The 57,270-nt window shown below is 65.0% G+C and carries 51 protein-coding genes (2 of these 51 cut by a window edge); 20 read left to right on the top strand and 31 right to left on the bottom strand.

Translation table 11 applies throughout. The features are described 5' to 3' along the window. The 9 genes from XI02_RS05785 to urtA form a co-directional block, all read right to left on the bottom strand. Positions 1-519: the 5' portion of an HD domain-containing protein gene (locus XI02_RS05785; RefSeq protein WP_172648868.1), read on the bottom strand. It extends 36 nt beyond the left edge of the window; the window shows 519 of its 555 coding nt (coding positions 1-519); the start codon lies at positions 517-519; the stop codon falls past the left edge of the window. 156 nt (positions 520-675) lie between these two features. Continuing rightward, positions 676-981: an urease subunit beta gene (locus tag XI02_RS05780; RefSeq protein ID WP_016847280.1), complete on the bottom strand. Its 306-nt coding sequence runs from the start codon at positions 979-981 to the stop codon at positions 676-678. Between the two features lie 131 nt (positions 982-1,112). After that, complete coding sequence (locus tag XI02_RS05775) at positions 1,113-1,415, bottom strand: urease subunit gamma (protein ID WP_016847281.1); 303 nt, start codon at positions 1,413-1,415, stop codon at positions 1,113-1,115. A gap of 28 nt (positions 1,416-1,443) precedes the next feature. Next, the gene (locus XI02_RS05770; RefSeq protein ID WP_172648869.1) at positions 1,444-2,280 is read right to left on the bottom strand and encodes an urease accessory protein UreD; all 837 of its coding nucleotides are present in this window, start codon (positions 2,278-2,280) and stop codon (positions 1,444-1,446) included. A 49-nt stretch (positions 2,281-2,329) separates the two neighbouring features. Then, complete coding sequence (gene urtE / locus XI02_RS05765) at positions 2,330-3,025, bottom strand: urea ABC transporter ATP-binding subunit UrtE (RefSeq protein ID WP_069279334.1); 696 nt, start codon at positions 3,023-3,025, stop codon at positions 2,330-2,332. Between the two features lie 4 nt (positions 3,026-3,029). Next, positions 3,030-3,791, bottom strand: a complete 762-nt coding sequence (urtD, locus tag XI02_RS05760) for an urea ABC transporter ATP-binding protein UrtD (RefSeq protein WP_016842654.1) — start codon at positions 3,789-3,791, stop codon at positions 3,030-3,032. Between the two features lie 4 nt (positions 3,792-3,795). Beyond that, positions 3,796-4,965 (bottom strand): urea ABC transporter permease subunit UrtC, encoded by a 1,170-nt coding sequence (gene urtC / locus XI02_RS05755; protein ID WP_016842653.1) that lies wholly within the window; start codon positions 4,963-4,965, stop codon positions 3,796-3,798. After that, positions 4,962-6,560, bottom strand: coding sequence for an urea ABC transporter permease subunit UrtB (gene urtB / locus XI02_RS05750; RefSeq protein ID WP_137476972.1), 1,599 nt, complete (start codon positions 6,558-6,560; stop codon positions 4,962-4,964). The genes urtC and urtB overlap by 4 nt, the downstream gene beginning before the upstream one ends. A gap of 144 nt (positions 6,561-6,704) precedes the next feature. Continuing rightward, positions 6,705-8,000, bottom strand: coding sequence for an urea ABC transporter substrate-binding protein (gene urtA, locus XI02_RS05745; protein ID WP_370143857.1), 1,296 nt, complete (start codon positions 7,998-8,000; stop codon positions 6,705-6,707). Between the two features lie 564 nt (positions 8,001-8,564). On the opposite strand from urtA, the gene XI02_RS05740 reads away from it, so the two are divergent. From XI02_RS05740 to XI02_RS05730, 3 genes are all read left to right on the top strand, one after another. After that, entirely contained in the window at positions 8,565-9,983 is a 1,419-nt protein-coding gene (locus XI02_RS05740) for a DEAD/DEAH box helicase (RefSeq protein ID WP_069279364.1), read from the top strand. 24 nt (positions 9,984-10,007) lie between these two features. Further along, complete coding sequence (gene infA, locus XI02_RS05735) at positions 10,008-10,301, top strand: translation initiation factor IF-1 (protein ID WP_016842649.1); 294 nt, start codon at positions 10,008-10,010, stop codon at positions 10,299-10,301. A 279-nt stretch (positions 10,302-10,580) separates the two neighbouring features. Beyond that, positions 10,581-10,793, top strand: coding sequence for a cold-shock protein (locus tag XI02_RS05730; protein ID WP_016842648.1), 213 nt, complete (start codon positions 10,581-10,583; stop codon positions 10,791-10,793). A 120-nt stretch (positions 10,794-10,913) separates the two neighbouring features. Here the strand turns inward: XI02_RS05730 and XI02_RS05725 are convergent, their stop codons facing one another. From XI02_RS05725 to XI02_RS05705, 5 genes are all read right to left on the bottom strand, one after another. After that, complete coding sequence (locus tag XI02_RS05725) at positions 10,914-11,543, bottom strand: TadE/TadG family type IV pilus assembly protein (RefSeq protein WP_244980827.1); 630 nt, start codon at positions 11,541-11,543, stop codon at positions 10,914-10,916. Between the two features lie 8 nt (positions 11,544-11,551). Continuing rightward, the gene (locus XI02_RS05720; RefSeq protein ID WP_172648870.1) at positions 11,552-12,121 is read right to left on the bottom strand and encodes a TadE/TadG family type IV pilus assembly protein; all 570 of its coding nucleotides are present in this window, start codon (positions 12,119-12,121) and stop codon (positions 11,552-11,554) included. A gap of 169 nt (positions 12,122-12,290) precedes the next feature. Next, positions 12,291-12,797 carry a pilus assembly protein N-terminal domain-containing protein gene (locus XI02_RS05715; protein ID WP_016842645.1) on the bottom strand — a complete coding sequence of 169 codons (507 nt, stop codon included), beginning with the start codon at positions 12,795-12,797 and terminating at the stop codon, positions 12,291-12,293. A 198-nt stretch (positions 12,798-12,995) separates the two neighbouring features. Then, positions 12,996-14,441, bottom strand: a complete 1,446-nt coding sequence (locus XI02_RS05710) for a hypothetical protein (protein ID WP_172648871.1) — start codon at positions 14,439-14,441, stop codon at positions 12,996-12,998. Positions 14,442-14,456: 15 nt separating this feature from the next. Continuing rightward, positions 14,457-15,287, bottom strand: coding sequence for a sterol desaturase family protein (locus XI02_RS05705; RefSeq protein WP_026192176.1), 831 nt, complete (start codon positions 15,285-15,287; stop codon positions 14,457-14,459). Positions 15,288-15,566: 279 nt separating this feature from the next. Between XI02_RS05705 and XI02_RS05700 the strand changes: the two genes are divergently transcribed. The 9 genes from XI02_RS05700 to XI02_RS05660 all read left to right on the top strand — a co-directional run bounded on the left by XI02_RS05700 (position 15,567) and on the right by XI02_RS05660 (position 24,312). Continuing rightward, complete coding sequence (locus XI02_RS05700) at positions 15,567-15,731, top strand: Flp family type IVb pilin (RefSeq protein ID WP_016842642.1); 165 nt, start codon at positions 15,567-15,569, stop codon at positions 15,729-15,731. A 172-nt stretch (positions 15,732-15,903) separates the two neighbouring features. Beyond that, a complete protein-coding gene (locus tag XI02_RS05695) occupies positions 15,904-16,428 on the top strand; it encodes a prepilin peptidase (protein WP_028342284.1) in 525 nt (174 codons plus the stop codon). A gap of 127 nt (positions 16,429-16,555) precedes the next feature. After that, positions 16,556-17,350 carry a Flp pilus assembly protein CpaB gene (gene cpaB / locus XI02_RS05690; protein ID WP_016842640.1) on the top strand — a complete coding sequence of 265 codons (795 nt, stop codon included), beginning with the start codon at positions 16,556-16,558 and terminating at the stop codon, positions 17,348-17,350. A gap of 2 nt (positions 17,351-17,352) precedes the next feature. Then, positions 17,353-18,825, top strand: a complete 1,473-nt coding sequence (locus XI02_RS05685) for a type II and III secretion system protein family protein (protein ID WP_141713577.1) — start codon at positions 17,353-17,355, stop codon at positions 18,823-18,825. A gap of 8 nt (positions 18,826-18,833) precedes the next feature. Further along, positions 18,834-19,586: a CpaD family pilus assembly protein gene (locus XI02_RS05680; RefSeq protein ID WP_018269599.1), complete on the top strand. Its 753-nt coding sequence runs from the start codon at positions 18,834-18,836 to the stop codon at positions 19,584-19,586. Further along, positions 19,583-20,851, top strand: a complete 1,269-nt coding sequence (locus XI02_RS05675) for an AAA family ATPase (protein WP_018269598.1) — start codon at positions 19,583-19,585, stop codon at positions 20,849-20,851. The genes XI02_RS05680 and XI02_RS05675 overlap by 4 nt, the downstream gene beginning before the upstream one ends. A gap of 24 nt (positions 20,852-20,875) precedes the next feature. Then, positions 20,876-22,339 (top strand): CpaF family protein, encoded by a 1,464-nt coding sequence (locus XI02_RS05670; RefSeq protein WP_026192174.1) that lies wholly within the window; start codon positions 20,876-20,878, stop codon positions 22,337-22,339. Positions 22,340-22,350: 11 nt separating this feature from the next. Then, positions 22,351-23,328 carry a type II secretion system F family protein gene (locus XI02_RS05665; RefSeq protein ID WP_069279341.1) on the top strand — a complete coding sequence of 326 codons (978 nt, stop codon included), beginning with the start codon at positions 22,351-22,353 and terminating at the stop codon, positions 23,326-23,328. A gap of 9 nt (positions 23,329-23,337) precedes the next feature. Next, positions 23,338-24,312, top strand: a complete 975-nt coding sequence (locus tag XI02_RS05660; protein WP_016842633.1) for a type II secretion system F family protein — start codon at positions 23,338-23,340, stop codon at positions 24,310-24,312. A 356-nt stretch (positions 24,313-24,668) separates the two neighbouring features. Here XI02_RS05660 and XI02_RS05655 read toward each other — a convergent pair whose 3' ends face one another. After that, on the bottom strand, positions 24,669-25,466 hold the full coding sequence (locus tag XI02_RS05655) for a tetratricopeptide repeat protein (protein ID WP_016842632.1): 798 nt from the start codon (positions 25,464-25,466) through the stop codon (positions 24,669-24,671). Positions 25,467-25,672: 206 nt separating this feature from the next. On the opposite strand from XI02_RS05655, the gene XI02_RS05650 reads away from it, so the two are divergent. Together XI02_RS05650 and XI02_RS05645 are read left to right on the top strand one after the other, a co-directional pair. After that, on the top strand, positions 25,673-27,049 hold the full coding sequence (locus XI02_RS05650; RefSeq protein ID WP_069279342.1) for a M17 family metallopeptidase: 1,377 nt from the start codon (positions 25,673-25,675) through the stop codon (positions 27,047-27,049). Further along, positions 27,042-27,884 carry a C40 family peptidase gene (locus XI02_RS05645; RefSeq protein WP_016842630.1) on the top strand — a complete coding sequence of 281 codons (843 nt, stop codon included), beginning with the start codon at positions 27,042-27,044 and terminating at the stop codon, positions 27,882-27,884. The genes XI02_RS05650 and XI02_RS05645 overlap by 8 nt, the downstream gene beginning before the upstream one ends. 158 nt (positions 27,885-28,042) lie before the next feature. Here the strand turns inward: XI02_RS05645 and XI02_RS05640 are convergent, their stop codons facing one another. The 6 genes from XI02_RS05640 to XI02_RS05615 form a co-directional block, all read right to left on the bottom strand. After that, a complete protein-coding gene (locus tag XI02_RS05640; protein WP_069279343.1) occupies positions 28,043-29,668 on the bottom strand; it encodes an ABC transporter ATP-binding protein in 1,626 nt (541 codons plus the stop codon). A gap of 3 nt (positions 29,669-29,671) precedes the next feature. Further along, positions 29,672-30,856, bottom strand: coding sequence for an ABC transporter permease (locus XI02_RS05635; protein ID WP_069279344.1), 1,185 nt, complete (start codon positions 30,854-30,856; stop codon positions 29,672-29,674). Next, positions 30,856-31,965, bottom strand: a complete 1,110-nt coding sequence (locus XI02_RS05630) for a microcin C ABC transporter permease YejB (RefSeq protein ID WP_016842625.1) — start codon at positions 31,963-31,965, stop codon at positions 30,856-30,858. The genes XI02_RS05635 and XI02_RS05630 overlap by 1 nt, the downstream gene beginning before the upstream one ends. Positions 31,966-31,968: 3 nt before the next feature. Then, positions 31,969-33,837, bottom strand: coding sequence for an extracellular solute-binding protein (locus tag XI02_RS05625; RefSeq protein WP_026192173.1), 1,869 nt, complete (start codon positions 33,835-33,837; stop codon positions 31,969-31,971). A 17-nt stretch (positions 33,838-33,854) separates the two neighbouring features. Beyond that, the gene (locus XI02_RS05620; RefSeq protein ID WP_016842623.1) at positions 33,855-35,711 is read right to left on the bottom strand and encodes an extracellular solute-binding protein; all 1,857 of its coding nucleotides are present in this window, start codon (positions 35,709-35,711) and stop codon (positions 33,855-33,857) included. Between the two features lie 263 nt (positions 35,712-35,974). Next, complete coding sequence (locus XI02_RS05615) at positions 35,975-36,523, bottom strand: cytochrome c family protein (RefSeq protein ID WP_016842622.1); 549 nt, start codon at positions 36,521-36,523, stop codon at positions 35,975-35,977. A 200-nt stretch (positions 36,524-36,723) separates the two neighbouring features. Here XI02_RS05615 and XI02_RS05610 point away from each other — a divergent pair, with 200 nt between their 5' ends. Continuing rightward, on the top strand, positions 36,724-37,464 hold the full coding sequence (locus tag XI02_RS05610) for a 3-deoxy-manno-octulosonate cytidylyltransferase (protein WP_069279346.1): 741 nt from the start codon (positions 36,724-36,726) through the stop codon (positions 37,462-37,464). 21 nt (positions 37,465-37,485) lie between these two features. Then, a complete protein-coding gene (locus tag XI02_RS05605) occupies positions 37,486-38,346 on the top strand; it encodes a prephenate dehydratase (protein ID WP_069279347.1) in 861 nt (286 codons plus the stop codon). Positions 38,347-38,496: 150 nt separating this feature from the next. Here XI02_RS05605 and XI02_RS05600 read toward each other — a convergent pair whose 3' ends face one another. Next, on the bottom strand, positions 38,497-39,516 hold the full coding sequence (locus XI02_RS05600) for an LLM class flavin-dependent oxidoreductase (RefSeq protein WP_172648872.1): 1,020 nt from the start codon (positions 39,514-39,516) through the stop codon (positions 38,497-38,499). Between the two features lie 390 nt (positions 39,517-39,906). On the opposite strand from XI02_RS05600, the gene metF reads away from it, so the two are divergent. The 3 genes from metF to maiA all read left to right on the top strand — a co-directional run bounded on the left by metF (position 39,907) and on the right by maiA (position 45,645). After that, entirely contained in the window at positions 39,907-40,821 is a 915-nt protein-coding gene (gene metF / locus XI02_RS05595) for a methylenetetrahydrofolate reductase [NAD(P)H] (protein ID WP_016840922.1), read from the top strand. Positions 40,822-40,824: 3 nt separating this feature from the next. Continuing rightward, a complete protein-coding gene (gene metH, locus XI02_RS05590; RefSeq protein WP_172648873.1) occupies positions 40,825-44,679 on the top strand; it encodes a methionine synthase in 3,855 nt (1,284 codons plus the stop codon). Between the two features lie 306 nt (positions 44,680-44,985). Continuing rightward, entirely contained in the window at positions 44,986-45,645 is a 660-nt protein-coding gene (gene maiA / locus XI02_RS05585) for a maleylacetoacetate isomerase (RefSeq protein ID WP_172648874.1), read from the top strand. Positions 45,646-45,735: 90 nt separating this feature from the next. Here the strand turns inward: maiA and XI02_RS05580 are convergent, their stop codons facing one another. From XI02_RS05580 to XI02_RS05540, 9 genes are all read right to left on the bottom strand, one after another. Next, positions 45,736-46,677 (bottom strand): IS110 family transposase, encoded by a 942-nt coding sequence (locus tag XI02_RS05580; protein WP_018271587.1) that lies wholly within the window; start codon positions 46,675-46,677, stop codon positions 45,736-45,738. Positions 46,678-47,059: 382 nt separating this feature from the next. Then, positions 47,060-47,686 (bottom strand): glutathione S-transferase family protein, encoded by a 627-nt coding sequence (locus XI02_RS05575; RefSeq protein WP_172648875.1) that lies wholly within the window; start codon positions 47,684-47,686, stop codon positions 47,060-47,062. Positions 47,687-47,840: 154 nt separating this feature from the next. Continuing rightward, a complete protein-coding gene (locus XI02_RS05570; RefSeq protein ID WP_172648876.1) occupies positions 47,841-48,434 on the bottom strand; it encodes an N-acetyltransferase in 594 nt (197 codons plus the stop codon). A gap of 211 nt (positions 48,435-48,645) precedes the next feature. Next, positions 48,646-48,903: a hypothetical protein gene (locus tag XI02_RS05565; RefSeq protein WP_172648877.1), complete on the bottom strand. Its 258-nt coding sequence runs from the start codon at positions 48,901-48,903 to the stop codon at positions 48,646-48,648. A gap of 368 nt (positions 48,904-49,271) precedes the next feature. Beyond that, positions 49,272-51,716: a penicillin acylase family protein gene (locus tag XI02_RS05560; protein WP_172648878.1), complete on the bottom strand. Its 2,445-nt coding sequence runs from the start codon at positions 51,714-51,716 to the stop codon at positions 49,272-49,274. Positions 51,717-51,962: 246 nt separating this feature from the next. Continuing rightward, the gene (gene glpK / locus XI02_RS05555; protein ID WP_172648879.1) at positions 51,963-53,465 is read right to left on the bottom strand and encodes a glycerol kinase GlpK; all 1,503 of its coding nucleotides are present in this window, start codon (positions 53,463-53,465) and stop codon (positions 51,963-51,965) included. A 339-nt stretch (positions 53,466-53,804) separates the two neighbouring features. After that, positions 53,805-54,803, bottom strand: coding sequence for an SGNH/GDSL hydrolase family protein (locus tag XI02_RS05550; protein WP_172648880.1), 999 nt, complete (start codon positions 54,801-54,803; stop codon positions 53,805-53,807). Between the two features lie 18 nt (positions 54,804-54,821). Further along, the gene (locus XI02_RS05545) at positions 54,822-55,604 is read right to left on the bottom strand and encodes an SGNH/GDSL hydrolase family protein (RefSeq protein WP_141713578.1); all 783 of its coding nucleotides are present in this window, start codon (positions 55,602-55,604) and stop codon (positions 54,822-54,824) included. Beyond that, positions 55,601-56,860 (bottom strand): OpgC domain-containing protein, encoded by a 1,260-nt coding sequence (locus tag XI02_RS05540; RefSeq protein ID WP_026192167.1) that lies wholly within the window; start codon positions 56,858-56,860, stop codon positions 55,601-55,603. Before XI02_RS05540 ends, XI02_RS05545 begins: the two co-directional genes overlap by 4 nt. Positions 56,861-57,133: 273 nt before the next feature. Here XI02_RS05540 and apaG point away from each other — a divergent pair, with 273 nt between their 5' ends. Next, a protein-coding gene (gene apaG / locus XI02_RS05535) for a Co2+/Mg2+ efflux protein ApaG (protein WP_026192166.1) crosses the window boundary here: on the top strand, positions 57,134-57,270 show its beginning. The gene runs 262 nt beyond the window's last position; the window shows 137 of its 399 coding nt (coding positions 1-137); its start codon is at positions 57,134-57,136; the stop codon falls past the right edge of the window.

Here is a 57,270-nt window from a genome sequence, read left to right as displayed (position 1 = left end):
CGCAATGGTGTCGTCGAAAATGCGGTCGAGCCGCGGATTGATGCCCCGGCAGCCGGCAACGACCTGGTCGGCCCAGGCCGCATAGTCGGCGAGATCGTCGCGCTCGTCCTTGCTTGGATGCGGCACGATCCGCGCGCCGATATTGCTGATCTTGTCGGCGGTCTTGATCAGCTTTGCATCGGGAGATTTGTGCGGAGCATCCTCGATCTGCTTTTGCCGGCGGACCAGCTTCGCGAGGCTCATGTCGTCGGTGCATTCGACCACGAGATCGGCGACACGTGCGCTGAACTTTTGCGCGAGCTCCTCGCGCGTGGTCTCGGTGTCCTCGATGGTGTCGTGAAGCCAGCCTGCCGCCACCAGCTCGGCATCGGCGCCATCGGTCACCTGCGCCAGCAGGTTCGCGACCTCGGCGAGATGATTGATGTAAGGCTCGCTGCCCCGCCCCTTGCGCGCCATGCCGTTATGGCGACGCGCGGCAAGCTCGGCAGCTTCGGAGACCATGCGGACTGGGGTGAGCATGCTGCTACAGCGCTCCTCTGCAGAGGCGAGCGTTGCAGATCCGCGTTGCACCAGGTTGCCAAACCTCCGCGGTCAGCGTCCGGGGCTTACCCCTCCCCCCAACCTTCCCCCGCAAGGGGGGAGGGAGCCTGAAGAGTGTGCTCACCTCACATCGGATCACAGCTTCCCCTTCACCTCGGCGCGAAAACCATGGATCACGCGCTTGCCGGCGAGCGCGACGAGCTGGACGTCGCGGGTCTGGCCGGGTTCGAAGCGGACGGCGGTGCCGGCGGCGATGTCGAGGCGCATGCCGCGGGCTTTCTTGCGGTCGAATTTCAACGCCGGGTTGGTTTCGAAGAAGTGGTAGTGCGAGCCGACCTGGATCGGACGGTCGCCGGTGTTGGCGACCGACAGCGTCACGGTCTTGCGGCCGGCATTGAGCTCGATCTCGCCGTCCTTGATGAAGAGTTCGCCGGGGATCATTCGTCTCTCCTGCCATTCCGGGGGGCGCGCGAAGCGTGAACTATGATGTGCGTTTGCACATCTGAGAATCTCGATCAACAATCTCTGGATTCCGGGTTCGGCCTTCGGCCACCCCGGAATGACGCTCGTGGTTACCGGATCGGCTCGTGAACGGTGACGAGCTTGGTGCCGTCGGGGAATGTCGCCTCGACCTGGATGTCGTGGATCATCTCCGGGATGCCATCCATCACCTGCGCGCGGGTCAGGACCTTGGCGCCGGCCTGCATCAGATCGGCGACGGTGCGGCCGTCGCGTGCGCCCTCGACGATGAAATCGGTGATCAAGGCCACCGCTTCCGGATGGTTCAGCTTGACGCCGCGCTCGAGCCGGCGCCGCGCCACCATGGCCGCCATCGATACCAGGAGCTTGTCCTTTTCGCGGGGAGACAAATTCATGCGAGCACTCTGATCGTTCTTGAAAGGTCTAGTTGAGCCACAACCGCGGCAGCGGGACAGTGGAGGCGCGGCCGAGCACCGTCATCATGTCGCCGCGCAGCCGGGCCGCATCTTGGGCACAGAAGCGGGCCATTGCAAAGCCATTCCAGGCGGAGATGCCGACCTCGCCGCCGAAGCTGTCCGACGCCTCGCGGATGCGCTCGACCAGGGCTTCGTCGCCCGGCACGATCAGCGCCGTGCCGATCGCACGGCCGCCTTTGGCAATCGCTGGCCTTGCCAGCTTCTCGCCGATCTCGCCGTCGAGCCTGACGGTCTCGGCAAACACCAGCCTGCCGCCACGCCGCATCCGCCAGCGATCGACAAATTCGCCGTGGCGCATGGTCTCGCCCATCGCGGCGCGGCCGAACACCACGATCTCGCAGAGCAGGAGCGAAGCACCCTCGGCAAGGTCGATGTCGAAGCCGCGGTGAATGCGGGCACGGTCGAACAGGATGGTTTCCTGCGGCAGCCAGGAGAGATGCGCGCCATCTGCGACTTTCAGCGCAATGTCGAGCCTCGCCGCAGCACCTGGCGCGCGATAGACCTTCTCGGCGGCGGCGGTGGTCAGCGTCAGGCGAGCGCCCTCGCCGGCCGCGATCGCAATCTCGAAGCGGTCCCCGCCGGCAATGCCGCCGGCGGTGTTGACGAACATGGCCGAGAGACCGTCGTCCTCCGGCGATGGGAAGCGGACGCGCAGCGAGCCCGACTCATGCAGGTCGCCGCGGCGGGTGGCGCCGTCTTTCAGATGCACGCCGAACCGGACCGCACCCTGGGCGCGGTTTGCCGCAAACGTCGCCGCTGCCGCGCCTGCGATCCCGGTCCGCATTCCCCCGACGCTCCCTTTGCGCGCCACAACAGGCGGCGTCACATCCTGTTCACAGCGCCATCTGGCGGCTGATCTCGGCGGGATCGAGGCTTGCGCGGTCGCAGGCGTATTTCACCGCACCCCGGTCCATCACGGCAAAACTGTCGCCGAGTTCGCAGGCAAAGTCGAGATATTGTTCGACCAGCACGATCGCGATGTTGCCGAGGTTGCGCAGATAGGAGATGGCCCGGCCGATATCCTTGATGATCGAGGGCTGAATGCCCTCGGTCGGCTCGTCGAGCAGCAGGAGCTTTGGCCGCATCACCAGCGCCCGGCCGATCGCGAGCTGCTGCTGCTGGCCGCCGGAAAGGTCGCCGCCGCGGCGGCCCAGCATGGTCTCCAGCACCGGAAACAGCGAGAACACGTCGTCGGGAATGTTGCGGTCTTCGCGCTTGAGCGGACCGAAGCCGGTCTTCAGGTTCTCTTCCACCGTCAGCAGCGGAAAGATCTCGCGGCCCTGCGGCACGAAGCCGATGCCGCGCCGCGCCCGCTCATAGGGCTTTAGCGCGGTGATGTCCTTGCCGTCGAAATTGATCGCGCCGGAGGCGATCGGATACTGGCCGACCATGGCACGCAGCAGCGAGGTCTTGCCGACGCCGTTGCGGCCGAGCACGCATGTCACCTTGCCCGGCTCGGCGGTCAGCGACACGCCGCGCAACGCCTGCGCCGCACCGTAATAGAGATTGATGTTGTCGACCTTCAGCATCGCCCTAGCGCCCCAGATACACTTCGACCACCCGCTCGTTCGACGACACTTGGTCGATCGAACCTTCGGCGAGCACCGAGCCCTCATGCAGGCAGGTCACCTTGACGCCGAGCTCGCGCACGAAGGTCATGTCGTGCTCGACCACCATGATGGTGTGGTTCCTGTTGATCTCCTTCAGCAGCTCCGCGGTCAGATGGGTCTCGACGTCGGTCATGCCCGCGACCGGCTCGTCGACCAGCAGCACTTTCGGGTCCTGCGCCAGCAACATGCCGATCTCGAGCCACTGCTTCTGGCCGTGCGACAGGCTGCCGGCGAGGCGGTTGCGCGCATCGGTCAGGCGGATGGTCTCGAGCACCTTGTCGATGCGCTCGGACTCGGCCTTGCTGCCGCGCCAGAACAACGTGCCACGCACGGAATGATCGACATTGAGCGCGAGCAGCAGATTGTCCTGCACGGTCTGGCTCTCGAACACCGTCGGCTTCTGGAATTTGCGGCCGATGCCGAGCTCGGCGATGCGGGTCTCGTCAAGCCGCGTGAGATCGACCGTGCCGTCGAACAGCACGGTGCCCTCGTCCGGCTTGGTCTTGCCGGTGATGATGTCCATCATCGTGGTCTTGCCGGCGCCGTTCGGGCCGATGATGGCGCGCATCTCGCCGGGCTCGAGCGCCAGCGACAGATTGTTGATGGCGTGGAAGCCGTCGAACGAGACGTGCACGCCGTCGAGGTAGAGCATGGCCGAGGTGGCGCGGGTATCCATGACGTTCATCTGCCTACTCCGCCGGGTTCGGTGCGCCGACGCCGTCTTCGCGCGCCGCGCTGTCCCTGTCGGCCGCGATGGCCGCACTGCGCCGCGTCTCGCGCCAGCTGCTGAAGGTGCCGACGATGCCTTTCGGCAGCAGCAACGTCACCAGGATGAACAGCGCGCCCAGCATGAACAGCCAGTACGGTGCGAGCGGCCCCGAGGTAAAGAACGTCTTGGCATAGTTGACGACGACGGCGCCGAGCGCAGCGCCGACCAGCGTGCCGCGGCCGCCGACCGCGACCCAGATCACCGCCTCGATCGAGTTGGCGGGTGCGAACTCGCTCGGATTGATGATGCCGACCTGCGGCACGTACAGCGCACCGGCGACACCGGCCATGCAGGCCGACAGCGTGAACACGAACAGCTTGTAGGATTCGACACGATAACCGAGGAAACGGGTCCGGCTCTCGGCGTCACGCACTGCGATCAGGACCTTGCCGAGCTTCGAGGTCACGATCGCGCGGCAGATCAGGAACGCGATGATCAGCGCAAGGCAGCTCAGCAGGAACAGCGCCGCGCGGGTGCCTTCGGCCTGCACGTTGAAGCCGATGATGTCCTTGAAGTCGGTCAGCCCGTTGTTGCCGCCGAAGCCGAAATCGTTGCGGAAGAACGCCAGCAGCAGGGCATAGGTCATCGCCTGCGTGATGATCGACAGATACACGCCGGTGACGCGCGAGCGGAAGGCGAGCCAGCCGAAGCAGAAGGCGAGCAGACCCGGCACCAGCAGCACCATCAGCGCGGCGAACCAGAACTTGTCGAAGCCGTACCAGTACCAGGGCAGCTTGCTCCAGTTCAGGAACACCATGAAATCCGGCAGGACCGGGTTGCCGTAGACGCCGCGGCTGCCGATCTGGCGCATCAGGTACATGCCCATTGCGTAGCCGCCCAGCGCGAAGAACGCGCCGTGGCCGAGCGAGAGGATACCGCAATAGCCCCAGATCAGATCGATCGAGAGCGCGAGGATGGCGTAGCAGACATATTTGCCCCACAGCGCGACCAGATAGGTCGGCACCTGGAACATCGAGCCCTGCGGCAGCAGCAGGTTCGACAACGGGATCAGCACGCCGATCGCGGCGACGATCAGGACGAACGCGGTCGCCGCGCGGTCGAGCGAACGGGTGAGAATGTGCGGCGTCATGCTTCCACCGCCCGACCCTTGAGCGCGAACAGGCCGCGCGGCCGCTTCTGGATGAACAGGATGATCAGCACCAGGATCGCGATCTTGCCGAGCACAGCACCCGCGACAGGCTCGAGGAACTTGTTGGCGATGCCGAGCGTGAAGGCGCCGACCAGCGTGCCCCAGAGATTGCCGACGCCGCCGAACACCACGACCATGAAGCTGTCGATGATGTAGCTCTGGCCGAGATTCGGGCTAACATTGTCGATCTGCGACAGCGCCACGCCGGCGATGCCGGCGATCCCCGAGCCGAGGCCGAAGGTCAGCGCGTCGACGCGCGAGGTGGCGATCCCCATCGAGGCCGCCATGCGGCGGTTCTGGGTCACCGCGCGCATCTCGAGTCCGAGCGCGGTGTAGCGCAGCATCGCCAGCAGGATGGCAAACACCGCGAGCGTGAAGCAGAGGATCCAGAGCCGGTTATAGGTGATGGTGATCTGGCCGAGCTCGAAGGCACCGCTCATCCAGGACGGGTTGCCGACCTCGCGGTTGGTCGGACCGAACGCGGTGCGCACCGCCTGCTGCAACACCAGCGACAGGCCCCAGGTCGCGAGCAGCGTCTCCAGCGGACGGCCATAGAGGAAGCGGATGATGGTGCGCTCGATCACGACACCGATCAAGCCGGCGACCAGGAAGGCGAGCGGCACCGCGATCAGCAGCGAGTAGTCGAACAGCGCAGGATAGCGGCTGCGAATCACCTCCTGCACCACGAAGGTGGTGTAGGCCCCGAGCATCACCATCTCGCCATGCGCCATGTTGATGACGCCCATCACGCCGAAGGTGATGGCAAGCCCGATCGCGGCGAGCAGCAGCACCGAGCCGAGTGACAGGCCGTACCACGCATTCTGCACCATCGACCACATCGCCAGATTGCTCTGGATCGAGGACACCGCGCTCGCGGCCGCGTTGGCGACCAGCGGCGGCTGGTCGGTGCCGAGCCCGGTGAGCAGCGCCAGCGCCTCCTGATCGCCGCGCGCCTTGACCACGGCGACGGCGTCGAGCTTGTCGCTGTCGGATGCGTCCGACTTGAACAGGATGATGGCGGCGCGCGCCTCGGCGAAGGCCTGCTTGACCGACTTGACGCTCTCCTTGGCGAGCGCGCTCTCCACCGTCGGCAGCAAATTCTCCTCGTGACTCTTGAACACCGACTGCGCGGCGGCGAGGCGCTTGGCCGGATCCGGCGACAGCAGCGTCAGGCCGCCGAGCGCGGCCTCCACGGTGCGGCGCAGGCGGTTGTTGAGGCGGACGGCGGCGGCGTTGTCGGGCAGCTTGTCGACGGCAGCGCCCGTTGTGGCGTCGACGATCTTGCCGTCGGTCCGCGTGATGAAGACCTTCTTGCTGTCGGGATCGGCCGACAGCCGGCCATCCTGCAGCGCGCTGATGATGGGCGAGGCCAGCGCATTGCCCGACGCAGCAACCTCACCGATCGCAGCCTCGGTGTCGGAGAACTCGTCATTGGCGAATTTGGCGACCGAATCCTCGAACGGACCAGCCAGCGCCGGCGCAGCAAGGCAGCTCAGCAGCACGATCGAGAGAAACAGCGCACGAAAACGATCAATACAATTGGCGAACACGTCAGTACCCCGGCAGGAGTGTGAGGAGAAGGCGGCGAGCTGTGCCGCCTTCTCCAGGTTCTTGGATGGTTGTGTCGTGTCGTTGATCAGGTCAGGAGCTCAGGAGCCCTGTTGTCAGGAGCCCTCTTGTTAGGAGCCCTGGCCGCCGCACTTGTTGGTCTTGGTGTTGTAGTTACCGCACTTCTTGCCGACCCAATCGCCGATCAGGTCCTTGGAGCCCTCGAGCTCCTTCGACCAGGCGTCGCCGGCCACCAGGCCCGGGGTCTTCCAGACCACGTCGAACTGGCCGTTACCCTTGATCTCGCCGATGAACACCGGCTTGGTGATGTGGTGGTTCGGCAGCATCTTCGACACGCCGCCGGTCAGGTTGGGCGCCTCGATGCCGGGAAGCGCATCGATCACCTTGTCCGGATCGGTCGACTTCACCTTCTCGACCGCCTTCACCCACATGTTGAAGCCGATATAGTGCGCTTCCATCGGATCGTTGGTCACGCGCTTCGGATTCTTGGTGTAGGCCTGCCACTCCTTGATGAACTTCTCGTTCGCCGGGGTCTTGATCGACTCGAAGTAGTTCCAGGCGGCGAGATGGCCGAGCAGCGGCTTGGTATCGATGCCGGCGAGCTCTTCTTCGCCGACCGAGAACGCGACCACCGGGATATCGGTCGCCTTGATGCCCTGGTTGCCGAGCTCCTTGTAGAACGGAACATTGGCGTCGCCGTTGATGGTGGAGACCACCGCGGTCTTCTTGCCGGCCGAGCCGAACTTCTTGATGTCGGCCACGATCGTCTGCCAGTCGGAGTGACCGAACGGCGTGTAGTTGATCATGATGTCGTCCTGGGCGACGCCCTTCGACTTCAGGTAGGCTTCCAGGATCTTGTTGGTGGTGCGCGGATAGACGTAGTCGGTGCCGGCCAGCACCCAGCGCTTCACTTTCTCTTCCTTCATCAGATAGTCGACCGCCGGGATCGCCTGCTGGTTCGGCGCGGCGCCGGTGTAGAACACGTTGCGCTCGGACTCCTCGCCCTCATACTGCACCGGGTAGAACAGGATGTTGTTCAGCTCCTTGAACACCGGGAGCACGGATTTGCGCGACACCGAGGTCCAGCAGCCGAACACGACCGCGACCTTGTCCTTGGTGATCAGCTCGCGGGCCTTTTCGGCGAACAGCGGCCAGTTCGAGGCGGGGTCGACCACGACGGGCTCGAGCTTCTTGCCGAGCACGCCGCCCTTCTTGTTCTGCTCGTCGATCAGGAAAAGGATCGTGTCCTTCAGCGTGGTTTCGCTGATGGCCATGGTGCCCGACAGCGAGTGAAGGATGCCAACCTTGATGGTGTCGTCGGCCGCTTGCGCGGGCGCGAGGGACGAGGACGCAGCCAGACCCAAAACCAGGCCGGCCGTCGCCGCGAGCGCGCGGCGGCGGGTCATCGTCGTTATTTTGTGAGAAAGCTGAGTAAGCATGAAATGTCGTCTCCCTGACGCAGGCGTGGAACGCTGCGAACGGCCGCTTGGCCGCCTGCGGTTAAGGGAATCGCAAGAACTGTGCCACGGTACGGGGGCCATGTAAGTCGATGAACCGGCTGGATAATTTCCTCGGTTCCGGGCAAATACGGAAGCCGTTTGCTCAATCATTGAGCCGTCAATTTGACTGCCGAAAGAGCAATCAGATTATTTTGTAGGCAAAATCGCCGTCTTGGCTAAATTTCCGGCACCGATTTGTGACAGTTTGCGCGATGGTTCAGCGACCTCGGGCACCAAAGACGGCGATCTGATCTTGAAACCGCCCAGTTCCTGGTCCATATCCTCGCCATGCCCGCGAGAGTCGCGGTGCCTTCGCGAGCTGCGTGTTCAAGCTGCCCCAAGCGGCTTCTGGCTCGCCTTCCAGCTAACCCAGCTTGACGCCCCAGACACGCGGGTGTCCCCGAATGCCTTCCTGCGCTTCCGGCCGATATGGTCCGGGACGACGACGGCTTTTATGGAAAGAATCACCTTTTGACCTCCTTTCAGGATTTCGGCCTCGCCGATCCCATCGCCCGCGCGCTTCGAGAAGAGAATTATCTCACGCCGACCCCCATCCAGGCCCAGACCATCCCGCTAGCCCTTGCCGGCCGCGACGTCGTCGGCATCGCCCAGACCGGTACCGGCAAGACCGCCTCCTTCGCGCTGCCGATCCTGCACCGGCTGCTTGAAAACCGCGTCCGCCCGCAGCCCAAGAGCTGCCGCGTGCTGGTGCTCTCGCCGACCCGCGAACTGTCCGGCCAGATCCTCGACAGCTTCAACACCTATGGCCGCCACATCCGGCTGTCCTCGGCGCTCGCCATCGGCGGCGTGCCGATGGGCCGCCAGGTCCGCGCCGTGATGCAGGGCGTCGAGGTCATGGTCGCCACCCCCGGCCGCCTGCTTGACCTCGTGCAGAGCAACGGCCTGAAGCTCAACCAGGTCGAGTTCCTGGTGCTCGATGAAGCCGACCGCATGCTCGACATGGGCTTCATCAACGACATAAGGAAAATCGTCGCCAAGCTGCCGATCCGGCGCCAGACGCTGTTCTTCTCGGCCACCATGCCCAAGGACATCGCCGAGCTCGCCGAGGCGATGCTGCGCGACCCGGCCCGCGTGGCGGTGACGCCGGTGGCCTCGACGGTGGATCGCATCGCCCAGCGCGCGATCCAGGTCGATTTCGCGGCCAAGCCGACGGTTCTCGCCCAGCTGCTGAAGCAGGAACCGGTCAACCGCGCCCTGGTCTTCACCCGCACCAAGCATGGCGCCGACAAGGTGGTGAAGAGCCTTGCCAAGGCCGGGATCGAGGCCAATGCGATCCACGGCAACAAGTCGCAGAACCACCGCGAGCGCACGCTGGCGGCGTTCCGTTCCGGCGAGATCCGCACGCTGGTGGCGACCGATATCGCCGCCCGCGGCATCGACGTCGACGGCGTCAGCCACGTCGTGAATTTCGACCTGCCCAACGTCCCGGAGACCTACGTCCACCGCATCGGCCGCACGGCGCGCGCCGGCGCCGACGGCGTCGCGATCTCGCTGATCGCCGGTGCCGAGGAGATGGGCTATTTGCGCGACATCGAGCGGCTGATCCGCATTACCGTGCCGCGGGAAGACCGCCGGACACAGGGGGGCCGCGAGGCCGCCGCGCCGGCGCAGGCCACCCACCCGCACCGGGGCGGCCGTTCTGCGCCCCGCGCGCACAATGTCCGTGGGAATGAGGCCGCTCCAGGCGCAAAAGGCCCTCGCCGCCGCCGCCGTCGAGGTGGTAATAATGGCGCGCCGCAGACGAGCCGGGGCGAGTCGCCGCGTCCGTCGCAGGCCGGCAACAGCGAAGGCATTCAGGGCGTCGCCTTCTTGCATCGCGAGAGCCGGCCGAATCCGCAACACAACCGCAACAACCGACCGAAGCACTAGCCGTCGCTCGATCTGGAGAAACCTATGGCTAAGGAAGAGCTGATCCAGTTCGAAGGACTGGTGACCGAAATCCTCCCCGACGCTCGTTACCGGGTGCAACTCGATGCCGGGCACGAGATCGTCGCCTACACCGCCGGCAAGATGAAGAAAAACCGCATCAAGACGCTGGCCGGCGACCGTGTTACGATCGAAATGTCGCCCTACGATCTCGAAAAGGGGCGCCTGATCTTCCGGCACAAGGACGAACGTCCGAGCGGCGCGCCCGGCGGCCCGCCGCGGGGCGGAGCCCAGCGCGGCGGCCAGTTCCGCCGCCGATAAGCGGGGTATTGCAACCGCTGCGGGCATGACGTCCTGATGTCCTGCGCACAATTGGCCGGCGGCTGCGCCGGCCAAAAAATCGCGCACGTCAGGATTGTTTTCAGGATTGTTTTGAAGCCTTCTATCGAATAATATCCTACCCATCGATTTTCGGCCGGACGACATTAGCCAATACCGGTACAGCCGGTTCAGACGCTGACGACCCTTCCAAAAATTCGATCTCACCACCCCGCCGATCAGCGGGTCTTGAACTTGTATATCTGAGAAGGGACTACCCACGTGAGCATGGGAACCGTGAAGTGGTTTAACGCGACCAAGGGCTACGGCTTCATCCAGCCGGATGAAGGCGGGAACGACGTGTTCGTGCACATCAGTGCAGTCGAGCGCGCCGGCCTTGGCACTCTGCGTGAAGGCCAGAAGATCTCCTACGAGATCGTGGCTGACCGCCGTTCCGGCAAATCCTCGGCCGACAATCTGCGCGCCGCCGGATAAGCCGATTTCCCGGAAGCGCGAAGCTCCAGGAAATTGTCGCTAAAGCATCAAGGGCCGCATCTTCGGATGCGGCCCTTTTTGTCTGGATTGCCAACCGGCGTCCGCGTCGTTCGAAAAGCTCTAATAGGTCGAGCAGGTCGTCGGCATCGTGGCGGACGTCGGGGCGTAGAACACGCAAACCGACTGCCGCGGCCTCGTAAAGGCGACATCGGTGAGATTGATGCCGCTCTTGGCCATCACATAGCCGACCGTCGGAACGTATTTGTAGCTGACTTCGCTGAAGATCAGATAGGTGCCCGCAACCAGCAGCGCCGCCGGCACGACGCTGGTCACGACATCACCCTGACTGCGGCTCGAGGCCGTCAATGTGGCCTGCGTGGCGCCCGTGGCCATCACCCCGGCCTTGCTCCACTGGATCCGCGCGACCTTCGAGGCATCGACGTAGATTTCCGACAAGGTGACCTTGGTCGGCGTCGGATCGTACGGCGTCATGATGCCGACGCTGGCGCTGAAGAAGTTCTGCAGGTCGGCATCCACCACCTGCGTCGACTGCGAAGTCAGGTCCGACGCGGCGCGCGCCATCAAGGTGACCTTGCGGTCGACCGCGACACCGGATGAAAACTCGACGGTGCCGAAGAACAGCACCAGCATCAGCGGCAGGACGAAAGCGAACTCGACGGCGGCAAGGCCCCGGCGGTCATTGCAGAGGGCCGCGACGGAGCGCAGCAAGGCCGCTGCCCGGGTTTTCATGACGTTATTCATGAGCATGTCGTCCCGGCGGTCCCGGATGGCTCGTTCTTGAATGTCGCGGTCGCGGTCAGCAGCCGCTTGCCGTTGGCCAGGTTGGCGACATTGAAGCCAAGCTTGGTGACGAACAGCGGCCACTGATAGAACAGCCGGACCACCACGACGTCGCCGTCCTTGCCGGGACACCATTTCATGGTCGGAATGAATGCGTTGTTGGAATCGATCGGAGGCGCGATGTTGACGCTGCTGAAGCCCGTCGCAGCGGGATAGCTGCGCACGTCGACCGATATGCCGTTGGCGCAATCGAACAGCGCGCTGACCTGGCCGCAGACGAAGTTCTTGAACTGCTGCTGGGTATAGCTTGCGCCCTGCGCCTGACCGGTCATGATCATGCGCGCCGAATCCTGCGTCACCGTCTCCAGCACCTGGCTCGCGAAGAAGATCATCGCCACTTCGATGATCGCAAACAGCAGTCCGAAAAACAGCGGCGCGACCATCGCGAATTCGACCGCGGTCGCGCCACGGCGGTTTCGGCGAAAGCGATGGAGGAGGCGCGCGAAAGAATGAGCGGGCAGCGGCATCAACGACCCCGGATCAACATGGCGACAACAACTACCCAAGACTCATTGTCGAAGTATTTCGCCGGATCGGGACAGAGTGACCCGATCCGTCAGGCCTTTCTTAACCATGTCGGATGAACCGCCTGCTGCCGGCGGCTGCCCCGGCGTGTGAAGCGCCGGCGCGGACACGCTAGTTCTGCGGCTTCGCGGCCGCGCCCGAGCCGGAGGCCTGGCTGTTGAGCGAGCCTGCCTGATCCATGGTCGACTTGAAGTAGGTCTCGCCATCGCCGAGGGTGATGCGGCGCTGGCAGACCGGCATGCAGCTGTAAGTCTCGCGATCGACGCCGCGATAGACGGTAACAAGCTGGTCGGTCGGACCCTCGACCTGGATCTGGCGATCCACCAGCACCTGGCCGGAGCGGTCGAGTGCGATGAAGTTGGTCGCGCCGTAGCCCTTGCCGGTCACGACGACAACGCCGCCATTCTGCAGGGTGACGTCGGCGATCAGCGGGTTGCCGACCACGATGGTGGAGATGCCGCCGGGCAGCTTGACGAGCTTGGCCTGATCGACATTGACCGCAATCCGGTCCGGATCCGGCGCTGCCGTTGCGAATGCGGGCCACAGCAGAACGGCTGCGGCCAGCGAGATGAATCCGATGCGCGCGACGGCGCGAATACGCTGGGACTGAAACGACATATCCTACCCCGGGACGTTAACAAGCCGGCAAAAAGCGATACGCAGCGGACCGGCGCCCGACGCAGGCAAATCTGACGACAATTCATTTAAGAAGAGCAAAAATCGATCGCCGAATTGCGCGGATGCCACGACTTCCGGAACGGATCGGCCACCGGCCCGGTGATCCGGCGGAAAAACGCCCCCCGCGGGGACCGCCGCCTAGCCGGCAGCACGCACATGCACCACCACGCGATCGTCGGCGTAGAGGCGCTGCCATCCGGCGATGTGATCGAGAAATCTGGAGGCGGGCGTTGCCGGATCGAGCATCACCGCATCGATTCTGTAGGTCTTGAGCAGATCGAGGAAGCCGTTGACGTCCTTGAGCTGGAGCGCACGGTAATAGGCCATCTCGAAGCTCTCGCCGTAAAGCTCGGCACGGCCGTCGACGAACACCGGCACCTGACGCCAGATCAGATAGCCGCCGAACTGCAGATCATTGAGCACGCGCTGCACGTTGTGCGCCTTCAGCGCGTCGACGGCGGCAGCGGGCGAATGGATCGGCGGCGGCGACATGTCCCAACGCGCCGCAACGAACCAGGTCGAGACGCAGAGCGCGGCGATCAGCATCGCGGCCGGCATGGCCTTCAGCCGGACCACGCCTGCGGCACGCAGGCCGAACTGGGTTGCCACCGGCGTCAGCACGGCCAGCGGCAGCAGCAGAGCAAAGAGTTCGAGATTCCTGACATGGGATAGCGCCATGTGCAGCAGGCCGAGCGCCAGGGCGATCCGCGGCAGCGGCAGCCTCACCCCGCAAAAGAGCGCCCCGCCGATCAGGCCGAGAATGGTCAGCTCGAACGCATCGACGTGGCTGAAACTCGCCGGCATCCACTCCGCGATGAGATGCAGCAGTTCACCGAGGCTGAGAATCCTGAGCGAGGCGAGGATCGTCCCCCAGCCATAGGGCGTCACGCAGCACGCGGCCAGCGCGCCGAGGCCGAATGCGGCCCAGCGCAGCGCCAGCGGCCATCTTTGCGCCGGCGCGGCGTTCCACAGCGCATCGAGCGCGAAGGCGCCGGCCAGCACCAGGCCGAACAGAAAACCGCCATGCAGATTGGCCCAGAGCGCGATCAGCGGCAGCAGCCAGAGCGAGGGGGCCTCGCGGCGTTCGCTGGCGACCATCAGTCCGTTCGCCCAAACCATCATGACCGGCAGCGCAAGCACATGCGGACGGGCCAGCAGATGCCCGCATGTCAGCACCAGCGCCGCCAGCGCGATCAGGCTGGCATGGATGGCCGGCAGCGCGCGGCTGAGGATGGCGGTGAGCAGTGCGAAGGTGGCGGCGCCGCAGGCCGCGGCCAGCGCCGCGGGCCCGGTCCACCCGGCAAGGTCGTAGGCCTTCGCGAACAGGACCTGCGCCAGCCAGGACGACGACACCCAAGGCTGACCCGCCTTGGTGAAGGAATAGATATCGACCGACGGCAATGCACGGTGGTCGAGGATCCACCGGCCGACGGCAATCTGCCAGTAGGTGTCGGAATCGGCCAGCAGCCTGTCGCCGACGACCAGCAGCAGCGCATAGACGCCGCACGCCATCCAGAACCAGGCCGGGACTTCGGCGAACACCGAGGACCGCGCCTGCGGGACGGTTGCGGTCTCAGCACTCATGCGCGCACGGTCCGGTCAATGACGGAACGGATAGGCCAGCTGTCCGCCGATTTCGGCCGGCACGCCCTGCTCGGCGTCGACGCCGTAATCATCCGGAAGCTTGCCTTCGGGCATGCGGAATGTCCCGAACAGAATGTCCCAGAGCGGAAACGTGCCGGCGAAATTGGTGTCGCCACCTTCCTCGAGCGCAGTGTGATGCCAGCGATGAAACACCGGCGTGGCGATCACATATTTGAACGGGCCGAGCGTCCAGTTCAGGTTGGCGTGCACGAAGGCGGAGTGGAATGTGGTGAAAGGACCGACCCACAGCATGATGTTCGGCGAGATGCCGGCCATCAGCAGGATCACGTCGACCGAGATCGTGCCGATCAGCAGATTGACGGGATGGAAGCGCGCCGCCGAGATCCATTCGAGATCCTCGGAGGAATGATGAATGGCGTGGTACTTCCAGAAGCCGCCGCCGTGAAACATCCGGTGCAGCCAGTACAGCATGAAGTCGGAAGCGACCAGGAAGATGATCGATTGCAGCCAGAGCGGCAGCTGCGCCAGCGGGCCGTGTCCGTTCTCGTAGAACGAGATCAGCTCGTCGGCACCGTGCACGTCGAACACCGCGGCCGCGCCCACCACCAGCAGCCCGATGCGCAGCACGCGGGCGAATACCGGCACGAAGAACCAGTAGCAGATGTCCGTGACCAGCTCGCGCTTCTGCCACCACGGCTTGCCGGGATTGCAGGCCCAGAAGTGGGTCAGCACCGTGAAGAACAACGCGAGGCCGATCGTGATCGGCACCACCCTCATCATCGTCTGGCCGAGCATCTCGATGACTTCGATCGGAAGGGTGGACATGGCAGCCTCATAGTGCGGAAGCCCCATGGGTATAGATGTGCGCTTAAGGAGCCGTGAATAGGCCCAGGCGCCCGATCGCAGCAACAGTCTGCAATTTTAGCGGACCGCTTAATGCCAAATTTACTGTGCGCAACAACTGCGGGTTCCCGCAGAGTTTATGCGATCAAATTAACTGCGCCGAAATCGTCCAACACTAGGGTGCCGCAATGGTCACGGTGCTGAGAACGCCGGCGAGACCAAATCTAGTTCGACCAGCCACGTGTACACAGGAGTGATTTTATGAAGAACCTCGTTTCGCGCTTCGTGAAGGACGAATCGGGCGCGACCGCCATCGAGTACGGCCTGATCGCCACCGGTATCGCCATCGCGATCATCGCTGCAGTCAACGGCGTCGGCACGAAGCTCTCGGGTACCTTCAACTCGATCTCGGGCTCGCTGAAGTAAGCCGGCTTCGACGAATTCGCAGCAAAGGTCCCGGCGATCCCGGGACCTTTGCTATTTGTCGGGGGCCGATCGGCAGCCTCCGTTGATGGTGCCGGCGATCCTTTTCCGATTGTTCACCATTGGCCGCTAGCGTCGGGTCTCGACCGCAGCTCCAGCTTGACGGCATGAATTCATGATCCTCGACATCGCACGCTTGATGCTGTTTCCGGCCCTGATGGCCTTTGCGGCGGCGAGCGATCTCTTGACCATGACGATCCCGAACCGGATTTCGCTGGCACTGGTGGCGGGCTTCTTTGTCCTGGCGCCGCTGACCGGGATGGGCGTCCACGATATCCTCACCCATGCCGGCGCAGGCGCGCTGGTTCTCGTGGTGGCGTTCGGCATGTTCGCGATGGGCTGGGTCGGCGGCGGAGACGCGAAGGTGGCGGCCGCGGCCGGCCTGTGGTTCGGGTTCGAGCACCTGCTGCCCTATCTGGTCTTTGCGTCGCTGTTCGGCGGTGCGCTGACCGTGCTCCTGCTGCAGCTGCGGCAATGGCCTCTGCCCTACCCGCTCGCGTCCCAGGCCTGGCTCAGCCGCCTGCACGACAAGCAGACCGGAATTCCCTACGGCATCGCGCTCGCCCTCGGCGCCCTGCTGATCTATCCCGAGACGGACTGGATCAAGACGATCGATCTCGCGCACTTCGCGATGCGCTGAGAAAGCAGCGGTAACCGCTCGTTAAGGCGATTTAGATACGCCTCATTAACCATGCTTTGACGAATAGCTGGTCAACTCCCATCACGGCGGCGGCAGCGTCGCGGCGTCATGTGGAAAGTGAAGCGTAATGGATAAGGCCCGCATTCTGGTCCTGGCAATTGCAGGCTGCGCCGGCCTTGCGGCGCTTTATTTGGCGAGCGGAAGCGACGACAAGCCGGCGGCTCCTCCGCCAGTTGCGCAGCTGCCGACCGTCGACATCCTGGTCGCACGTAGCGACATCGGCCTCGGCCAGGCAGTGAAGGCCGAAGATCTGCAGTGGCAAACCTGGCCGGCGGCGACCGCCAGCGCCAGCTTCATGCGCAAGGACAGCCACGCCGACGCCATCAAGGACGTCACCGGCTCGATCGCGCGCGCCCCGTTCATCCAGGGCGAGCCGATCCGCGAGCAGAAGCTCGTCAAGGCCGACGGAAGCGGCTTCATGGCCGCGATCCTGCCGAGCGGCATGCGGGCGGTATCGACTGAAATCTCGCCCGAGACCGGTGCCGGCGGCTTCATCCTGCCGAACGACCGGGTCGACGTCCTGCTGTCGAAGCGGGACAAGAATCCCGACCGCAACGCCGCCGACATCGTCAATTCCGAGGTCATCCTGACCAATATCCGCGTCCTTGCGATCGACCAGGCGCCGAAGGAGAAGGACGGCACCAACGCGCTGATCGGCAAGACGGTGACGCTGGAGCTGAAGCCTGACCAGACCGAGACGCTGGCACGCGCGCGCCAGAGCGGTGTGCTGTCGCTGGCGCTGCGCAGCATCGCCGACAACAACGGGACCGACGTCAGGACCGACGACAACCACCAGAGACGCGGTGAGACCATCAACGTCATCCGCTTTGGCGTTGCCAACCAGGCAACGATGCAGAAGTGACCATGAGGACACAGGTGATGAAGGGCGGGGCAACTCAACGGACGATGCGGGCCTTCATGGTCCGCGCATTGTCGTTCTCGGCCGTCGCGGCGCTCACGCTCAACCCGGCACTGACGCCGGTGGTGGCGGGCGACTACCGCGCCGCCGCGGCCGACGGCCAGATGAACGCCCGCTTCCTCGCACTCGGCGTCGGCAAGTCGGTGGTGATCGATCTGCCGAGGGACATCAAGGATGTGCTGGTCGCCGATCCCAAGATCGCCAATGCCGTGGTCCGCTCGGCGCAGCGCGCCTACATCATCGGCGCGACGGTCGGCCAGACCAACATCGTGTTCTTCGACGCCGCCGGCCAGCAGATCGCGGCCTATGACATCGCGGTCAAGCGCGACCTCAACGGCGTGCGCGCGGCCCTGCGCGCCGCACTGCCGAATGCCGATATCCAGATCGAGGGTGTCGGCGAGGGCGTCATGCTGACCGGAAGCGCGGCAAGCCCGATCGAAGCACAGCAGGCCGGCGAGATCGCCACGCGGCTGGTCGGCAGCGCCGACAAGGTCGTGAACTCCATCACCGTTCGCGGCCGCGACCAGGTGATGCTGAAGGTGACGGTCGCCGAAGTCTCGCGCAGCCTGATCAAGCAGCTCGGCATCGACCTCACCGCGAACCTCAATTACGGCACCACCGTGGTGAAGTTCACCAACAACAACCCGTTCACGGCGAACAACGCGGCGCTGGTGCCCGGCAACGCCCTCACCACATCGTTCGGCGCGGCTCCGTCGGTGTCGGCGACGCTCCGCGCCATGGAAAGCGCGGGCGTGGTGCGGACGCTCGCCGAGCCGAACCTGACCGCGATCTCCGGCGAATCGGCAACCTTCATCTCGGGCGGCGAATTTCCAATTCCGACCGGCGTGACCTGTCAGACGACGACGGGAGGCGCGATCGGGAACTGCGTTCAGACCGTCAGCTTCAAGAAATTCGGCATTTCGCTCAACTTCACGCCCGTGGTGCTGACCGAGGGACGGATCAGCCTGCGCGTGATGACGGAAGTGTCGGAAGTCTCGACCGAGAACTCGCTGACCGGCGGCGCGGGCGGAACGACGATCCCCTCGATCAAGACCCGGCGCGCCGAAACCACGCTGGAAATTCCCTCGGGCGGCTCGATGGCGATGGCCGGCCTGATCCAGGACCAGACCAAGCAGGCGATCAATGGCCTGCCCGGGCTGGCGTCGCTGCCGGTGCTCGGAACGCTGTTCCGCAGCCGGGACTTCGTCAACAACCAGACCGAGATGATGGTGCTGGTGACGCCCTATGTGGTTCGCGCGGTGGCGCAGAAGGACCTGTCGCGCCCGGATGACGGCTTCGCCAACGCGTCCGATCCGCAGGCCGACCTGCTCGGCAGCATCAATCGCGTCTACGGCGTGCCCGGCCGCACCGAGCCGGCGCGGAATTACCGCGGCACTTACGGCTTCATTACGGACTGAGGCGGACGATGACACAGACCACATCCAGGACATCCGCCGGTTACCAGCGCGGCATCGCGCTCGCCGGGGCGCTCGTCAGCCTCGCGGTGACGCTGGGCGCCTGCCAGCACGCCGCCGACAACAGTTTCGCGATGGTGAACGCGCCGGCCGACTATCGCCAGCGTCACCCGATCGCGGTCACCGAGGCTGATCGCTCGATCGTGGTCTTCGTCGGCCGCAGCCGCGGCGGCCTGACTGCGGAGCAGCGCGCCGAGGTGATGGGGATGGCGCAGGACTGGATGCGCGAGGGAACCGGCGCCGTCACCATCGACGTTCCCGCCGACACGCCAAACGCACGGACCGCCCAGGAATCGCTGCGTGAGATCCAGGCCACGTTCGCCGCCGCCGGCGTGCCGCCGCGCGGGATCCTCGTTCGCAAATACCGTCCCGAGGATCCGCGCCAGATGCCCGCGATCCGCGTGAACTATCCGAAGATGAAAGCGGTCGCCGGGCCGTGCGGCCTCTGGCCGGAAGATCTCGGCCCGTCGATCCACAACGGGTCCTACATCGAGAACAAGCAGTACTACAATTTCGGCTGCGCCAATCAGCGCAACCTTGCAGCCATGGTCGAAGACCCGACCGACCTCGTGCAGCCGCGCGCGGAGACCCCTGCCTATACGTCGCGTCGTAACATCGCCTTCGACAAGTATCGCAAGGGCACCACCACCGCCACGAGTTATCCCGAGTCCGACAGGGCCAAGCTAAGCGACACAGGAAAATGATCACCTACGCGCAGCAAAACTCCGAAGAGCAGACGGACGCCCCGCCGCAGGCCGTGGACGACCATATTGCTCCGGCGCCACGGGTTTCGGTCCAGGCGTTCTGCGAAACGGTCGAGACCGCTGCCGCCGTGCAGTCGGCGGGCGAGGATCGCCGGCTGGCCAAGGCTCACCTCAAGATCCAGATGGGCGGCATGGCGGCCGCCATCGAGGCCTATCGCTCGGCGCCGACGCCCAACGTCATCATCCTCGAGACCGAGGGCCGCGGCGACATCCTGGCCGGCCTCGATCAGCTTGCAACGGTGTGCGACGCCGGCACCCGCGTGGTCGTGATCGGTCGCGTCAACGATGTCACGCTGTATCGCGAACTGGTGCGCCGCGGCGTCAGCGATTACGTCATCGCGCCGGCCCATGCGATCGACGTGGTGCGCGCGGTCTGCAACCTGTTCTCGGCGCCGGAAGCCAAGGCGGTCGGCCGCATCGTCGCCGTCGTCGGTGCCAAGGGCGGCGTCGGCGCCTCGACCATCGCCCACAATGTCGCCTGGGCGATTGCCCGCGATCTGGCGCTCGATTCCGTGGTCGCCGACCTCGACCTCGCCTTCGGCACCGCCGGCCTCAACTACAACCAGGATCCCGCGCAGGGCATCGCCGACGCCGTGTTCTCGCCGGACCGCGTCGATACCGCCTTCGTCGACCGCCTGCTGTCGAAATGCACCGACCATCTGAGCCTGCTGGCGGCGCCGGCGACGCTCGACAAGGTCTACGATTTCGGCGCCGAGGCGTTCGATGCGATCTTCGATACGCTGCGGACCACGATGCCCTGCATCGTGCTCGACGTGCCGCATCAATGGTCCGGCTGGACCAAGCGCGCGTTGATCGCAGCCGACGACATCCTGATTGTGGCGGCGCCCGACCTTGCCAATCTGCGCAATGCCAAGAACATGTTCGACCTGCTGAAGGCGTCGCGGCCCAACGACCGCGCGCCGCTGTACTGCCTGAACCAGGTCGGCGTGCCGAAGCGTCCCGAGATCGCGGCCGGCGAATTCGCCAAGGCGATCGAAAGCCAGCCGATTGCCGCCATCCCGTTCGATCCGCAGATCTTCGGTTCGGCCGCCAATAACGGCCAGATGATCGCCGAGATTTCCGCCAATCACCGCGCGGTCGAGATGTTTCTTCAGATGGCGCAGCGGCTGACAGGCCGCGGCGAGACCAAGAAGCCGAGGGGGTCCTTCCTGTCGCCCCTGCTCGAAAAGCTGCGGTCCAAATAGTGGTCCGCGTGGAGTCACGACGTCGTGTTTGGTAAGCGTAGCGGAAACGATGGGGACGTGCGGGCACCCAAGCCCGCGTTTCAGGCGCCGGAGCCTGCCGGCGCGCCGGCGATGTCGCGCGAGTCCGCCGCACCGGCGATCTCGTCGCCGCCGCTGGCGCCGAGCAAGCCACCGCCTGCTCCCGCCGTCGAAGCCCGCCGCTCGGACAACTACTACCAGGTCAAGGCGACGATCTTCGGCGCCCTGATCGAGGCGATCGACCTTGCCCAGCTCGCCAAGCTGGACAGCGAATCGGCGCGCGAGGAAATCCGCGACATCGTCAACGAGATCATCGCGATCAAGAACATCGTGATGTCGATCGCCGAGCAGGAGGAGCTGCTCGACGACATCTGCAACGACGTGCTCGGCTACGGCCCGCTGGAGCCGCTGCTGTCGCGCGACGACATCGCCGACATCATGGTCAACGGCGCAGGCACCGTGTTCATCGAAGTCGCCGGCAAGATCCAGCGCACCGGCATCCGCTTTCGCGACAACCAGCAGCTTCTCAACATCTGCCAGCGCATCGTCAGCCAGGTCGGCCGGCGCGTCGACGAATCCTCGCCGATCTGCGACGCCCGCCTCGCCGACGGTTCCCGCGTCAACGCCATCGTGCCGCCGCTGGCGATCGACGGGCCCGCGCTCACCATCCGCAAATTCAAGAAGGACAAGCTGACGCTGGAGCAGCTCGTCAAGTTCGGCGCGATCACCCCGGAAGGGGCGACCATCCTGCAGATCATCGGCCGCGTCCGCTGCAATGTGATCATCTCCGGCGGCACCGGCTCGGGCAAGACCACGCTGCTGAACTGCCTGACCAACTATATCGAGCACGACGAACGCATCATCACCTGCGAAGACGCCGCCGAGCTTCAGCTGCAGCAGCCGCATGTGGTGCGGCTGGAGACCCGGCCGCCGAACATCGAAGGCGAGGGTCAGGTGACGATGCGCGAACTGGTCCGCAACTGCCTGCGTATGCGCCCGGAACGCATCATCGTCGGCGAAGTCCGCGGCCCCGAGGCGTTCGACCTGTTGCAGGCCATGAACACCGGCCACGACGGCTCGATGGGCACGCTGCACGCCAACAATCCGCGCGAAGCATTGTCGCGCTGCGAATCCATGATCACCATGGGCGGCTTCTCGCTTCCGTCTCGCACGATTCGCGAGATGATCTGCGCCTCGGTCGACATCATCGTGCAGGCCGCGCGCCTGCGCGACGGTTCGCGCCGCATCACGCACATCACCGAGGTGATGGGCATGGAAGGCGACACCATCATCACCCAGGATATCTTCCTCTACGACGTGGTCGGGGAAGACGCCAACGGCAAGATCATCGGCAAGCACCGCTCGACCGGCATCGGCCGGCCGCGCTTCTGGGAGCGTGCGCGCTACTACAATGAAGAGAAGCGGCTTGCGGCGGCGCTGGACGCTTCCGACGCGCCGGCGCCGGTCTAGGGGAACGCAGGATGCAGACGCAAACTCTGGCTCTCGCCTTCCTCGCCGCCACGACGGTCGGCGGCATCGCCTGGGTCTTCCTGTATCCCTACCTTTCGGGGGAGAAGAAGGCCGAGTCGCGGCGCGCGTCGGTGGCGCGCAGCGAGCCCACGACGACACGAAATGCCGACCGCACGCAACGCTCCCGCCGCGAGCAGGTCGAAGGATCGTTGAAGGAGCTCGAGGCGCGGCGGCAGAAGGACAAGAAAGTCCCCCTCGGCCTGCGCATCTCGCAGGCGGGACTGGAGTGGTCGGAGCAGAAGTTCTGGATGATCTCCGGCGCTCTCGGCCTGTTCGGGTTCGGCGCGGCATTCCTGGCCGGCGGCGGCATGCTCGGCGCGGCCGGCATCGGCTTTGCCATGGGTCTCGGCGTGCCGCGCTGGCTGCTCGGCTTCCTGAAGAAGCGGCGGGAAAAGGCGTTCCTGAAGTCGCTGCCTGACGCCGTCGACGTCATCGTGCGCGGCATCAAGGCCGGCCTGCCGCTGTTCGAATCGCTCAAGGCGGTCGTCAACGACGCGCCGGAGCCGCTGCGCAGCGAGTTTCTCGCCATCATCGAGACCCAGGCGATCGGCATGCCGCTCGGCGAAGCCTGTGCCCGGCTCTACGAGCGGATGCCGCTGCCGGAGGCCAACTTCTTCGGCATCGTGATCGCGATCCAGCAGAAGTCCGGCGGCAATTTGTCGGAAGCGCTCGGCAACCTGTCGAGGGTGCTGCGCGACCGCAAGAAGATGGCCGAGAAGATCCAGGCGATGTCGATGGAAGCGAAGGCCTCCGCCGCCATCATCGGCTCGCTGCCGCCGATCGTGATGATCCTCGTGTTCCTGACGACGCCGGACTACATCGCCCTGCTGTGGACCAATTCGATGGGCCAGCTCATGCTGGTCGCCTGCGCGATCTGGATGTCGATGGGCGTGCTGGTGATGAAGAAGATGATCAACTTCGATTTCTGACGGTGCAGCATGATTGATTTTCTGGTCGCCAAGCTCCACGACGTCAGGTTCATGACCATGCTGCTTGCCTTCTTCGCGACAAGCGCGACGGTCTACACGCTGGTGATGCCGCTGCTCGCCGGCGGCGATCTCAACAAGCGCATGAAGGCGGTCGCCAGCGAGCGCGAGCGCCTCCGGCAGCGCGAGCGCGACCGTCTCTCCAAGTCGGAAAAGGTGACACTGCGCCAGACGCCGAAGCAGGCCGTCTCCAAGATGGTGGATGACCTGAACCTCACCAAATGGCTGGCTCAGGAAGCGGCAATCGAGAAGCTCGTGATGGCGGGCTATCGCGGCCACGCTCCGTACGTCTATTTTCTGGCGGCGCGCGCGGTCACGCCGATCCTGATGCTGATCGGCGCGATCATCTATACGTTCTTCATTGCCGGCGCGAACTGGTCGCTCACGCTCAAGATCGGGATCTGCGTCGGCGCGGCCTATGCCGGCCTGCAGGCGCCGATGCTGTTCCTGAAGAACGCGATCACCAAGCGCCAGCTCCAGATCAAGCGCGCCTTCCCGGATTCGCTCGACCTGCTGCTGATCTGCATCGAGTCGGGCATGTCGGTCGAGGTCGCATTCCGGAAGGTGGCCAACGAGATCGCCGGGCAGTCGGTCGCGCTGTCGGAGGAGTTTGCGCTGACGACCGCGGAACTGTCCTATTTGCAGGACCGCAAGACCGCCTACGAGAACCTGGCGCGCCGCACCGGCCTCGAAGGCGTGAAGTCGGTGTGCATGGCCCTGCAGCAATCCGAACGCTACGGCACGCCGCTCGGCCAGAGCCTGCGCGTGATGGCGCAGGAAAACCGCGACATGCGGATGAACGAGGCCGAGAAGAAGGCCGCGGCACTGCCGCCCAAGCTGACGGTGCCGATGATCCTGTTCTTCCTGCCCTGCCTGTTCATCGTGATCCTCGGCCCGTCCTACATCAAGATCGCCACCATGCATTGAGCTGCGCCGCAGCGGACCGCACAGGCAGCCTTCTCCTTCCCCCTAAAAGGCGTGGCGATCGCAAACGGCAGCGAACATCTTCGCTGCCATTTCCATATTCGTCATGGCCGGGCTTGTCCCGGCCATCCACGTCTTTCTTACGCGGAAGCCAAGACGTGGATGCCCGGCACAAGGCCGGGCATGACGAGTTTGTGGAGGGATCGGGCGCCTATGCGATGGCCCTGCCCTTGGAAGGTCGGGATGGGGGCCAACCGCAGACACCGCTTCTCGTGGAGAGAGATGATCCCCACCCGCTTTGCTCTGGCGAGCAAAGCGACCTCCCCTTTTCAAGGGGAGGTCGAGCTGCCACGTTTGGTTTAGTCGTCCTTGGCGACGACCGGCGCCGCGCGCGATGCGGTCCGCGGCCCGTCCTTGCGGTTCAGCATGTCGCGGAGATAGGCGACGTTGGCCGCGGCCTCATCCGACGGCAGGTCGGCCTTGACGATCGTTTCGGCCTCCGCGAAGCGGCCCTGCAGGCCAACGACCAGCGCAAGGTTCTGCCGGATCCGGGTGTCGGCGCGGGCGCTGGCATAGGCCTGGCGCAGCGTCTCTTCCGCTTTCGGCAAATCCTTGGTCAGCATGTAGGACAGGCCGAGATTGGACAGCACCGACGGCTCGTCCGGAGCCAGCCTGAGCGCACTGGCGTAATAGCGCCGCGCCTCCTCGTGCCGGTTCATCTTGTCGAGCGTGGTGCCCTGCACCGACAGGATCCGCCAGTCCGGATTGTCCGGGCTGTGCGCGCGGCTCAGCACGTCGAATGCAGCCTGCGAATTGCCGTTGTCGGCCAGCGCGCGGCCATAGGCGGCGAGCAGCGCCTTGTTGCCGGGGTTGGCGATCGTGGCCTGCTCGAGCACGGCGCAGGCCTGCGAGCGCTGTCCGGTCATGCGCAGGGCCTGACCGTAGCCGACCGCGGCGGCGACATCCTTGGGATTCTTGCGGTAGCGCTCGCCATAGACCTCGACGGCGCGGCGCGGATCATCGGGCGTGGGATCGGACCGGGAGGTGATCGATCCCGCCACGTCGGACATGGTCTGGCAACCGCCAAGCCCTGCGGCCAGGACCGTCAGGAGGGCTGCGGAAGCGAGATGCCGGGTCAAATTGGACTGTCGACGCATGGCACTGTGACTCACGAAATCGGGCGAACGGTTCCAGCCGAGCGTGCCAGCAATAGACTGTTAACCCTAACGTCTGGTTAACTGGCGGCGTGATAACCGGCCCGCCGGTTCCGGCCCTGCACGGCGCCTGAACCGTTGGCGCGCTACCATCCGTGGCGAAAGGCGTGTAGTAGCCCACCAACGACGCCAGAACAGCCGAGAGCCGCATGCCATCCGTGTTCGAGACCGCTACGACCGCCGCCACGCCGATCACCTTCGTCACCAAGGCGACATGGGATGCGATTCGGGGCGAGCTGCCGGCGCCGGCGCGCCAGTTCGCGGCGGCCAATGACTTTGCGGCCAAGCCCGGCAAATTGCTCGTCCTGCCGGCGGCAGACGGCGGCATCGCGCAGGTGCTGTTCGGTCTCGAGGACGCCGACCACAAGGCGCGCGATCCGTTCCGGCCCGGCGCCCTGCCCGGCCTGCTGCCGCCGGGCGTCTACCGCTTCGCCAATGCACCGCATGACACCAGACTTGCCGCCCTCGCCTTCGCGCTCGGCTGCTATCGCTTCGGCCGCTATCGCACGAACAAGATTCCCGAGGTCCGCCTGGTGCCGCCCGATGGCATCGACACGGCGGAGATCACCCGGATGGCGGATGCCGCAGCGCTGGCGCGCGATCTCATCAACACACCGTCCAACGACATGGGGCCGGCCGAGCTCGCCGAGGTGGCGCGCGACCTCGCGACGCGGTTCGGCGCTGCCTTCAATTGCATCGACGGCGACGAGCTCGCGCAGAACTTCCCGCTGATCCACGCCGTCGGCATGGCGTCGACGCGGTCGCCGCGGCTGATCGAGCTGAGCTGGGGCGACCCCGCCCATCCGAAGGTGACGCTGGTCGGCAAGGGCGTCTGCTTCGACACCGGCGGGCTCGATCTCAAGCCGTCGAGCGGCATGCTCATTATGAAGAAGGACATGGGCGGCGCAGCCAACGTGCTGGCGCTGGCCCAGATGGTGATGGACGCGAAGCTGAAGCTGCGGCTGCGCGTGCTGATCCCGGCGGTCGAGAACGCGGTGGCCGGCAACGCGTTCCGCCCGCTCGACATCTTCAAGTCGCGCAAGGGCATCACCGTCGAGATCGGCAACACCGACGCCGAAGGGCGGCTGGTGCTCGCCGACGCGCTGGCGCTCGCCGACGAGGAGACGCCCGATCTCTTGATCGACCTGGGCACGCTGACCGGCGCCGCGCGGGTGGCGCTGGGCCCGGATCTGCCGCCGTTCTACACCAATGACGAGGCGCTCGCCGGCGACGTTGCATCTTGTGCGAAGAGCGAGAACGACCCATTGTGGCGGATGCCGCTGTGGCCGGCCTACGACGCCTGGCTCGACTCCAAGACCGCCGACATCACCAACGCACCGTCGGGTGGTTTCGCGGGCTCGATCACCTGCGCGCTATTCCTGCAGCGCTTCGTCGAGCACGCGAGGAGCTGGCTGCACGTCGACATCTACGGCTGGACGCCGTCGGCAAAGCCCGGCCGTCCCGAAGGCGGCGAGTGCCAGGCCGCGCGCGCGATCTACAAATTGCTGAGCCAGCGCTATGCATGATGTCAGACTGACGCCGGCCCGCGCCGACCTCGCCGCGAAATATCTCGAGGGCAAGGTCGAGGCCCTGCGCTTCGTCGAGGGCGAGGCCTTCGAGGTTTTTGACGCCATCGCGCCGCTGCGCCAGGCCCCCGCGGCCGATGCCGAACAGATGACGCAGGCGCTCCGGGGCGAGCGGGTCACGGTCTATGATCGCAACGGCGAAGGCTGGGCCTGGGGCCAGCTCGCCGATGACGGCTATGTCGGGTGGATTCCCGAGGCCGCCCTGACGACGCCCGGCGCCGTCCCGACGCACAAGGTCACGGCGCTGCGCACGCTGGCGTTTCCGGGCCCGTCGATCAAGCAGCCGCCGGTCGAGGCGCTGGCGCTGGGGACGAAGCTTGCGATCGTCCGCGAGGACGGCGCGTTCGCGGTGACCCGCGAAGGCTGGCACCTGCCGCGCCAGCATCTCGCGCCGCTTGCCACGATGGCAGGTGATTTCGTCGCGATCGCCGAGCAATTCGTCGGCACGCCGTATCTGTGGGGCGGCAAATCGAGCCTCGGCATCGATTGCTCCGGCCTGGTGCAGATCGCGCTGACCGCCGCCGGCACCGGCTGCCCGCGCGACAGCGACATGCAGCAGGACGGGCTCGGCCGCGAATTGACGTCTGCCGAATCGAAGCAGCTGCAACGCGGCGACCTGATCTTCTGGAAGGGCCATGTCGCGATCGTGCGCGACGCCACGACGATCGTGCACGCCAACGCGCATCACATGGCAACGGCGGTGGAGAGCACGCACGCCGCGATCGCCAGGATCAAAGCCGCCGGCAGCGAGGTCCTCGCGATCAAGCGGTTTTGAGCAATATACATTCCCGTCATCCTGAGGAGCGCGAAGCGCGTCTCGAAGAATGGACGGCCCCAGTCCGGCCACGCCACCCTTCGAGGCTCGCTGCGCTCGCACCTCCAGCGGCAACGGCGAAGCCGTTGCGCGGGGATGACGTGGAACGACGAGGATAGCTACGTCGCCACCGCCCCGTCGCCGGCCGCTTCGATGCGGAACGCGGCGGCGAACAGTGCGCGGGTGTAGTCGCTCTTCGGGTTCTTGAACAGCTCGGAGGCCGGTCCCTCCTCCTCGACCTTGCCGGACTTCATCACGATCAAATGGCTCGCCAGCGAGGCGACCACGCGCAGATCGTGCGAGATGAACATGTAGGTGAGGTCGCGCTTGCGCTGCAGGTCGCGCAGCAGGTCGACCATCTGGGCCTGCAGCAGCATGTCGAGCGCGCTGGTCGGCTCGTCCAGCACCACGAAATTCGGCTCCAGCACGACCGCGCGCGCGATCGAGATGCGCTGGCGCTGGCCGCCGGAGAACTCGTGCGGATAGCGGAAGCGCCAGTCGGGATCGAGCCCGACATCCTTCAAAGCCTTGATCACCCGCGCCTCGCGCTCCTCGCGCGACAGCTGCTTCTGGTGCACCTCGAGGCCCTCGGCAATGATGTCGGCCACCGACATGCGCGGGCTGAGCGAACCGAACGGGTCCTGGAACACGATCTGCATGTCGCGGCGGAACGGCCGCATCTGCTTGAAGCGCAGGCCCTGGATGTCGCTGCCGAGGAACACGATCGGACCATCGGATGAAATCAGCCGGAGCAGCGCGAGCCCGAGCGTGGTCTTGCCGGAGCCGGATTCGCCGACCACGCCGAGCGTCTCGCCCTTGCGCACCGCGAGGCTGACGCCATCGACCGCCTTGATGTGGCCGACGGTCGAGCGCAACAGCCCGCGCTTGATCGGAAACCAGACCTTGAGATTGTCCGCCGACATCACGACCTCCGCGCCCGGCTGCGGCGGCGCCGGATCGGGCTTGGGCTCGGCCGCGAGCAGCGCCTGGGTATAGGCGTGCTTCGGCGCGGTGAAGACCTGCTCGACCGGGCCCTGCTCGACGATCTTGCCACTGTTCATCACGCAGACGGTGTCGGCGATGCGGCGGACGATGCCGAGATCGTGGGTGATGAACAACAGGCTCATGCCGAGCCGGGCGCGGATCTCGGCCAGCAGCGCCAGGATCTGCGCCTGCACGGTGACGTCGAGCGCCGTGGTCGGCTCGTCCGCGATCAGCAGATCGGGCTCGTTGGCGAGCGCCATCGCAATCATCACGCGCTGGCGCTGGCCGCCGGACAATTGGTGCGGATAGCTCTTCAGCCGCGTCTCCGGCTCGGGGATGCCGACCTGGCCCAGCAGCTCCAGCGTCCGCGCCCGCGCCGCGGTGCCACCGATGCCCCGGTGCAGCGACAGGATCTCACCGATCTGGGTCTCGATGGTCTGGAGCGGATTGAGCGAGGTCATCGGCTCCTGGAAGATGATCGAGATGTCGTTGCCGCGGACCTCGCGCATCTCCTGATCGGACGCGGTCAGGAGGTTGCGGCCGCGGAAACGGATCGCGCCGGTGGGATGCGATGCCGTCGGATAGGGCAGCAGCTTCAGCACCGACAGCGCGCTGACGGATTTTCCCGAACCGGATTCGCCGACCAGCGCGACGCACTCGCCGCGCTTGATCGAGAACGAGATACCGTCGACCGCAAGCACGCGGCCGAAGGCGACCGAGAGGTCGCTGACGTCGAGCAGAGGCTGGTTGGTCGCGTCCATGCGTCAGCCCTTCGAGAACGTCTTGCGCGGATCGAAGGCGTCGCGCGCGGCTTCGCCGATGAAGATCAGGAGCGACAGCATGATCGCGACCGAGAAGAAGCCGGTGAGGCCGAGCCACGGCGCCTGCACGTTGGCCTTGCCCTGCGACAGCAACTCGCCGAGCGAGGGCGAGCCGGGCGGCAGGCCGAAGCCGAGGAAATCCAGCGCCGTCAGCGTCATCACCGAGGACGAGACGATGAAAGGCAGGAACGTCATGGTCGCGACCATCGCGTTCGGCAGCAGATGGCGGAACATGATCACGCCGTTGGACACGCCGAGCGCGCGCGCCGCCTGGATGTATTCGAAATTGCGGCCGCGCAGGAACTCGGCGCGCACCAGGCCGACCAGCGAGACCCAGGAGAACAACAGCAGGATGCCGAGCAGGATGAAGAAGCCCGGCGGCAGCACCGCCGAGATGATCAGCAGCAGATAGAGCGAGGGGATCGCGGTCCAGATCTCGATCAGCCGCTGGAAGATGAGGTCGGTCCAGCCGCCGAAATAGCCCTGCACGCCGCCGGCGGCGATGCCGATGATCGAGGACAGGATGGTCAGCGTCAGGCCGAACAGCACCGAGATGCGGAAGCCGTAGATCAGCCGCGCAACCACGTCGCGGCCCTGATCGTCGGTGCCGAGCCAGTTGTATTCGAGGTCGCGGCAGCCGGTCAGTCCCTTCCGCTTCACCACGTCCTTGCACTGCTCCTCGGTCAACAGCCAGGTAGGCTTCGACGGCACCGCCGTCGGCGGGTCGAGGTTGCGGCTGTCATAGGAGTAACGGATCGGCGGCCAGATCATGCTGCCGCCCTTGGCGGCGATCTGCTTCTGCAGATAGGGGTCGCGATAGTCGGCCGCGGTCTCGAAATCGCCGCCGAAGGTGGTCTCGGCGTAGGTGAAGATCACCGGCCAATAGAGCTTCCCGTCATATTTGACCACCAGCGGCTTGTCGTTGGCGATGAAATTGGCGAACAGCGATGCCACGAACAGGACGACGAAGATCCAGAACGACCAGTAGCCGCGGCGATTGGCCTTGAAGTTCTGCCAGCGCCGCCTGTTCAGCGGCGACGGCGAAAAGCCGTGCCGCGTGGCGGGCACCGCCTCGCCGAGCGGCGATTGCGTCGAGGTCTCGACCGGTTGGGGCGCGAGCATCGTCATCAGACCTCCCGCGCTTCGAAATCAATCCGGGGATCGATCCACATATAAGCGAGATCGGAGAGCAGATTGACCACCAGTCCGACCAGCGAGAAGATGAACAGCGTCCCGAACACCACCGGATAGTCGCGGTTCAACACGCTCTCGAAGCCAAGCAGGCCGAGCCCGTCGAGCGAGAAGATGGTTTCGATCAGCAGCGAGCCGGAGAAGAACGCGTGGATGAACGCGCCCGGAAAGCCCGCGATCACGATCAGCATGGCGTTGCGGAAGATGTGGCCGTACAGCACCTGGCGCTCGCTGCAGCCCTTGGCGCGCGCGGTCATCACATATTGCTTGCGGATCTCGTCGAGGAACGAGTTCTTGGTCAGCAGCGTCATGGTGGCGAAGGCGCCGAGCGCCATCGACACCAGCGGCAGCGTCAGGTGCCAGAAATAGTCGATGATCTTCCAGTACCAGGGGAATTGCGCCCAGCCGTCCGAGGTCAGGCCGCGCAGCGGAAAGATATTGAGGAATGAGCCGCCGGCAAACAGCACGATCAGGAGGATCGCGAACAGGAAGCCCGGGATCGCAAAGCCGATGATGATCACGGCCGAGGTCCAGGTGTCGAACCGCGAGCCGTCCTGCACCGCCTTGCGGATGCCGAGCGGGATCGAGATCAGATAGGTCAGCAGCGTCATCCAGATGCCGAGCGACATCGAGACCGGCAGCTTCTCCTTGATCAGCTGCAGCACGCTGACGCTGCGGAAATAGCTGTTGCCGAAGTCGAACCGCGCGAAATTCCACACCATCAGCGCGAACCGCTCCGGCGCCGGCTTGTCGAAGCCGAACTGCACCTCGAGCTTCTTGATGAAATCGGGATCGAGGCCCTGCGCGCCGCGGTATTTCGAGTTGATGGCCGCGCCTGCGCCCGCGCCCTGGCCGCGCTGCGCGCCGAAATCGCCGCCGCCTCCCGACACGCGCGACGTGCCGCCGGTGTCCGCGCCGTTGATCTGCGCGATGACACGCTCGACCGGACCGCCGGGAGCAAACTGCACGACCACGAAGGAGACGAACAGAATGCCAAGCAGCGTCGGCAGCATCAGGAAGATACGTCGGGCGATATAGGCGCTCATCGGCTACTTCGCCTGCTCGAGCTTCGCGGCCTTGGCCGCATCATACCACCAGTTCTCGGGCGCGCCGACGCCCGCATATTTCGCAGGCTTCTCCGGATGCCCGAACTGGTCCCAATAGGCGACGCGGTGCTTGTTGGAATACCATTGCGGCACCCAGTAGCGGCCGGCACGGAAGACGCGATCGAGCGCGCGGCAGGCAAAGGTCAAGTCCGCTCGCGTCTCGGCAGCGATAGCTTTTTCGATCAATGCGTCGATCGCCGGGTTGGCAACGCCCGCCAGATTGTAGGAGCCCTTGGTGGTCGCAGCCTGGGACGAGAAGTAAGGCCTCAGGCTGTCACCCGGCGTCGCCGACATGGATATACGCTGGGTCGTCACCTCAAAATCGAAAGCCTCGACACGCGCACGATACTGCACTGCGTCGATCTGCCTGATATTGGCATCGATGCCAAGCGGCTTGAGATTCTTGATGAAGCTGGCGTGATGCGGCTGGAAAGTCGGCTCATCGAGCAGGAACTCGATCGTAAGCGGGTCGCCGTTAGGCAATCGCCGCTTGCCATCCTTGACGACGCATCCTGCATCGTTGAGCAACTGCGTCGCCTTTCGCAGCAGTGCGCGGTCCTGTCCCGATCCATCCGACACCGGCGGCACAAAGGGCTCGCCGAACACCTCATCCGGCACTTGGCCGCGGAATGGTTCGAGCAGTTTCAATTCCTCGGGCGAGGGTAGTCCACCAGCCACCATGTCCGAATTCTGGAAAGGCGAGACGCTGCGCGCGTAAGCGTCGTACATGATGGTCTTGTTGGTCCATTCGAAATCGAAGGCATAGATTAGCGCTTCGCGAACGCGCGGGTCTTTGAACTTGTCGAGACGGGTGTTAATGAACCAACCCTGCCCACCGGACGGTGTTTCGTCCGGCAATGTCTCGCGCTTGACCCGCCCGTCCTTGATAGCCGGGAAATCGTACCGCGTCGCCCAGACACGGGACGTGAATTCCTCGCGAAACAGATAATTTTTGCCTGTGAAGCCCTCGAACGCGACATCGCGATCACGGTAGAACTCGTAGCGCACGGTGTCGAAATTGTAACTGCCGCGATTGACCGGCAAGTCGGCTGCCCACCAATCCTTGAGGCGGTTATACTCGACGTAACGATTGACCTCGAACTTGCCGACCATGTACGGCCCGGAGCCCAGCGGAACTTCGAGTGTGGACTCGTCAAACTGCCGATTCGCGTAATAGGCCTTCGAGAAGATCGGCAGACCCGCAACATAAAGCGGCACGTCGCGCGCGCGATTAGGCGCAAAGGTCACGATCACGGTGCCGTCGTCGGGCGCCTCGGCCTTCACGAAATCGCGCAGTTGCACCACGATCAACGGATGCCCTTTCTCCTTCAGCGTGTTGAGCGAGAAGGCGACATCCTGCGCAGTCAGCTTCGAGCCGTCGTGAAAGCGAGCCTCGGGCCGCATCGTGAAGCGGTAGGTGAGCTTGTCGGGAGAAATCGAGACCGATCTTGCGGCCAGGCCGTACATCGCGTCAGGCTCATCGCCCGCGCGTGCCATCAACGAATCGAAGGTCATCTCCATGCCCTTCGCGCCTTCACCCTTGAGGATGAACGCGTTGAACGAACTGAACGTAAAGAAGGACTGGTTGTAGGCACGGGTCGAGGGGATCATTGAGAACGCCCCGCCCTTCGGCGCCTTCGGATTGACGTAGTCGAAGATCTTGAAATCCGCCGGATATTTCAGGTCGCCGAACACCGACATGCCGTGCATCTCGGCTCCGTTGTCGGCCACCGCCGGTGCAGCACGCAAGCCTGCAGCACTCAACGCACCGATGCCGAGACCGAGTGCGTGCCGACGGGAGAATAGCGCCATGCGCGGATCCTTGAGTTTTATGAACGCTTGAGCTTGGCCGCCTTGTCGGCGTCGTACCACCAAAGATTTGGGAATCCCGAAACAGCGTATTTCGGCAGCGGGTCGGGATGGCTGAAGCGATCCCAATAGACATAGCGCTGCTTGTCGTAATTGAAGTGTGGAACAAGATAGAAGTTCCAGAGCAAGACCCGGTCCAGCGCCTTGGCGGCGGCGACCTGATCGGCGCGGCTGTTGGCGAAGATGATACGCTCGATGATGGCATCGACGGCCGGATTCTTGATGCCGGGGAGATTGTTGGAGCCTGGCCGGTCGGCCGCCTGCGAGCCGAAATTGTCGCGCTGCTCGTTGCCGGGCGAGATCGACTGGCCCCAGACCTGGGTGACCATCTCGAAATCGTATTCGCGGACCCGATTTTGATATTGCACTGTGTCGACGGCACGCAGATTGACGGTGATGCCGAGACGCTCAAGGCTCGGCTTGTAGAACAGGGCGATCCGCTCCATGCCGGAATCGCCGCTGTTGCCGAGTATCTCGACCGTGAACGGCTGACCGGACGAATCGACCAGCTTGCGGTCGCGAATCTCGAAGCCGGCATCCTTCAACAGCCGCGTCGCCTCGCGCAGATTGGCGCGCACGTTTTCCGGCGTGCCACCGACCGGATCCTTGTAGGGTGTCGTAAAGACTTCGGGCGGCACCTTGTCGCGCACCGTCTCCAGGATCTCGAGCTCCTTGCCTTCCGGCAGGCCGGTCGCCATGAGGTCGGGGATGCCGTCGAAATAGCTTGAATCGCGATGATAGTCGCCGGTCGAAAGCACGCGATTCATCTCTTCGAAATCGAACGCGTAGTTGAAGGCGCGGCGCAGTCTGGGGTCGGCGAATTTCGGGCGCCTCAGGTTGAACACCCAGCCCTGCATCCGGCCTTGATTGCGGACGGTGAAGAGCTCCTTGAGCAACCGCTTCTCCCGCACCGGCGGAACGTCGTAGGCCGACGCCCACTCCTTTGCGCTGCGCTCGCCGTACCAATCGAACTGGTCGGCCTTCAGCGCCTCGCGCGCGACCGTGTCGTCGCGGAAATATTCGTAGCGCAGCTCGTCGAAATTGTTCTGTCCGATCGCGATCGGAATGTCCTTGCCCCAGTAGTCCTTGACGCGCTCGAGCACCACCGACCGTCCGGCGACGAACTCCTTGATCCGATAGGGACCCGAACCGAGCGGCGGCTCCAGCGTGCTCGCGGTGATGTCACGCTTCTTGCCCTGCGCGTCGGTGCCTTCCCACCAATGCTTGGGCAAAATAGTGAGCTGGCCGGTAATCATGGGCAGCTCGCGGTTGCCTGCGCTGTCGAAGGTGAACTTGACGTCGCGATCGCCGATCTTCTCGGCCTTTACGATATGCCGATAGTAGGCGCTGAACATCGGGCTGTTCGCCTTCCACGCCTCGAAGGAGAAGATCACGTCCTCCGGCGTGACCGGCTTGCCGTCGTGCCAGCGTGATCCGGGCCGCAGGCGGTAGATCACGTAGGAGAAATCATCGGGAAAGGCTGCCGCCTCGGCGAGTTCGCCGTAATAGGTATCGGGCTCGTCGAGCGAGGCCTCCATCAGCGAGTCGTAGATGCGAGCGACAGCCGCCGAGACGGAGCCCTTCAACCCCGCAACGACGAGGTTGAAGCTGTCATAGGTGCCGGGCTGGAACAGCCGCACCACGCCGCCCTTCGGCGCGTCCGGCTTGACGTAGTCGTAGCGCTTGAAGTCGGCGGGATATTTGATTTCGCCGTAGGTCGAGAGGCCGTGCCGCCATTTCAGCCCGTTGGGGGCGTCGTCGGCGAAGGCCGGCGTGATCGCCGACAGGCCGGGGGTGAGTCGGAGCGCCGGAGCCATTGCCGCCAGTGCGCTGCCTTGAAGGAGGTGTCGTCGAGTGATCGCCAAATTCGGTCTTCCTGCTTGCGGCCCCGCTTACATGGGACCCAATATAAGGCAACGGTTCGACAAATTACGTTGCTTTTTCCTCATGATATTGGCCCGGGAACAATATCGGCGCGGCGAAACGTCCCGATAACAACCCCGCGACAGCGGATTCCCCATGCGAAAACGGCCAGGCATTGCCTGGCCGTTTCATCCGCATGCTTGCGCGAAGCAAATCGTTACTTCGAGGCGGTCGGGAGCGGAGCCGGGTGCTCCGAGTTCGAATTCAGATAGGCGATGATGTCGGCCCGCTCGCTGTCCTTCGGCACGCCGGCAAAGCCCATCGCGGTGCCCGGGACGAAGCCCTTCGGGTTGGTCAGGAACTTGTTGAGGTCGTCGAAGGTCCACTCGCCGCCCTTGCCCTTCATCGCGGCCGAGAAATTGAAGCCGCGGCCCTCGCCCTTCTTCTCGCCAACAACACCGAACAGGTTCGGACCGACGCGGTTGGGACCGCCCTTCTCGAAGGTGTGGCAGGCCTGGCACTTCTTGGCGGCTGCCGCGCCCTTCTCGACGGACGCGGTCTGCAGCAGCTTCTCGATCGGCTCGGAGGAGGCCGCAGCGGCCTCGCCGCCACCGCCATGGGACTCTTCCTTCACCGCGATCTCAAAACCCGGCTTCTCCGGCAGCTTCGGCGCGAATTTCGCGCTGGCGGCAAAGCTCATCACCAGGACGACGATGCAGGTGCCGAGAACCGCACCGAGGATTTTGTTGAGTTCGAAGGAGTCCATTTCGGGTCAGGCTCCGGGCCTTGAATGTCGACTTCAGGCCGGGAATACGGCCGCGGGGAGAGACCTGGGAATCGGCCTTATCGCACCGCCCCAAGCAGGGTTGAGATATCGGTTTGCCCGCGCTCTGGCAACCCGTATAAACGCGCCGAATTCAACCTCCTCCCCGGCAATTTCCGCAGGCCGGACGGGCCCCGACACGAATGACCCAACCCCGTACCTTGGTGCTGATTCCGGCTCGCATGGCCGCCACCCGGCTGCCAGGAAAGCCGCTGCTCGAGATCGCCGGCGTGCCGATGATCGTCCATGTGCTGCGGCGGGCCGAGGCGGCGGGCATCGGCCGGGTTGCGGTTGCGACCGACACGGCCGAGATCGCTGCAGCGGTGAAGGCCGCCGGCGGCGAGGTCGTGATGACCCGCTCCGACCACCCGTCCGGCTCGGACCGGATTTACGAAGCGATGACGACCCTCGACCCGGGCGGCCATGCCGAGATCGTGGTCAATCTGCAGGGCGATTTCCCGACCATCAGCCCCGAGACCATCCGCAGCGTGATGCCGGCGCTCGACGATCCCGCAGTCGACATCTCGACCCTGGCCTCGCGCATCCATAGCGAGGAGGAGGATCAGGCCCCCAGCGTCGTCAAGGCCGTCGGCTCGCCGATCGGGCCGAACCGGTTGCGCGCGCTGTATTTCACCCGCGCCACGGCGCCTTATGGCGACGGGCCGCGCTACCATCATATCGGCCTGTACGCCTACCGCCGCGCCGCGCTGGAGCGGTTCGTGGCGCTGCCGCCCTCGCCGCTGGAGCAGCAGGAAAAGCTCGAGCAGCTCCGCGCGCTGGAAGCCGGGATGCGGATCGACATCACCATCGTTGACACTGTCCCGCGCGGCGTCGACACCCCGGCCGACCTCGAAACCGCCCGCAGAATACTTTCCAAAGCCTGACCGGCTGGTAAAAGGCCACCCATGACCAAGAAGCTGAAAATCGCGTTCCAGGGCGAGCCTGGCGCCAATTCCCATATCGCGATCGTCGAGGCCTATCCCGACGCCGAGCCGATGCCCTGCCCGACCTTCGAGGACGCGCTGGCGGCGATTTCCTCGGGCGAGGCCGATCTCGGCATGATCCCGATCGAGAATTCGGTCGCCGGCCGCGTCGCCGACATCCACCATCTCTTGCCCGCCTCGGGCCTGTTCATCGTCGGCGAATGGTTCTTGCCGATCCGCCACCAGCTGATGGCGATCAAGGGCACCAAACTCGCCGACATCAAGAGCGTGGAGAGCCACGTCCACGCGCTCGGCCAGTGCCGCCGCGTCATCCGCAAGCTCGGCATCAAGCCGATCGTCGCCGCCGACACCGCCGGCAGCGCCCGCGACATCTCCGAGCGCGGCGACAAGAGCGTGGCGGCGATCGCCTCCCGCCTCGCCGCCGATATCTACGGCCTCGACATTCTCGCCGAGGACATCGAGGACGAAGCCCACAACACCACCCGCTTCGTGGTGCTGGCGCGCGAGGCCAAATGGGCCGCGCAGGGCTCGGGGCCGCTGGTCACGACTTTTGTCTTCCGGGTGCGCAATTTGCCCGCCGCGCTGTACAAGGCGCTGGGCGGCTTTGCCACCAACGGCGTCAACATGACCAAGCTCGAAAGCTACATGGTCGACGGCAATTTCTTCGCCACGCAATTCTATGCCGATGTCGACGGTCATCCCGATGACCGCGGCCTCGCCTTTGCGCTCGAGGAATTGAAATTCTTCTCGCGCGAATTCCGTATCGTCGGCGTCTATCCCGGCCACCCGTTCCGCGCGACCTTCAGCGAGACGCAGGACTGAGTCGCACGAACGCAATCTTTTCCGCGCGTCGTCCCGGCGCAGGCCGCGACCCATAACCACCGACGTTCGTAGGCAGCAAGGCGGCAACCAGCTTGCGCAACAACTGGGGCCGCGGCGTATGGGTCGCGGCCTTCGCCGGGACGACAACCGTTATGTGGCGGCTCTCTTCGCGAGCCCGAACGCCTCGGCGAGCAGGCTGTACGACTTCTTTCGCGCCGCGTGGTCGTAGACCGCTGATATCACCATCAGCTCATCCGCTTGGGTCGCCGCGATCAGCGGCTCCAGCTTCGTCATCACGGTTGCGGGGCTGCCGACGAAGAGGCGGGCGCGGTTGCGCGCGATCGAGGCGCGCTCGGCGTCGGTGTAGGGATAGGCTTCTGCCTCCTCGACGCTAGGCAGCGGCAGATACTGGCCGCGGTCGCGGCGCAGCCGGTTGAGATCCATCGACATTGCAAGCCGCTCGGCCTCGGCGTCGGTCTCCGCCGTGACGACGGCGACCGCCAGGATCGCCTGCGGCGTCGCGCGCCAGCCCGACGGCTTGAAATGCGCGCGGTAATTCGTCATCGCCGCAATAGCGTCGTGAGTGGCAAAATGATGCGCGAATGCAAAGCCCATCCCGACCTGTGCGGCGAGCTCGGCGGAATAGTCGCTCGAGCCGAGCAGCCAGATCGGCGGCAGCGGCGAGTCGTCCGGCATCGCCACCACATTGTTATAGGGATGGCCGGGTGGGAAATCGCGCGTCTCCCACAAGGTCAGCTCGTGCAGCCGCTCGAGGAAATCATCGCCCTCGCGGCGATCGAGCCGGCTGCGCAGCGCGTAGGCGGTGGCGCCGTCGGTGCCGGGCGCGCGGCCGAGGCCGAGATCGATGCGGCTGGGAAACAGCGCCTCCAGCATCTTGAAGCGCTCGGCGACGACGAGCGGCGCGTGGTTCGGCAGCATCACGCCGCCGGAGCCGACACGGATATGCTGCGTCACCGCCGCGATCTGCCCGATCATCAGATCGGGCGCCGGGCTCGCAACGGAAGCGAGGTTGTGGTGTTCGGCGAGCCAATAACGTGTGTAGCCGAGACCATCGACATGGCGCGCCAGGTCGATGCTGTTGCGGAGCGCAGCGGCCGGCCTGGTGCCGGTGGTGACGACGGACAGGTCGAGGACGGAGAGCGGAATCATGGCCGTCAACCTAGTGTGACGCCACGAGGCGACAAAGGCCCCGACCGCGCAGACCAGTCCCGCAGCGGAACATCGGCGCGGGCAGCCACCGATTTTGGGACGATATACAACAATTCATTGACGCACCAAGCTACCCACCAATCGATTTCGACCTCCAATCACTTGCAGAATCCTTATTATTTAAATATTTTCAACATCTTATTGCTATCAGGCGAAACCAATGGCTTGCCCACCGAGACATTCTCGATAGTCAATTTTTGACAAAACTGCACCACGAATGGGCAATTTCCCATATCCGATGGGCTGTTTGATCCAACGCATTTGGCTTATCTTAGGGCCTTCATATCCAGGCCGGACGTCTGCCCTCCAGTTGCGGAGCCTTTGCGTATCATGACCGAGACCATTTCCTCCGTGCCGAACGCACCGCGTGCGCCCAAGGCGCCGAAAATCTCCTTCGAGTTCTTCCCGCCGAAGACCGAGGAGATGGAGCGCAATCTCTGGGAGACGATCAATCGCCTGGCGCCGCTGACGCCGAACTTCGTTTCGGTCACCTACGGCGCCGGCGGCTCGACCCGCGAGCGTACCCATTCGACCATCACTCGCATCCTGCGTGAGACCGATCTGCTGCCGGCTGCGCATCTGACCTGCGTCAGCGCCTCGCGCGGCGAGATCGACGACATCGTCGACCGCTATCATGAGGTCGGCGTCCGTCACATCGTCGCACTGCGCGGCGATCCGCCCGGCGGCATCGGCACGCCCTACTTCACCCATCCGGACGGCTACCAGAGCTCGGCCGAGCTTGTCGCCGGGATCAAGCGGCGCCACGCCGACATCGAGATCTCGGTGTCCGCCTATCCCGAGAAGCATCCGGAAGCGAAGGATTTCGACGCCGACATCGACACGCTGAAGGCCAAGGTCGACGCCGGCGCGACGCGCGCGATCACCCAGGTGTTCTTCGACAACGACCTCTACCACCGCTACGTCGACCGGGTGCGCGCGCGCGGCATCGAGATTCCGATCGTGCCGGGCATCATGCCGATGCACAATTTCAAGCAGGCGCGCAATTTCGTGACGCGCGCCGGCACCAGCGTGCCGGACTGGCTCGCCGAGAAGTTCGAGGGCCTCGACAACGACGCCGAGACCCGCAAGCTGGTCGCCGCCACCGTCGCCGCCGGCCAGGTGCAGAAGCTGTTCAAGCACGGCGTCGACACCTTCCACTTCTACACCATGAACCGCGCGGACCTCGTGTTCGCGATCAGCCACCTGCTCGGCATCCGGCCGAACGGTGCCCAGAAAGCTGCCTGACACATGTCCGTTCCCGTTTCCCCCAAGCGTAACGCTTTGCTCGCGGCTGCCCGCGAGCGCATCCTGGTGCTCGACGGCGCCATGGGCACGATGATCCAGGGCCTGCAGTTCGACGAAGCCGCCTTCCGCGGCGCGCGCTTTGCGGACTTCCACCGCGACATCAAGGGCAACAACGATCTGCTGATCCTGACCCAGCCCGAGGCGATCACGGACATCCACGCCGCCTATCTGCGCGCCGGCGCCGACATCGTCGCGACCAACACCTTCTCTTCGACCTCGATCGCGCAGGCCGACTACGACATGTCGGACATTGCCTATGAGCTGAACCTGCAGGGCGCCCGGCTTGCGCGCGCCGCCGCCGAGCGGGTGAGCGCCGAGGACGGCAAGCCACGCTTCGTCGCCGGCGCGCTCGGCCCGACCAACCGCACCGCCTCGATCTCGCCCGACGTCTCCAATCCAGGCTATCGCGCGGTGACCTTCGACGATCTGCGCAAGGCCTATGGCGAGCAGGCCAAGGGTCTGCTCGACGGCGGCGCCGACCTGCTGCTGGTCGAGACCATCTTCGACACGCTGAACGCCAAGGCGGCGCTGTACGCGATCTCCGAGATCATCGAGGAGCGCGGCATCGACGTGCCCGTGATGATTTCCGGCACCATCACCGACAAGTCCGGCCGCCTGCTCTCCGGCCAGTTGCCGGAGGCGTTCTGGCATTCGGTGCGGCACGCGAGGCCAATCACGATCGGCTTCAACTGCGCACTCGGCGCCGAGGATCTGCGCGCGCACATCGCCGATATCGGCCGCGTCGCCGACACGCTCGTGTGTGCTTATCCGAACGCCGGCCTGCCCAACGAATTCGGCCAGTATGACGAGACGCCGGACTACATGGCGCGGCTGATCGGCGAATTCGCCGCTGCCGGCCTCGTCAACATCGTCGGCGGCTGCTGCGGCACCACGCCCGACCATATCGCCGCGATCGCCAAGGCCGTCGCCCCGCACAAGCCGCGCGCGGTGCCCGAGATCGCACCGCGGCTCAGGCTGTCCGGCCTCGAGCCGTTCACGCTGACCGACGCCATTCCGTTCGTGAATGTCGGCGAGCGCACCAACGTCACCGGCTCCGCACGATTCCGCAAGCTGATCACCGCCGGCGACTACACCGCCGCGCTGCAGGTCGCGCGCGACCAGGTCGAGAACGGCGCCCAGGTCATCGACGTCAACATGGATGAGGGCCTGCTCGATTCCGAGGCGGCGATGGTGACGTTCCTCAACCTCGTCGCCGCCGAGCCCGACATCGCGCGCGTGCCCGTGATGGTCGATTCCTCGAAATTCCACGTCATCGAGGCCGGCCTGAAATGCATCCAGGGCAAGCCGATCGTGAACTCGATCTCGCTCAAGGAAGGCGAGGAGAAGTTCATCCATGAAGCGACCGTCGCCAAGCGCCACGGCGCCGCCGTGGTGGTGATGGCGTTCGATGAAACCGGCCAGGCCGACACGTTCAAGCGCAAGACCGAGATCAGCAAGCGCGCCTACGACATCCTGGTCGGCCGGCTCGACTTCCCGCCCGAGGACATCATCTTCGATCCGAACATTTTTGCGATCGCGACCGGCCTCGAAGAGCACAACAATTACGGCGTCGACTTCATCGAGGCGACGCGCTGGATCCGGGCGAACCTGCCCGGCGCCCACATCTCCGGCGGCGTCTCCAACCTGTCGTTCTCGTTCCGCGGCAACGAGCCGGTGCGCGAGGCGATGCACTCGGTGTTCCTGTATCACGCGATCCATGCCGGCATGGACATGGGCATTGTCAACGCCGGACAGATGATCGTCTATGACGACATCGATCCCGAGCTGCGCCAGACCTGCGAGGACGTGATCCTCAACCGCGATCCCGGCGCCTCCGAGCGACTCTTGGCGCTGGCCGAAAAATTCCGCGGCAAGGAGAAGCAGACCAAGGAAGCCGATCTCGCCTGGCGCGAATGGCCGGTCGAGAAGCGGCTGTCCCACGCCTTGGTGCACGGCATCACCGAGTTCATCGAAGAGGACACCGAGGCCGCGCGCCAGAACGCGTCCCGTCCGCTCGACGTCATCGAGGGGCCGCTGATGGCCGGCATGAACGTGGTCGGCGATCTGTTCGGCGACGGCAAGATGTTCCTGCCGCAGGTCGTGAAGTCGGCCCGCGTGATGAAGCAGGCGGTCGCCTATCTGATGCCGTTCATGGAGGAGGAGAAGGCCCGCAACCTCGCCAACGGCATCACCGGCGGCCGCAACGCCGCGGGCAAGATCGTGCTCGCGACGGTGAAGGGCGACGTCCACGACATCGGCAAGAACATCGTCGGCATCGTGCTCCAGTGCAACAATTTCGAGGTCATCGACCTCGGCGTCATGGTGCCCGCCAACAAGATCATCGAGACCGCGAAGGCCGAGGGTGCCGACATCATCGGCCTGTCCGGCCTGATCACGCCCTCGCTCGACGAGATGAGCTTCCTCGCCGGCGAGCTGCAACGGCAGGGCATGAACCTTCCGCTCCTGATCGGCGGCGCCACCACGAGCCGCGTGCACACCGCCGTGAAGATCGACCCGAACTATCCGGGCGGCCCGGTCGTGCATGTCAACGATGCGAGCCGCGCGGTCGGCGTCGCTTCCTCGCTGCTGTCGGCCGAGAAGAAGCAGGCCTACGCCGCCGAGGTGCGGGCCGAATACGCAAAAATCTCCACGGCGCATTTCCGCGCCCAGGCCGACAAGAAGCGGCTGAAGCTTGGCGAGGCCCGCGCCAACAAGGTCGCGATCGACCTCGCGGCGGCGCCGCCGAAAAAGCCGGCCTTCTTCGGGCTGAAGAGCTTCGACGCCTACGATCTCGCCGAACTCGCCGACTACATCGACTGGACGCCGTTCTTCCAGACCTGGGAGCTGACCGGCCGCTTCCCGGCGATCCTCGACGACCCCAAGGTCGGCGAAGTCGCCCGCTCGCTCTATGCCGACGCGCGCAAGATGCTCGACACGATCATCAAGGAGAAGTGGTTCACCGCCCGCGCCACCATCGGCTTCTGGCCGGCGAACGCCGTCGGCGACGACATCGAGGTCTATGCCGACGAGACGCGGAAGCAGAAGATCGCGACCTTCCACACGCTGCGCCAGCAGCTCGAGAAGCGCGAGGGCCGCTTCAACGCCGCGCTGTCCGACTTCATCGCGCCCGTCGAGACCGGCGTGCCCGACTATATCGGCGGCTTCGTCGTCACCGCGGGGATCGGCGAGGATGCGGTCGCCGACCGCTTCAAGAACGCCAACGACGACTACTCCTCGATCCTGTGCAAGGCGCTGGCCGATCGCCTGGCCGAAGCCTTCGCCGAGCGCATGCACCAGCGCGTGCGCAAGGAGTTCTGGGCCTATGCGCCGGGCGAGGCGTGGTCGGCGGACGAACTGATCCTCGAGAAATATGACGGCATCCGCCCCGCGCCCGGCTATCCGGCGCAGCCCGACCACACCGAGAAGCGGACGCTGTTCGCGCTGCTCGATGCCGAGAACACCGCCGGCGTGAAGCTGACCGAGAGCTTTGCGATGTGGCCGGGCTCGTCGGTCTCGGGCCTGTATTTCTCGCATCCCGAAAGCTTCTACTTCGGCGTCGGCAAGATCGAACGTGACCAGGTCGAGGACTACGCCGCGCGCAAAGCCATGACGGTCGCCGAGATCGAGCGCTGGCTGGCGCCGGTCTTGAACTACATCCCCTCGCAGGACGGCGCCAAGGGATCGGCGATCGCGCCCGCCGCGACGCCTGCCAACGACGCGGAGCTGGCCTCGCATCCGCAGGGCTGCACCTGCGCCGTGCACCTCGCTTGGCGCAGGAAGAAGGTGGGCGCGGGATAGCTCTTTCACCCTGCCCTGGAGGGGGAGGGTCGGTGCACATGGAGCGAAGCGGAATGCGCACCGGGGTGGGGTGATCCCTCCACTCGGGCACCGCTTCAGCGGAGAGACCGTCACCCCACCCCGTATCGCATCGCTCCGCGCGATGCGATACGACCCTCCCCCTCCAGGGGAGGGTGAAGCGCCGTAGCCCGGATGCAGCGAAGCGTAATCCGGGATAAACTGCGACCGAACGACGACCGGACCCGGATTTCGCTTGTGCTTCATCCGGGCTACGGCCTTCGTCGTGTGGCGCAGAGAGAATTCCCCATGCAGTTCTTCTCCTTCTGGCGCTCGCTGGCGAGCTTTCGGGTGCGGATCGCGCTCAACCTCAAGGGCGTGGCCGCCGATGTCGTCTTCGTCGATCTCGATGCGGACGCGCATCGCACTGACGCCTATCGCAAGATCAATCCGCAGATGGCGCTACCGGCGCTGGTGACCGACGACGGCACGGTGCTGTTCCAGTCGCTCGCGATCATCGACTGGCTCGACGAGACTTTTCCGACGACGCCGCTGCTGCCAGCGGATGCGCTCGGCCGCGCCCGGGTGCGCGGGCTGGCGCTGATCGTCGCCTGCGAGGGCCATCCGCTGCTGACGCCGCGGGTGCGCCGCTATCTCGATCGCGAGCTCGATCTGCGCGACAGCCAGCAGAACGCCTGGCGGCGGCACTGGACGGTCGAGACGCTGGCCGCGCTCGAGGGCCACCTCGCCGGCCACAAGGCAACCGGCCGGTTCAGCCACGGCGATGCGCCCACCCTTGCCGACATCTGCTTGGTCGGCCACGTCACGGCGGCGATCAACCAGCAGATCAGCCTGTCGCCCTGGCCGACCGTGAAGCGCATCCACGAGACCGCCATGGCGTTGCCGGGATTCGCCAAGGCGCATCCGTCCGCGCAGCCGGATACACCGGAAGCGATGCGGCCGAAGTAGTTTGCGAGCGCGTTGCAAAGGGACAGGCAGAAGCGCAAACGTGTGCGCGGCTCTCTCTCGACCGTCGTCCCGGCGAAAGGCCGGCAACTGTTATGTTGGTTTGGTCTGCAGGTACGGCTTTCGGTCTCGCATCATGGCATTGAGGACCGTGAGCAGCTTCCTGGCGACGGCGATGAGGGCGAGCTTGGCTGGTTTTCCGGCCTGTCGCAGTCGTGCATAGAAGGCCTTGAACGGATCAGCTCTGCGAACTGCGTTGAGGGCCGCCATATAGAGGGCGTCACGAACGCGCTTTCGGCCGCCCGCAATCTTGCGCTTGCCGCGGAAGGTGCCGCTGTCGACGTTGAAGGGAGCAAGGCCAGCGAGCGCTGCGAGTTGTTTCGGTCCGACCCGCCCGAGTTCCGGCATCTGCGCGATGAGCTGCATGCAGGCCACGGGACCCACGCCGGGCAGCGAACGCATTAACTTCGCATCGTCCGCGATCTGCGCTTCGGCTTTAATCAATGCGCTGATGTCGGCCTCGATCTCGGCGATCTCGCTGTCGAGGACCTCGATGAGGCGGCCGATGCGTTCGGCCATGGCGCGATCGTCGGCCTCGCTGCGCCGGTTCTTCTCCTGGGCGCGCATGAGGACCAGCTGATCCCGCCGTTTTGCAAGCCTCGCCAAGGCGCCCCGTGCAGGATCGGCGACCTGCTCGGGGGCGGGCTGCATGGCCCGCGCAAAGGCCGCCAGCATCCGCGCATCGATCGGATCGGTCTTGGCGAGTAGGCCGCTGGCCCGTGCAAAGTCGCGGGCACGGGCCGGGTTGATCCGTGCGAACTGGATCCCGGCCTGACGCAGCGCCTCGCGAAGCGCGAGGTCATAGATACCCGTCGCCTCGAAGACCACCAGCGCATCGCATTGCCAACGCGCCACCTGCTGTGTGATGGCCTGTGTCGCGTTGGCAATGCGCCTCGGCACGCCGTCAGCCTCATCAAAGATATCGAGGTGTTTCTTGGAGATGTCGATTCCGACGTAACGAAGAGCTATGATCACGGTGCCTGTCCCTGTGATGCGAGGTCTGTTGGTGCAGCCTCGTGCAACTGTTCAGGTTGATAGATGGAACGGGCGGGAGACCGAGCCGGCTCACGGCGTCAAGCGCCAAGGACCCAACGGCTTCCCGCCCACCCTCATCCTGACACACTTCCAAGACACAGGGACCCATACGCCGCGGCGGATGTTGTCGGCGGGACTCGTCATTCCAGCATCGCCCAACAACGAACTTCGGTGGTTGGGTCCCGGCCTTCGCCGGGACGACACTGAGTGTGTTGCACGGGCTGTGAGTCATACTTGCGCATTCTCATTTGCGCATTCTCATTCCCCGGTGCGCAATTGCGCACCGGGGAATGACGGCAGAGAGAGATGACGGTACGCCGCCCTAACCGCTCGGCGGCGCCAGTGGCTGCACGATCTCCTGGAACGGCGGCAGCGCCTCGCAGCGCGCGGCGTGGGCCTTGAGCGCCGGGTAGCGCGCGTCGAACAGATGCGGATGCGCCTCGCCGGTGAAGCGCAGCGCGCAGGCCACCGCGATGTCGGCATGACCGATGCGATCACCCAGCCAATATGGCGACGGCACCGCCGCGCGCTCCTGCTCCAGCACCGCGAGCACGCCCGCGATCTGCGCCTCGCAACGCTCGACCCAGAGTTTCAACTGCTCCTTGCGCAGCACGCGCTCATAGACAAGGCTCACCGCCTTGTCGGCAAGCCCGGTCGCCAGCGCCGTGATGCGCAGATGCTTGCGCCGCTCGGGCCCCGAACGCGCGATCATCGCCTTGTCCGGCCCGACCAGCTCGTCGAGGTAATCCAGGATCGCGCCACTCTCGATCAGCGCCTCGCCGTCATCGAGCACCAGCGTCGGCACCCGCCGCACCGGATTGTAGGCCGCAACTTTCTCCGCATCGCCGAAGGTCGACCACGGCTTGTGCTCGAACGGCAATCCATAGAGCCGCAGCGCGATCGCGGTGCGGCGGACAAAGGGCGAGTCGTACTGGCCGATCAAAAACATCTGTCATCTCGTCGGTCATGCCGCAGCAAGCCGCGCCTCGAAAGCAAGGCTTTCGAAGTGTGCGGCCACGCCGGGGACAAAGGTTGCACTTTGCACCATCGTAGATGGGCCGCGCCGCATTGCAACCGGATCCTGATCCGGTCCGTTAGGCGAGCTACCCGATCACCGGCACATGCCTCGCCGCATCGGGCGGCAATCTGCCGTCGAGCCTCGGATCATCCGCCACCTCGATCTGCCGCAGGAACGGACGGAAGCCGGAGCGCTGGTAGAATGCGACGGCCGAGGGATGGTCGAAGGTGCAGGTGTGCACCCAGACGCGGCTGACGTCGCGCGACCAGGCGATCTCGAGCGCGCGGTTCATCAGGAAGCGCGCGGCGCCAGTGCCGATGAATTTTGCGGTGACGCCGAAATAGAGCAGCTGGCATTCGCCGGGCACGCTGAAATCGAGTTCGAGCAGGCCCTCATCCTGGCCGTCGACGGCGAGCCCGTAGAGCTCGTTGCCGGGGGCGTGGATCCTCGAGGCGAGATCGGAATCATCGAGCGCGGTGCGGGTGAACCACAGCCACTCCTCGCCGACGCGGCGATAGATATCGCGATACCAGTCGAGCGCGGGCGGCTCGACCTTGCGCAGGCGCCACGCGCCGGGCGGATCGTCGCGGCGCAGCGGGCGGGCGGTCATTTCCAGATGGGTGACGACGGCAGCGATTTTGCCGTGGGGGATGTCGGAGTAACCGTCGGGCAGCAGCATTAAGCGACCTTTGTTTCCAAGCTGTCGGCGGGAGATAACCGCACGTCGCTGCAGATGCAATGCGACGCTGCGCACAGTGGCTGGTCAGGAAAAAACAGACGAGGCAGCCAGCCTATCCGCTGCTCCTCATTCGAGCGGCCAGGTCCAACGAGCGGGATAACCAGCTTGAACGCGCTTTGAGGGAGGGCTCCCCCGGCCCTCCCGCACTCGGTTAATTGCCAACCCACACGTTGCCGTTCGCGTCGAAATCGTTCTTCGGGTTGTAACCGGACTCGCGAAGATTCCGCATATGCATCGCGCGGTCGCTGACGTCGCCATTCAGACTGGCGTTGGCGTTGAGCACGGCAGGACTCAGTGCGGTACCCATCGCGAGGCGTTGGTGGGTCCGGTGTTGTGCCGTCCGTGCATCGGCAAATGCCGCCGTGGAGAGAGAAGCAACTGCGATCGAAACAAGAATGATTTTCGTCATGGTCAGCTCCTGTGAAGTAACCAGCTGAGCTTTCAATCGCTTCCAGAAAATACGTGCTCGCACCGAATGTGAAAATCGCCACAGTCCGGCGGCGATCACGATCGGTCAGACTAGCAGGCAGAAGCCAACGCTTCTTGGACCCCCGCGCACAGCGTCGCGGGAAGTCCGTGCGCAACTCGCAAACGTCAACTTGTAGTGATCCAGATGCGCCGCCGCGGCGTTGATGGCACAAAGTGAATAGTGGCTGATCGCCGCAGTCCGCGTCGGCATTCGCACCGATGAGTCCCGGATCGCGCTTCCGCTTTCACTCTTCGAGCTTCGGCGAGACGGATCGATGACCCGGGACGACATTGGAGTTGGTGGCGCCCTCACCTCGGCGTCAGCGTGATTGCTTCCGCGGTTGCGGCTTCCACCGCGCCGCGGCTGTAGAGCAGCGGCACATACTGGCCCGTCGCCCACAGCGGCGCGAGGTCGCGGTAGTGGCCGCTGAAGGGATCGCCGGATTGGCCCGGCGTGTTGACGGCGCGGCTCGCATCCCAGTTGCCGACATCGAGCACCATGCGGAATGAAGCGCCGGAGATCAGATGATAGTCGGAGCGGCGATAGGTGGCGGCGCGCGGCACGTTGGCGGCGCCGCCAAAGGCGAGCGGGCCGACCTGCATCTGCGCCGCGGTCGCCTTGTCGGCGAGCGGCATCAGCGCGTGATTGAATTGCGCGACGTGCAGCCGGCCCCAGCGCCAGGTCGACGCATCGGGACCGAGCTTGTCGGCAACGTCGGCGACCGCCTCGCCGAGGCTGTCGCGCAGCACGCGGTCGCGCTCGGCTGAGGGATCGTTGCCGAGCGCGGCGTCGGGCTTTTCGAGATAGCCGACAATGGCGGAGATGCTGGAGGCTTCCGGCGCGATCAGCTCGGCAGCCTTCGGCGCGGTGGTCTTGAGCAACACCGGGCCGAGATGGTTTGCGATCCACACCTCGTAGACCGCGGCGGCCGCGCTGTCGGCCGCGTCGCGCGCATCCCACGCCTTGAGCAGATCGAGGCCCTTCTTGACGTTCGCATCATCCGACGTGAGCGGCTTCAGCAGCGCGACGAGGCGCCGCGCGAGCATGCCGGTGTCGTCGTTCTGCAGCGCCATCGCGTCCGCCAGCGTCACCTTGCTGTTGGCCTGCAGCACCTCGGTGATGCGCTGCCAGCGCGCGCTGTCGGCCCATTCGAATCCGACCCTGCGCTCACCCACCGGATAATCCGCCGGCAGGTTCATCTGGTTGGCGGTGGCGATGAAGCCCTGCTTCGGCTGATACAGCTTCGGCAGCTCGTCGAGCGACAGAAAGCCCTGCCACTCGTAGCGGCCGTCGCCGGGCACCGGCATCAGGCCGTCGAAACTGGCGCGGCGCGGCGTCTTGCCGGCGGCGACCCAGCCGATATTGCCGCTGATATCCGCATAAACCTGGTTCTCCGACGGCGCGCCCCAGCGCCGCATCGCACCGAGGAAGCCGTTCCAGCTTTTCGCGGTCATGTAATCGGACGAGCCGAAATAGGCCGAGGTGCCCGGCTCGAACCAGATCGAGCGCACGGCGAAGGCGTGCTTCTTGTCGGCGTCGGCGAAAATCACCGGGCCGTGGCGGGTGAACTTCAGCTCGAACTCGCGGTCGGCCTCGCCCTTCACCGCTTCCTTCTCGTGCACGATCCGCATGTCCTCCCAGCCGGCGCCGTAGCGGTACTGGTTCGGATTGTCGGGGTTGAGCTCGTAGACGTAGAGGTCTTCCTGGTCGACGTTGAAGATGGTCAACCCGAACGCGATGGTGTCGTTGTGGCCGATCGAGATGCCCGGCAGCGCCGGCTCGCCGGCGCCGATCACGGAGATGCCGGGCGCGTTGAGCCCGACGATGTAGCGCAGCGACGGCACCGAGTGCTCGCGATGCGGATCGTTGGCGAGGATCGGACGTCCGGTCGCGGTGCGCGATGCCGCGATCACCCAGTTGTTGGACCCGATGGTGTCGCGCTGCTGGTCGGCCTCGGCGAGGTACGTGTCGGGATCATGCGCCAGGGCCGCCTTCTGGTCCTTCGGCGCGGCGAACTTCACGGGCCGCGTGGCAAGATCGTAGGTGGCGAGCACCGCCTTCGGCACGCTGCAGGGATCGAGGCCATCGGGGATCCTGGTGGTCCAGGCCGGCTCCAGCTTGACGCGGAAGCGATCGGCATCGAGGCCTGCGGCGCAGGCCACCCGCGAGCGCTTCACCTCGGAGGCGACGTTGCGGGTCAGGCCATGGCTGCGGACGCGCACGACATCCTCTGCCGACCACAGGTCAGGCATCGTACCTGCGATCCTGAACTCGATCGGCAGCGCGCGCTTGCCCGCCTGGACGTCGGCGACATAGGCATTGACGCCGGCGACGAACGCCTCCGCATAGGATTTCGCCTTCGGGCCGTAGGCGGCCCATTCCGCATTCATGTCGCCGCGATAGAGGAACAGACGCAGCGCCTTGTCCTGCTCGGCATAGGCGGGGCCAAAGTCCTTCGCCAAGAGGCCGAGCCCGCGCTTGCGCCAGAGATCGATCTGCCAGAGCCGGTCGCGCGCGGCGTTGAAGCCTTGCAGGAAGAACAGGTCGTGCTCGTTGCCGGCATAGATGTGCGGGATGCCCCAGACATCGACCAGGATCTGCCCCGGCGCCTTCAGCCCCGCGACGTCGGTCTTGACCTCGCGCGCTGCGACGAGCGGGCTCGGCTTCTCGCGCGCGGTGGCGGGAGCGGTGAGTATTGCGGCGCAGAGTGCGGCGGCAAGTAGCTTGGCGACGCGGTTGAGATCCGTGTTCATGTTGTTCTCCGATGGTTGTTATTGGTTGTGAGGCGTCTTCAGCCGCAGTGGTGGTGCGCCCCCTCTCCCGCTTGCGGGTCGCGACGAGCAAAAGCTCGCGCTGAGAGGGCCGGGGTGGGGGTGTCGCTGCGATGGGACTGGTCATGATGCGGAGAGAGCCCCCACCCGCATTGCATCTCCGATGCAATGCGACCTCCCCCGCAAGCGGGAGAGGTGCAGCGAGCTTGCCGCAACATCAGTTCATTACTACTCCCCCTCGTCGCTCGCCAGCACGCCCTTCACGGCGCGGGCCCAGCCGGCGAGCTTGCGTTCGCGCGTCGCCTGGCTCATCGCCGGCCTGAAGCGGTGCTCGAGCCGCCAATTGTCGGCGAACTTGGCGGGCTCCGGATAGACGCCGGCATCGAGGCCCGCGAGATAGGCGGCCCCGAGCGCCGTGGTCTCCTGGATCATCGGGCGATCGACCGGGGCGTTGAGCAGATCGGCGAGCCGCTGCATGGTCCAGTCCGAGGCGGTCATGCCGCCGTCGACGCGCAGCACGGTGTTGGCGGCATTGGCCTCCGGCCAGTCGGTGCGCATCGCGGCCCACAGATCGAAGGTCTGGTAGCAGACGCTCTCCAGCGTCGCATGCGCGAGCTCGGCCGGACCGGTGTTGCGAGTCAGCCCGAACAGCGCGCCGCGCACGCGCGGATTCCAGTACGGCGCGCCCATGCCGACGAAGGCCGGCACCAGATAGACGCTCTGCATGGAGTCTGATTTGTCAGCAAGAGGCCCGGTCTCGGCGGCGTGCTTGATGATGCCGAGCCCGTCGCGCAGCCACTGCACCGCGGAGCCGGCGACGAAGATCGAGCCTTCGAGCGCATAGGTACGCTGGCCGCCGAGCTGGTAGGCGATCGTGGTGAGCAGCTTGTTCTTCGAGGCCACCGGCGTGGTGCCGGTGTTGAGCAGCGCGAAGCAGCCGGTGCCGTAGGTCGACTTCATCATGCCGGGCTCGAAGCAGGCCTGGCCGATGGTCGCGGCCTGCTGGTCGCCGGCAATCCCGGAGATCGCGATCGGCCCGCCGAACAGATCGGCTATGCTCTCGCCGAACCGGGCGGAGGAATCCTTCACCTCGGGAAGCATCGAGCGCGGCACGCGCAGCAGCCTGACGAGATCGTCGTCCCAGGCGCCGGTGTGGATGTTGAACAGCAGCGTGCGCGAGGCGTTGGTGGCGTCGGTGGCGTGGACCCTTCCGCCGGTAAGCCGCCACAGCAGATAGCAGTCGACGGTGCCGAACAGCAGTTCGCCGCGCTCGGCGCGCTCACGCGCGCCCGGCACGTGATCGAGGATCCAGGCGACTTTGGTGCCGGAAAAATAGGGATCGATAATGAGACCGGTCTTCGCCGAAATCGCCGGCTCATGGCCGTCCGCCTTGAGTTTTGCGCAGATGTCGGCGGTGCGGCGGTCCTGCCAGACGATGGCGCGGTGCACGGCCTGTCCGGTGGCGCGGTCCCACACCACGGTGGTCTCGCGCTGGTTGGTGATGCCGATCGCGGCGATGTCCTTCGCCTTGAGGCCGGCCTTCTCCAGCGCCTCGCGGCACACCATCACGGTCGAGGTCCAGATGTCCTCCGGCTCGTGCTCGACCCAGCCGGAGGCGGGGAAATGCTGCGGAAACTCCTGCTGCGCGACGGCGGCGATGGAGATGTCGCCGCGAAACACCATGGCGCGCGACGATGTGGTGCCCTGATCGATGGCCAGCACGAAAGACATGAGCGTTTCCTTTGGCGCTTAGGAGAATGCGTCAAGGCCAAAGGAGCGGATTACCGTGGCAAGGTCAAGCTTGGGAAGGTGGTGGTGAGAGACCCGTGATCCTAAGGCGCGAGTGGCGCCACACGCTCCGCTGTCGTCCCGGCGAAGGCCGGGACCCATACTCCGCGGCGGTTGTTGTAGGCGGGACTCGTCATTCCATGAACACGCGACAATGACCCTCGGTGGTTATGGGTCCCGGCCTTCGCCGGGACGACATTGAATGCTTGGTGCCGCTGGTGATTCATGCACCTTTACTCTCTGACGCGCGCCAGCGGATCCGCGCGAAGAGACAGCGCCCGATCACATCGGCCGGTAGGTCCTGACGTCGGCGGGGACGTTGACGCCGATCTTGATCGCGCCGACCGAGCGGATGATGTCGTCGCCGAGCAGCTGGGCGAAGCAGGCGTAGCCCCAGTCGTTCATGTGCAGGCCGTCGGCAGTGACGAAATCGGTGATCGGGATCGCCTGTTTCTCGTGCCAGTCGCGCATCACCTCGAAGCGCGGGAAGATGCCGACATGACGCAGGGCGGCGATGCGGCCGAGCAGCTTCACCATGCCGCGCGCGCTTTCGGGACGCTCGGTGACGCGCGGCGAATATTGCGGATCGACCAGCACGACGTCGGCACCGGACGTCTGAAGGCGCGCCACGCCGTCCTCGACCTGCTTGGCGGTCTCGGCAGGATCGAGGTTGCGCAGCACCGCGTTGGTGCCGACCTGCCAGATCACCATGTCGGGATGGACGTCGATCACTTCGGTTTGCAGCCGCGCCATCATCTCGGGCGCGTCCTCGCCGCCCTTGCCGCGATTGAGCACGGTGATGTCGGCGGAGGGATACTGCCGGCGCAACTGTCCGGCGAGCCGGTTCGGATAGGTGAATTCCGGCGCCGACGATCCATAGCCCTGGGTCGATGACGAGCCGAACGCGATGATGACGACCGGCTTGCCGGCGGCGAGCTTGGCCGCGACATGCGGCAGCGAGCCGGTGCTGTTCGGCACGCCCTTGGGCTGCTGACAGGGCACGCGGTGGAAGATGTCGCTGGCGGATTTCGCGGCCTGCTTCACCTTGTCGAACGCCTTCGCGGCGACGCTCGGTTGCGGCGGATTGGTCGCATCGGCCGTCGCAGCGGGCTGCGTCGCGTCAGGCTTTGCAGCCTCGGTCTTGCCGTCGGACGAAAGCGCCGCATGCTGCCCGGTCTGCGCGCGCGACGGCGCGACCGCGAAAGGCGCGAGCAGCGCCAGCACTGCCACGGCGCACAGACCTCGCCCTGCGGAAGCGCGAAAAGGGAAGGCGAAACGCATTTACTTACTCTGCTTCCTCTAATTCTGCTGCACCGGGCCCAGATGGGCCGCATCGATCACGAATTTCGCCAGTGCGCGACCGAGACAGGCATGAACCTTCTTGGCCAGATCGACACCATGCGAGGTGCTGAACAGGTCAAAATATCCGGCGTCGCTCCACTGCTTCATAATCGCGAACCGGTCGAACAGCGGAACGTCGTGCTGCTGCGCCACCACCTTCATGTTGTCGAGATATGGCGGCGCAGAGATCATCGTCTCCGTACGCGGGCTGTATTGCAGATTGACCAGCACCACGTCGGTCCCGGCGTCCCGCAACGCAACAACGCCTTCGTTGATCGCGGTACGGAAATCATCGGGATCGACCGCTCGCATAGCATCGACCGTTCCGGTCTGCCAGATAACCAAAGTAGGCTTTTTTGCTTCAACAAGCTTAACAAGAGTTCCCGCGGTCTCCTCGGCGGTGCTCTTTCCCTGTAGTTCTACGGATAGATCGATCGTCGACGACGGCAACGCCTCCTTCAGCGCCGCCTGCAGCGTGGCCGGATAGGCGCTCGCCTCGTTGCCCTGGATGGTCGAGGAGCGGCTGCCGACCACCAGCACGTTGAGCGGCCGGTTGGACTTGATGGCGTCGGTGACCTTGGGCAGCGAGCTCTCGCTCGAAAGCAGATAGGCGGGCACGTCGCAGGGCGGCGGCGGTGCCGGCTCCGCCGTGTCGCCGGCGCGCGCGGGCGCCACCGCCAAACCGGCCGTCAGGCAGGCTGCGAGCAGCGTCAGGCCCAGCATCGTCCGCGCGGACTTCATGCTCCCCCTCCCGCCATATCGGCGTTGCCAGCGGCGCCTTTTTTCGAGGCGCCTTTGTCGGCGGAGTGCTTGTACCACGAAATGATCCACGCCATGCCGCACATGATGAGGATGCCGCAGACGCTGATCAAGGCGTGCAGTGCGGCACCGCCAGATACTTCGGCAAGCACGAAGTGACCGGCGAAGGCGAGGAAGACCCCGAGACAGAATATCTCAAGCGAGTGCTGGCCACACAGGATCAAAGGTCGCAGCCAGGGCGATTTCAGCCCCGGCCAGTCCCTGGGCAGGAAGCGCACGGTGAGCGCGGCGAGCGCCAGGAAGTGCGCGAACCGCAACACGTCCAGGTCGGTCTTGTTGATCGGATACATCCATTGCTCGATCACCTTCGGCATGATGTGGCCGAGCTGCGGCACGTACCAGGTCAGCGTCACGAAGAACGCCGCGACCAGATAGACGATGCAGATCCACATCGTGATGTTCGACGACAGGATGCGCGACATCCGCCGCGCGCCGCCGAGCGCACACCAGGCGCCGAACACGAACAGCAATTGCCAGGCGAACGGATTGAACGCCCAGAAGCCGTTCGGATAGGCCGAGAGATAGAGGTCGAACTGCCAGGTCAGCGCGTAGAGCAGGACCGAGAGGCCGAGCGTGACATCGGGCTTCCATTTCATCAGCCACAGGATCAGCGGCAGGAACAGCATCAAGACGATATAGAGCGGCAGCACGTCCATGTTGACGGGACGGAAGCGCAGCAGCAGCGCCTGGACGATGGTGACGTCGGGCTGCTTGAGGAAGTCCATGATCCCCATTTCCTCGCTGTAGAGCGGGTTCTCGAACGAGGTCGCGACATAGGAGATCTCGGCGAGGAAGATCGTGAACAGGAAGACATGCGCGACATAGATCTGCCAGACCCGGCGCAGGATGCGCGCGGTCGCGATCACGAAGCCGCCCTCCAGCATGGCGCGGCCGTAGACGAAGGCCGCGGTGTAGCCGGAGATGAAGATGAAGATCTCGGTGGCGTCGGAGAAGCCGTAATTGCGGATCGTCAGCCAGGTCAGAAGATTGGTCGGCAGATGATCGATGAAGATCAGCCACAGCGCGAGCCCGCGGAACAGATCGAGGCGGAGCTCGCGCTCGCCGGTCGCCGGCAGCGTGATCGCGGGCGCAGCAACCTTCGCCTCGGCCTCAGCCTTTACTTCGGCCTTGGCGTCAGCCACCGGCGAACCGGCTATGGGGTCGGCAATCGAGCTCATCAAACACCGTGTCGGCTGCGGACGCCCCGCACGCCGTGCTGAAAAGATAATATCGGTCCGCCAGTTGCCGACAAAGCACGGAGTGCGGCGGCATGCGGCCGCGCTTTAGAGCGGAACTATGTTGAAACCACGATGAACGGACCGCCCTTGGGCCGCCTTTTCACGGCCCGGCAGGCGATTGGTTCCGGCGGTTCAATTGGCTATGATGGCGCCCTGTTCGAGCATGATCCGGTCGAAAACGGACCATGCGCCAGGACCATCGGATTGAGCCGCATGTACCGCGCCGTTACCCGCCAGATCGAAGTCACCGTCGAGCCGAACTTCATGCCGGAGCGCTCGTCGGTCGACCGGCGCGAATATTTCTGGTCGTACAGGATCGTGATCGTCAATTCGGGCCCGGAAACGGTGCA

Source organism: Bradyrhizobium sp. CCBAU 21365 (assembly GCF_015291305.1).
In the GTDB taxonomy this organism is placed as follows: domain Bacteria; phylum Pseudomonadota; class Alphaproteobacteria; order Rhizobiales; family Xanthobacteraceae; genus Bradyrhizobium; species Bradyrhizobium elkanii.
This window is presented reverse-complemented; position numbering and strand designations above follow the sequence as displayed.

What these genes read in the sequence shown, in the direction of transcription:
- XI02_RS05675 (WP_018269598.1), top strand. Translation starts at nt 19,583, where the DNA reads ATGATCACCTACGCGCAGCAAAACTCCGAAGAGCAGACGGACGCCCCG.
- XI02_RS05650 (WP_069279342.1), top strand. Translation starts at nt 25,673, where the DNA reads ATGCCATCCGTGTTCGAGACCGCTACGACCGCCGCCACGCCGATCACC.
- XI02_RS05715 (WP_016842645.1), bottom strand. Translation starts at nt 12,797, where the DNA reads ATGTCGTTTCAGTCCCAGCGTATTCGCGCCGTCGCGCGCATCGGATTC.
- XI02_RS05545 (WP_141713578.1), bottom strand. Translation starts at nt 55,604, where the DNA reads ATGAAGTCCGCGCGGACGATGCTGGGCCTGACGCTGCTCGCAGCCTGC.
- glpK (WP_172648879.1), bottom strand. Translation starts at nt 53,465, where the DNA reads ATGTCTTTCGTGCTGGCCATCGATCAGGGCACCACATCGTCGCGCGCC.
- XI02_RS05625 (WP_026192173.1), bottom strand. Translation starts at nt 33,837, where the DNA reads ATGGCGCTATTCTCCCGTCGGCACGCACTCGGTCTCGGCATCGGTGCG.
- XI02_RS05665 (WP_069279341.1), top strand. Translation starts at nt 22,351, where the DNA reads ATGCAGACGCAAACTCTGGCTCTCGCCTTCCTCGCCGCCACGACGGTC.
- XI02_RS05540 (WP_026192167.1), bottom strand. Translation starts at nt 56,860, where the DNA reads ATGAGCTCGATTGCCGACCCCATAGCCGGTTCGCCGGTGGCTGACGCC.
- XI02_RS05705 (WP_026192176.1), bottom strand. Translation starts at nt 15,287, where the DNA reads ATGTCCACCCTTCCGATCGAAGTCATCGAGATGCTCGGCCAGACGATG.
- XI02_RS05720 (WP_172648870.1), bottom strand. Translation starts at nt 12,121, where the DNA reads ATGCCGCTGCCCGCTCATTCTTTCGCGCGCCTCCTCCATCGCTTTCGC.
- XI02_RS05610 (WP_069279346.1), top strand. Translation starts at nt 36,724, where the DNA reads ATGACCCAACCCCGTACCTTGGTGCTGATTCCGGCTCGCATGGCCGCC.
- XI02_RS05655 (WP_016842632.1), bottom strand. Translation starts at nt 25,466, where the DNA reads ATGCGTCGACAGTCCAATTTGACCCGGCATCTCGCTTCCGCAGCCCTC.
- XI02_RS05770 (WP_172648869.1), bottom strand. Translation starts at nt 2,280, where the DNA reads ATGCGGACCGGGATCGCAGGCGCGGCAGCGGCGACGTTTGCGGCAAAC.
- XI02_RS05600 (WP_172648872.1), bottom strand. Translation starts at nt 39,516, where the DNA reads ATGATTCCGCTCTCCGTCCTCGACCTGTCCGTCGTCACCACCGGCACC.
- XI02_RS05695 (WP_028342284.1), top strand. Translation starts at nt 15,904, where the DNA reads ATGATCCTCGACATCGCACGCTTGATGCTGTTTCCGGCCCTGATGGCC.
- urtE (WP_069279334.1), bottom strand. Translation starts at nt 3,025, where the DNA reads ATGCTGAAGGTCGACAACATCAATCTCTATTACGGTGCGGCGCAGGCG.
- XI02_RS05685 (WP_141713577.1), top strand. Translation starts at nt 17,353, where the DNA reads ATGAGGACACAGGTGATGAAGGGCGGGGCAACTCAACGGACGATGCGG.
- XI02_RS05550 (WP_172648880.1), bottom strand. Translation starts at nt 54,803, where the DNA reads ATGCGTTTCGCCTTCCCTTTTCGCGCTTCCGCAGGGCGAGGTCTGTGC.
- XI02_RS05615 (WP_016842622.1), bottom strand. Translation starts at nt 36,523, where the DNA reads ATGGACTCCTTCGAACTCAACAAAATCCTCGGTGCGGTTCTCGGCACC.
- XI02_RS05565 (WP_172648877.1), bottom strand. Translation starts at nt 48,903, where the DNA reads ATGACGAAAATCATTCTTGTTTCGATCGCAGTTGCTTCTCTCTCCACG.
- XI02_RS05620 (WP_016842623.1), bottom strand. Translation starts at nt 35,711, where the DNA reads ATGGCTCCGGCGCTCCGACTCACCCCCGGCCTGTCGGCGATCACGCCG.
- XI02_RS05725 (WP_244980827.1), bottom strand. Translation starts at nt 11,543, where the DNA reads ATGAAAACCCGGGCAGCGGCCTTGCTGCGCTCCGTCGCGGCCCTCTGC.
- XI02_RS05605 (WP_069279347.1), top strand. Translation starts at nt 37,486, where the DNA reads ATGACCAAGAAGCTGAAAATCGCGTTCCAGGGCGAGCCTGGCGCCAAT.
- XI02_RS05640 (WP_069279343.1), bottom strand. Translation starts at nt 29,668, where the DNA reads ATGGACGCGACCAACCAGCCTCTGCTCGACGTCAGCGACCTCTCGGTC.
- maiA (WP_172648874.1), top strand. Translation starts at nt 44,986, where the DNA reads ATGCAGTTCTTCTCCTTCTGGCGCTCGCTGGCGAGCTTTCGGGTGCGG.
- XI02_RS05575 (WP_172648875.1), bottom strand. Translation starts at nt 47,686, where the DNA reads ATGTTTTTGATCGGCCAGTACGACTCGCCCTTTGTCCGCCGCACCGCG.
- XI02_RS05775 (WP_016847281.1), bottom strand. Translation starts at nt 1,415, where the DNA reads ATGAATTTGTCTCCCCGCGAAAAGGACAAGCTCCTGGTATCGATGGCG.
- metH (WP_172648873.1), top strand. Translation starts at nt 40,825, where the DNA reads ATGTCCGTTCCCGTTTCCCCCAAGCGTAACGCTTTGCTCGCGGCTGCC.
- infA (WP_016842649.1), top strand. Translation starts at nt 10,008, where the DNA reads ATGGCTAAGGAAGAGCTGATCCAGTTCGAAGGACTGGTGACCGAAATC.
- metF (WP_016840922.1), top strand. Translation starts at nt 39,907, where the DNA reads ATGACCGAGACCATTTCCTCCGTGCCGAACGCACCGCGTGCGCCCAAG.
- XI02_RS05645 (WP_016842630.1), top strand. Translation starts at nt 27,042, where the DNA reads ATGCATGATGTCAGACTGACGCCGGCCCGCGCCGACCTCGCCGCGAAA.
- XI02_RS05680 (WP_018269599.1), top strand. Translation starts at nt 18,834, where the DNA reads ATGACACAGACCACATCCAGGACATCCGCCGGTTACCAGCGCGGCATC.
- urtD (WP_016842654.1), bottom strand. Translation starts at nt 3,791, where the DNA reads ATGAACGTCATGGATACCCGCGCCACCTCGGCCATGCTCTACCTCGAC.
- cpaB (WP_016842640.1), top strand. Translation starts at nt 16,556, where the DNA reads ATGGATAAGGCCCGCATTCTGGTCCTGGCAATTGCAGGCTGCGCCGGC.
- XI02_RS05635 (WP_069279344.1), bottom strand. Translation starts at nt 30,856, where the DNA reads ATGACGATGCTCGCGCCCCAACCGGTCGAGACCTCGACGCAATCGCCG.
- urtA (WP_370143857.1), bottom strand. Translation starts at nt 8,000, where the DNA reads ATGACCCGCCGCCGCGCGCTCGCGGCGACGGCCGGCCTGGTTTTGGGT.
- XI02_RS05780 (WP_016847280.1), bottom strand. Translation starts at nt 981, where the DNA reads ATGATCCCCGGCGAACTCTTCATCAAGGACGGCGAGATCGAGCTCAAT.
- XI02_RS05630 (WP_016842625.1), bottom strand. Translation starts at nt 31,965, where the DNA reads ATGAGCGCCTATATCGCCCGACGTATCTTCCTGATGCTGCCGACGCTG.
- XI02_RS05570 (WP_172648876.1), bottom strand. Translation starts at nt 48,434, where the DNA reads ATGCTGCTGCCCGACGGTTACTCCGACATCCCCCACGGCAAAATCGCT.
- XI02_RS05710 (WP_172648871.1), bottom strand. Translation starts at nt 14,441, where the DNA reads ATGAGTGCTGAGACCGCAACCGTCCCGCAGGCGCGGTCCTCGGTGTTC.
- XI02_RS05560 (WP_172648878.1), bottom strand. Translation starts at nt 51,716, where the DNA reads ATGAACACGGATCTCAACCGCGTCGCCAAGCTACTTGCCGCCGCACTC.
- XI02_RS05700 (WP_016842642.1), top strand. Translation starts at nt 15,567, where the DNA reads ATGAAGAACCTCGTTTCGCGCTTCGTGAAGGACGAATCGGGCGCGACC.
- urtC (WP_016842653.1), bottom strand. Translation starts at nt 4,965, where the DNA reads ATGACGCCGCACATTCTCACCCGTTCGCTCGACCGCGCGGCGACCGCG.
- XI02_RS05660 (WP_016842633.1), top strand. Translation starts at nt 23,338, where the DNA reads ATGATTGATTTTCTGGTCGCCAAGCTCCACGACGTCAGGTTCATGACC.